The 57,671-nt window shown below is 39.6% G+C and carries 38 protein-coding genes (2 of these 38 cut by a window edge); 35 read left to right on the top strand and 3 right to left on the bottom strand.

Annotated elements, in window-relative coordinates; genetic code table 11:
- The 10 genes from BMY50_RS16875 to BMY50_RS16830 all read left to right on the top strand — a co-directional run.
- Positions 1 to 258, top strand: partial view of a SusC/RagA family TonB-linked outer membrane protein gene (locus tag BMY50_RS16875; RefSeq protein ID WP_202907872.1) — the end only. 3,261 nt of this gene lie to the left of the window's left edge; only the last 258 of its 3,519 coding nucleotides appear in the window; the start codon falls outside the window, past its left edge; its stop codon occupies positions 256 to 258.
- A 10-nt stretch (positions 259 to 268) separates the two neighbouring features.
- Positions 269 to 2,035, top strand: a complete 1,767-nt coding sequence (locus BMY50_RS16870; RefSeq protein ID WP_093327071.1) for a RagB/SusD family nutrient uptake outer membrane protein — start codon at positions 269 to 271, stop codon at positions 2,033 to 2,035.
- Positions 2,036 to 2,225: 190 nt separating this feature from the next.
- Complete coding sequence (locus BMY50_RS16865) at positions 2,226 to 3,434, top strand: Sb-PDE family phosphodiesterase (protein ID WP_202907871.1); 1,209 nt, start codon at positions 2,226 to 2,228, stop codon at positions 3,432 to 3,434.
- A 191-nt stretch (positions 3,435 to 3,625) separates the two neighbouring features.
- The gene (locus tag BMY50_RS16860) at positions 3,626 to 4,156 is read left to right on the top strand and encodes a sigma-70 family RNA polymerase sigma factor (protein WP_093326584.1); all 531 of its coding nucleotides are present in this window, start codon (positions 3,626 to 3,628) and stop codon (positions 4,154 to 4,156) included.
- A gap of 106 nt (positions 4,157 to 4,262) precedes the next feature.
- Entirely contained in the window at positions 4,263 to 5,417 is a 1,155-nt protein-coding gene (locus BMY50_RS16855; protein WP_162276614.1) for a FecR family protein, read from the top strand.
- Between the two features lie 220 nt (positions 5,418 to 5,637).
- Positions 5,638 to 9,060 carry a SusC/RagA family TonB-linked outer membrane protein gene (locus BMY50_RS16850; RefSeq protein ID WP_162276613.1) on the top strand — a complete coding sequence of 1,141 codons (3,423 nt, stop codon included), beginning with the start codon at positions 5,638 to 5,640 and terminating at the stop codon, positions 9,058 to 9,060.
- A 76-nt stretch (positions 9,061 to 9,136) separates the two neighbouring features.
- A complete protein-coding gene (locus tag BMY50_RS16845) occupies positions 9,137 to 10,585 on the top strand; it encodes a RagB/SusD family nutrient uptake outer membrane protein (protein ID WP_162276612.1) in 1,449 nt (482 codons plus the stop codon).
- A 15-nt stretch (positions 10,586 to 10,600) separates the two neighbouring features.
- Complete coding sequence (locus tag BMY50_RS16840) at positions 10,601 to 11,302, top strand: fasciclin domain-containing protein (RefSeq protein WP_139202278.1); 702 nt, start codon at positions 10,601 to 10,603, stop codon at positions 11,300 to 11,302.
- A gap of 110 nt (positions 11,303 to 11,412) precedes the next feature.
- Positions 11,413 to 12,408: a DUF5007 domain-containing protein gene (locus BMY50_RS16835; protein WP_093326579.1), complete on the top strand. Its 996-nt coding sequence runs from the start codon at positions 11,413 to 11,415 to the stop codon at positions 12,406 to 12,408.
- Positions 12,409 to 12,547: 139 nt separating this feature from the next.
- Positions 12,548 to 14,092, top strand: a complete 1,545-nt coding sequence (locus tag BMY50_RS16830) for a sulfatase (protein ID WP_238383799.1) — start codon at positions 12,548 to 12,550, stop codon at positions 14,090 to 14,092.
- 79 nt (positions 14,093 to 14,171) lie between these two features.
- On the opposite strand, the gene BMY50_RS16825 is transcribed toward BMY50_RS16830, so the two are convergent.
- Positions 14,172 to 14,588 (bottom strand): response regulator, encoded by a 417-nt coding sequence (locus BMY50_RS16825; protein WP_093326577.1) that lies wholly within the window; start codon positions 14,586 to 14,588, stop codon positions 14,172 to 14,174.
- Between the two features lie 309 nt (positions 14,589 to 14,897).
- Between BMY50_RS16825 and BMY50_RS16820 the strand changes: the two genes are divergently transcribed.
- From BMY50_RS16820 to BMY50_RS16785, 8 genes are all read left to right on the top strand, one after another.
- A complete protein-coding gene (locus BMY50_RS16820) occupies positions 14,898 to 17,072 on the top strand; it encodes an alpha-galactosidase (protein WP_093326576.1) in 2,175 nt (724 codons plus the stop codon).
- Positions 17,073 to 17,353: 281 nt separating this feature from the next.
- Positions 17,354 to 18,337: a Gfo/Idh/MocA family protein gene (locus BMY50_RS16815; protein ID WP_093326575.1), complete on the top strand. Its 984-nt coding sequence runs from the start codon at positions 17,354 to 17,356 to the stop codon at positions 18,335 to 18,337.
- Between the two features lie 145 nt (positions 18,338 to 18,482).
- Entirely contained in the window at positions 18,483 to 20,870 is a 2,388-nt protein-coding gene (locus BMY50_RS16810; protein ID WP_093326574.1) for a glycoside hydrolase family 95 protein, read from the top strand.
- Between the two features lie 442 nt (positions 20,871 to 21,312).
- Positions 21,313 to 24,291, top strand: a complete 2,979-nt coding sequence (locus BMY50_RS16805; RefSeq protein ID WP_093326573.1) for a SusC/RagA family TonB-linked outer membrane protein — start codon at positions 21,313 to 21,315, stop codon at positions 24,289 to 24,291.
- A gap of 40 nt (positions 24,292 to 24,331) precedes the next feature.
- Positions 24,332 to 25,969, top strand: a complete 1,638-nt coding sequence (locus BMY50_RS16800; RefSeq protein ID WP_093327067.1) for a RagB/SusD family nutrient uptake outer membrane protein — start codon at positions 24,332 to 24,334, stop codon at positions 25,967 to 25,969.
- A gap of 340 nt (positions 25,970 to 26,309) precedes the next feature.
- The gene (locus tag BMY50_RS16795; protein ID WP_093326572.1) at positions 26,310 to 29,447 is read left to right on the top strand and encodes a SusC/RagA family TonB-linked outer membrane protein; all 3,138 of its coding nucleotides are present in this window, start codon (positions 26,310 to 26,312) and stop codon (positions 29,445 to 29,447) included.
- A gap of 32 nt (positions 29,448 to 29,479) precedes the next feature.
- Entirely contained in the window at positions 29,480 to 31,321 is a 1,842-nt protein-coding gene (locus BMY50_RS16790; protein WP_093326571.1) for a RagB/SusD family nutrient uptake outer membrane protein, read from the top strand.
- 61 nt (positions 31,322 to 31,382) lie between these two features.
- The gene (locus tag BMY50_RS16785; protein WP_093326570.1) at positions 31,383 to 32,339 is read left to right on the top strand and encodes a DUF6807 domain-containing protein; all 957 of its coding nucleotides are present in this window, start codon (positions 31,383 to 31,385) and stop codon (positions 32,337 to 32,339) included.
- A gap of 1 nt (position 32,340) precedes the next feature.
- Here the strand turns inward: BMY50_RS16785 and BMY50_RS16780 are convergent, their stop codons facing one another.
- On the bottom strand, positions 32,341 to 33,357 hold the full coding sequence (locus tag BMY50_RS16780; protein ID WP_093326569.1) for a LacI family DNA-binding transcriptional regulator: 1,017 nt from the start codon (positions 33,355 to 33,357) through the stop codon (positions 32,341 to 32,343).
- 654 nt (positions 33,358 to 34,011) lie between these two features.
- Between BMY50_RS16780 and BMY50_RS16775 the strand changes: the two genes are divergently transcribed.
- From BMY50_RS16775 to BMY50_RS16755, 5 genes are all read left to right on the top strand, one after another.
- A complete protein-coding gene (locus BMY50_RS16775; RefSeq protein WP_093326568.1) occupies positions 34,012 to 34,821 on the top strand; it encodes a ThuA domain-containing protein in 810 nt (269 codons plus the stop codon).
- Positions 34,822 to 34,862: 41 nt separating this feature from the next.
- Complete coding sequence (locus BMY50_RS16770) at positions 34,863 to 36,284, top strand: Gfo/Idh/MocA family protein (RefSeq protein WP_093326567.1); 1,422 nt, start codon at positions 34,863 to 34,865, stop codon at positions 36,282 to 36,284.
- Between the two features lie 168 nt (positions 36,285 to 36,452).
- The gene (locus tag BMY50_RS16765) at positions 36,453 to 37,922 is read left to right on the top strand and encodes a TlpA family protein disulfide reductase (RefSeq protein WP_162276611.1); all 1,470 of its coding nucleotides are present in this window, start codon (positions 36,453 to 36,455) and stop codon (positions 37,920 to 37,922) included.
- A 642-nt stretch (positions 37,923 to 38,564) separates the two neighbouring features.
- The gene (locus BMY50_RS16760) at positions 38,565 to 39,953 is read left to right on the top strand and encodes a putative oxidoreductase C-terminal domain-containing protein (protein WP_093327065.1); all 1,389 of its coding nucleotides are present in this window, start codon (positions 38,565 to 38,567) and stop codon (positions 39,951 to 39,953) included.
- A gap of 2 nt (positions 39,954 to 39,955) precedes the next feature.
- On the top strand, positions 39,956 to 40,801 hold the full coding sequence (locus BMY50_RS16755; RefSeq protein ID WP_093326565.1) for a sugar phosphate isomerase/epimerase family protein: 846 nt from the start codon (positions 39,956 to 39,958) through the stop codon (positions 40,799 to 40,801).
- 350 nt (positions 40,802 to 41,151) lie between these two features.
- On the opposite strand, the gene BMY50_RS16750 is transcribed toward BMY50_RS16755, so the two are convergent.
- On the bottom strand, positions 41,152 to 42,024 hold the full coding sequence (locus tag BMY50_RS16750; protein ID WP_093326564.1) for an AraC family transcriptional regulator: 873 nt from the start codon (positions 42,022 to 42,024) through the stop codon (positions 41,152 to 41,154).
- Between the two features lie 325 nt (positions 42,025 to 42,349).
- Here BMY50_RS16750 and fucP point away from each other — a divergent pair, with 325 nt between their 5' ends.
- From fucP to BMY50_RS16690, 12 genes are all read left to right on the top strand, one after another.
- Entirely contained in the window at positions 42,350 to 43,648 is a 1,299-nt protein-coding gene (fucP, locus tag BMY50_RS16745) for an L-fucose:H+ symporter permease (protein WP_093326563.1), read from the top strand.
- A 221-nt stretch (positions 43,649 to 43,869) separates the two neighbouring features.
- Complete coding sequence (locus tag BMY50_RS16740) at positions 43,870 to 44,202, top strand: L-rhamnose mutarotase (protein WP_093326562.1); 333 nt, start codon at positions 43,870 to 43,872, stop codon at positions 44,200 to 44,202.
- 151 nt (positions 44,203 to 44,353) lie between these two features.
- A complete protein-coding gene (locus BMY50_RS16735) occupies positions 44,354 to 46,012 on the top strand; it encodes a UxaA family hydrolase (protein ID WP_093326561.1) in 1,659 nt (552 codons plus the stop codon).
- A gap of 149 nt (positions 46,013 to 46,161) precedes the next feature.
- Positions 46,162 to 46,926 carry an SDR family NAD(P)-dependent oxidoreductase gene (locus tag BMY50_RS16730; RefSeq protein ID WP_093326560.1) on the top strand — a complete coding sequence of 255 codons (765 nt, stop codon included), beginning with the start codon at positions 46,162 to 46,164 and terminating at the stop codon, positions 46,924 to 46,926.
- 84 nt (positions 46,927 to 47,010) lie between these two features.
- Entirely contained in the window at positions 47,011 to 47,868 is an 858-nt protein-coding gene (locus tag BMY50_RS16725; protein WP_093326559.1) for a fumarylacetoacetate hydrolase family protein, read from the top strand.
- Positions 47,855 to 48,706 (top strand): amidohydrolase family protein, encoded by an 852-nt coding sequence (locus BMY50_RS16720; protein ID WP_093326558.1) that lies wholly within the window; start codon positions 47,855 to 47,857, stop codon positions 48,704 to 48,706. The genes BMY50_RS16725 and BMY50_RS16720 overlap by 14 nt, the downstream gene beginning before the upstream one ends.
- A 27-nt stretch (positions 48,707 to 48,733) precedes the next feature.
- A complete protein-coding gene (locus BMY50_RS16715) occupies positions 48,734 to 49,525 on the top strand; it encodes an L-fucose dehydrogenase (RefSeq protein ID WP_093326557.1) in 792 nt (263 codons plus the stop codon).
- Between the two features lie 435 nt (positions 49,526 to 49,960).
- Entirely contained in the window at positions 49,961 to 53,170 is a 3,210-nt protein-coding gene (locus tag BMY50_RS16710) for a SusC/RagA family TonB-linked outer membrane protein (protein ID WP_238383798.1), read from the top strand.
- A gap of 10 nt (positions 53,171 to 53,180) precedes the next feature.
- Positions 53,181 to 54,929, top strand: coding sequence for a RagB/SusD family nutrient uptake outer membrane protein (locus BMY50_RS16705; RefSeq protein ID WP_238383797.1), 1,749 nt, complete (start codon positions 53,181 to 53,183; stop codon positions 54,927 to 54,929).
- 8 nt (positions 54,930 to 54,937) lie between these two features.
- The gene (locus BMY50_RS16700) at positions 54,938 to 55,369 is read left to right on the top strand and encodes a DUF4945 domain-containing protein (RefSeq protein WP_093326555.1); all 432 of its coding nucleotides are present in this window, start codon (positions 54,938 to 54,940) and stop codon (positions 55,367 to 55,369) included.
- Between the two features lie 134 nt (positions 55,370 to 55,503).
- Positions 55,504 to 56,694: a glycoside hydrolase family 172 protein gene (locus BMY50_RS16695; protein ID WP_202907869.1), complete on the top strand. Its 1,191-nt coding sequence runs from the start codon at positions 55,504 to 55,506 to the stop codon at positions 56,692 to 56,694.
- 30 nt (positions 56,695 to 56,724) lie between these two features.
- Positions 56,725 to 57,671, top strand: partial view of a DUF6786 family protein gene (locus BMY50_RS16690; protein WP_093327061.1) — the 5' portion only. The gene runs 298 nt beyond the window's last position; only the first 947 of its 1,245 coding nucleotides appear in the window; its start codon is at positions 56,725 to 56,727; the stop codon falls past the right edge of the window.

The following is a 57,671-nucleotide window of genomic DNA, read 5'->3' as shown; positions in this document are numbered from 1 at the left end:
AGTTACTTAAGGTTGAAGTCCTTGACCGTGGATTATAATTTACCCGAATCATGGATCCAAAAATTGAAGGTGTCTAGGATTAATCTTTTTGTAACCGCACAGAATTTATTTACCCTATCGGGTTTATTTAAACATACCGACAATTTTGATCCAGAAGTAATGGAGAAACCAATAGGTGAACTAACCAATGGTTCAGGACAGGGGTATGCGTACCCTATGTTGAAAACAACAACCGTAGGACTGAATGTTTCATTTTAATAATAAAACAATGCAAAAAAAAGAAATATGGGCAATCATTTGCCGCTTTGGGGCGATAGTTATTTGCCTTGTAGTGACCAGCGCTTGTAGTAACTTCTTAGAGAAAGAGCCTTTCGATAAGTTAGTGCCGAGTAGCTTTTTTAAAACGGAAGCAGATCTAAATTTATATACCACTTCTTTTTATCAACGTTTTATCCCAACAGGTCTTGCTATTGTACAGGCAGATGAAATGGGCGAATATACCTCAAAGAATAATTCACCCACCTTTATTGCAGGGAACTATTCTTCGGTTGATCAAGGAGCATGGAACTGGGCTGATTTAAGGAATATCAATTACTTCTTGGAGCAATATAATAATCCAGCGATTCCTCAAGAGGCGAGAAGTCACCATGCCGGTTTGGCCCGCTTTTTTAGAGCACTGTTTTATTTCGATATGGTTAAAAAATTTGGGGATGTACCTTGGTATGGTAAAACGTTGGCAATCGATGATCCAGATTTGTATAAGGGACGTGATGCTCGGACAGTAGTAATGGATTCGGTACTGGCCGATCTAAATTATGCGGTAGAAAATATTAGGGCAACAAAAGATAATACCGCTTCTGCTGTGACCAAGTGGGTTGCGCTAGGCTTGAAATCGCGAATATGCTTGTTCGAAGGGACTTTTCGGAAGTATCATACAGAGCTGAGCTTAAGCAATACAGCGGATACTTGGCTAACACAGGCTGTTGATGCTGCGCAGCAAGTGATTGATTCAAAACAGTATAGTTTGTACGCCACCGGAAATACGGTAACTGATTATCGGGATCTCTTTATTAGTCAAGACCCAAAATCGGTGGAAATCATGTGGGCGAACATCTTTAACGATGGCTTAAAGAGATGGCATGAAATTACGTGGAAGTTTAATTCGGCCACCTATGGTGCTCGATGGGGACTCAATAAGCAATTTGTGAATACCTACTTGAAGCAAGATGGAAGTCGCTTTACAGATATTCCTGGCTATGATACCATCCAGTTTGTACACGAAATGGCGGATCGCGACCCGCGTTTGGGACAGACTATCCGCTCTTTAGGCTATAAACGTTCAGATGGTTCGGCAGCACCACCTAATTTCGGTTATACATTCACAGGATACCATATTTTAAAGTTTAGTTTGGACGATAAAAGGTTAGATGGCGTGGCCGAGTCGAACAACTCCATCACGATGATGCGTTATGCAGAGATTCTATTGAACTATGCGGAGGCAAAAGCGGAGCTAGGCCAAATGGATGCTGGGGTATGGGCACAAACGATCGCATTACTTCGTGCGCGAGCAGGTGTTAATACTGCTGAGCCGGCGCAGGCTGATTCCTACTTGCAAACGGTTTACTTTCCCGAAATATCTGATAAATATCTTTTGGAAGTGCGTCGTGAAAGAGGAATCGAACTGGTGTATGAAGGTTTCCGCTATGACGATTTGCTACGGTGGAAGAAAGGGCATCTACTTGAAATGCAATGGCGTGGAATTTATGTGCCAGCAATGGACAGTCCGATGGATTTAGATGGAAACGGTACGCCTGATGTCGCTTTTGTAAAGACCTTACCAGATACAAAAGTTAATGGTGTTACTTATTATATTATCGATGGTACTGCGTCGAAATTATCAGAGGGTAATAAGGGGCATTTAGTCTGGCGAGATGACGAAAATCGAGTTTTTGATGATAAAAAGTACTTCAAGCCTATTTCCAATGCCGATATTGTCTTAAACCCGAACTTAAGTCAGAATCCCGGATGGAAGTAATGAATTATAAAATATGCTAATTGTGGGTTAAAAACTTGTAGCCGTCATTTCGACTGGAGCAAAGCGCAATGGAGAAATCTGATAAAGAGGTAATTAAATAAAGATTAAATCGTTGAGCCTTCGGATTTTCGACTTCAAACGTTTCGCTCGAAATGGCGGTTTTTTAAACAGCCGTTCTAAATTTTTAAAAATGATATATAACAAGAAAAAAAAGGCATATAAAAGTATCAACTGTTTAGGCATGATATGTTGTCTTGTGCTCTTTAGTACGAGCAGCTCATTGCTCTATGCGCAAAAGAAACCGATAGATAGTCTTCAATTGGTAGATATACCAGGCTATGTTACCTTGAAGTGCGATTTTCATATGCATACCGTCTTTTCGGATGGCCATGTATGGCCAAGCTTTCGTGTTTATGAAGCACAAAGAGATGAACTGGATGCCATTTCAATGACCGAACATATCGATTACGAGGGGTATCCGGAAGAAGTGAAACATGATGCCAACCGTTCCTATGAAATAGGTAAAGCACGTGCGGCCGGTTCTACGCTAATGGTTATAAAAGGGGTCGAAATTTCCCCAAGAGTTCCTCCGTATCATTGTAATGCCCTTTTCGTAAAAGACGCAAATAAGATCCCTTATGCCTACATGAAGGAGACACATAAGAAATTTATAATGAAAGATTCCATAACGAAAGAAGAATTAATGGCTCCCTTTTTAGAAGTACAGAGACAGGGCGCTTTTGTCTTTTATAATCATCCAGGTTATGCCTGGTGGGATAAGAAAGATCGAAATATATTTACGGCTTTTCATAAAGAACTGTTGGAAAAAGGAATATTGGGTGGTGTAGAGGTTGTGAATTCCGGGCGATACAATGTTATTGCGCATGAACTAGCGATGCGGTATAACCTGACGATGTTGGGAAGCTCAGATGAACACTATGATATTGCTAATCAGTATCGAGGGCGCCGTAGACCCATGACATTGGTTTTCGCCAAGCATAGGGATGAGGAATCAATTAAGGAAGCCTTGATTGCAGGTAGAACAGCAGTACTGATGGATGATATATTGATTGGCCGGAAAGCCCTCATGGAGCCCTTTTTTAAGAAAGCCGTTAGTATCCATTCTACTTTTAAACTACGAAATGGAGAACCTATTGTGGAAATTGCTTTGCAAAACGTGAGCGATATTCCTTTTTGTTTAAAGCTTGCTTCTGCCTATCAAGTGGAAGATTTCCCTCTTGGCAGGCTAAGGTTAGCGGGAAAGGAACAAAAAACTGTTGTTTTAAAAGCTGTTTGGGAAGAGGTGCAATCCATTGACCTATCGGTGAACGTGGAGAATATTATCACAGGGGTAAACGAAGAATTGCAGTTCCAAATACCAGTGATTTTTAATCGTTAGATGTTCTATTTATAGGATTAACAAATCGGCTATAAACGCAATCGATTGCGTTTATAGCCGATTTGTTAATATCAATTTAATCACTTAACATTGATTTTATAATTAGTTTGTAAAGAAAAAAAGCTAACCAATAGGCCAAACTAAGGGACAATTTACGTAGTAAAGAGAGGTACTTTTTAAACGGGTATACTATGAATATGTTATCACCTGACGAAGTAAAAGGATGGTTTGATCTATATTACACTAGATTGTGCACCTTTGCGTTTCGTTTAGTAAATTGCCAGGAAACTGCGCGTGATTTAGCACAGGATGCTTTTGTTGTTTTAATGGAAGGCACGTTGAAAAGTGTGGATGACCCAAGTGCCATTAAGAGTTATTTATATAGTACTGTTAAGCATGCAGCGCTCAACAGAATTAGGCATAAACAAATCGCCAGTCGTATCCATGAACAAGATTTTGTAGAGGATGCAAAAGTGCTTCAGGCCATGATGCATGCGGAGGTGATGGGCGAGTTACATGCAGCACTCGAATCCCTTCCTTCAGGCTGCAGTCAGATTTGTAAAATGGGGTATCTTGAGGGGATGAAAAATTTCGAGATTGCAGAGGCCCTGAATGTAAGCATCAACACCGTAAAAACCCAAAAGCAACGTGCCTTGATGTTATTGAGAAATCGTCTATCACCACAAGCGCTATCTCTCTTAATTTATTTTTTATTAAAATAATTTTGTTGACTATCAGTTGATTGTATTCTTTTTCCGAAAATATTAAAAATCTTTTCACCCCTTTTTAAGATTCATGTTCCTTAGGATAAAAGAAGATAAATCTTTTATGGACAAGGAACAATTTGAGTTAGCAAAACTCATTTCCCAATACCTGCGAGGAGCCTTAAACGCCGAAGAAGAAACCGATTTATTAAAGCGTGCAGAACAAGATGAACAATTACGTCAGTTATTAGAACGATATGCCGATACCTCCATCCTTGCTGATGACCTTATTCTCTTTGAAAATATTGACAAAGAAGAAGATTGGAATCTTGTTCTTCAAAAATATAGACAACCAGGCACTAAACGAAAGCAACATAATTGGTTTAAGTGGAAATGGTTGAGTATCGCTGCAGTGTTTCTGCTTTTGTGTGGAATAACATGGTGGGAGTTGCCTAATGAGCGTGAAAACGGCATAATCGTCGATCATCAATATGGCTATCAGAATGATGTATTGCCTGCAGTTAATAAAGCAATACTAACGTTACCCAGCGGGAAAAAAATAGTTTTGGAGGGGGATTCGCTGGAGTTTAAAGAAGACAGTGCACTGTCGGTTAGTAAATCAATTGATCAAGACCGGCAAAAATCCACTGATCTCCTTAATCAAATTAGTGTACCGAAGGGTGGAAACTATCAATTAAAACTACCTGATGGCTCTAACGTGTGGCTAAATGCAGCATCTATCTTGGAATTTCCTGCAGACTTCACGGAAAAAGAACGTGTGGTTAAGTTGTTAGCTGGGGAAGCCTATTTTGAAGTGGTTCCAAAGACTAATTCCCCCTTTATTGTATATACCAATCAAATTCATGTAGAAGCGCTCGGAACCGCATTCAATATCAATACTTATACTAACGACCAAACAAAAACAATTCTTACCGAAGGAAAAGTAAAGGTAAGCAATCAACAAGATCAGAGGATCATTACACCCGGATATGCGGTGTCATCTTATGCCGATAGGTTATCAGTCCACAAGGCAGACATAGAGGAGGCGCTCTCTTGGAAAGAAGGTTATTTCTATTTTGATGGGAAAAATCTATATCAAATATTGGAGGAAGTAGCGCGTTGGTATAATGTCGATGTTAAATATAATACGGAAATAAGTAAAGAGCGGTACCGTGGTGGAATCAAACGTAGCGTAACACTAGGCGGTGTGTGCCAAATGTTGACAGATTTAAGCGGCCATCAATTTTCTATTGACGAAAAAATTCTAACTGTTATCTAAAATAAGAAAGGAGTGTGTATGAACTAAATTGACTGAACCAACATATGTATAAAAAATCCGGAAGTACTGGCATACCTCCGGAAAGTGACAAGGTATACATATAATGATGTAAATAATTATTCGATAACCTTAATCAATCAAATTTATGGATAAATTCCGTATTGACCAATACCGGAAGTGGTATGGTTATAAATCAACCCACAGAAAAATTCTTATAATCATGAAGTTAACATTTGCGCTTATGTTAGCTTTTGGCTTGGGGGTGCACGCACGAGCCTTGGCCCAGAAGGTAACACTCTCCAGTAAAAGTATCTCTCTGGAGGAGCTTTTTAAAGAAATAAAAAAGCAAACGAGCTATCGTTTTATGTTTGAAGAAGGACTTTTGGATCATAGTCAACAAATCTCCTTAGACCTAAAAGATGCATCACTCGAGGCAGTTTTACAAAAAGCGTTTAAGCATCAGCCCTTATCCTATCAGATTTACGATGGAACGGTGATCGTTAAAAAAAAGTCGGTAACAATCGAATCTTTTATACAGAATAAGATACATGGGGTTGTGAAAGATGAGCGAAATCAACCTTTCGCAGGTGTTTCGGTGAGGGTTGCTGGAAAGAATATCACGGCTGTAACAGATAGCCGTGGCGCTTATGAAATCCAAGCTTCTATTGGTGATAGCCTTCGATTCACTTTCGTAGGTTATAAAACAAAAACACTCGCTGTTAAGGGGGGTGCATTGATTTTATCATTGCAGTTAGACGAGGGACAAGGCTTGGATGAGGTGGTTGTGATTGGATACCAACAACAATCGTTACGGAAAACCACGAGTGCTGTCCAGGTAGTTTCGGGAAAACAGATAGAAAACCTTCCTGCTCCAAGTTTTGAAACACTGCTGCAGGGACGTGTGTCGGGGATTAATATTCAAAATTTCACGGGTGAACCGGGTGTACGAAATACATTTACAGTACGTGGAAATACCACTATTTCGGGTGGATTAAATGATGAAGTAGATCTAGCGAATACAATGAGTTCCCCCTTATTTGTAATCGATGGAATGCCTATTTCCAGTACAGATTTATCAGGTGGGGCGACGGGTACAAACTATATAGCCGGTATAAATGTGAACGATATTGAAAGCATTGTAGTACAGAAAGATGCCGCTGCTACAGCCGTTTGGGGATCGAGAGGAGCGAACGGCGTTATCATTATAAAAACAAAACAAGGATCAACCGGTAGGCCAACAGTTCGTTTATCGTATTATACAGGTGCTTCGCAGCGTCCAGAGCTCCAGCGTACATATGCAGGTGCAGAGGAAAGACGTCAAAAAATGGACATATTGAAGGAATATGGATCGCACGCGCAATTAGGAATTATTCCACAAATCTTGACAGACAGTTTAAACCCTAGTTATAATAATGCGACAGATTGGCAAGACCTTTTCTATTCAACAGGTCGTATAAGTAATTATGATGTCAATATATCCGCCGGGAATGATGTGCTAAACTATAGATTGTCTTTAAACCACTATAATGAAGACGGAATTATGCGGAATACCGGTTTTAAACGCTATTCATTACGCGGAAATTTTGATTTTCGGCTTTTTCCGATTGCTAAAACCAGTTTGATTATCTCTGCCTCGAGAATGGATCGTAAAAGAGGTTTAGGGAGAAGTGCAAATGAAGGTGACCCTTTACCCGTTGACAAAGGGTCGATGCCTTCTTCTTTCGTTAAATTGAACGATGTTGATTATGAATACTATTATGGACAATATGATAAATTACGTGATAATAACCAAACGGATGCCATCAGTATATTTTCTCAAACGGATGTTGACCTTATAAAGGGGTTAAGATATTCTTTACAAGCATCTGGGCAGGCAAATATAGATAGGAGAGATCGATTTATGCCCACGGAAATTGCACCGAATGGAATCTCTTTTGCTTCAGCGAACCGGTTTGAAGACTATACTTATAATTTAGCCAATATCTTGAATTGGACACACAGTATACAGGAAACACATAACCTAAACCTTACCGCTATGCAGTCTTTCGAATATAAAAATCGAAAAAAGACGCAACTACAAGGGTTAAATTTACCTACAGACGATATCAAGGTAGTGCAAGGTATTGCTCAACGCGATTTGACTGGAAAGTCTGATTTAGAGGAAGCCGGTTTATTATCTTATTTAGGGCAGTTTTCCTATGATTATAAAGGAAAATATATCATCAACGCATCATGGCGTGCAGATGCTTCTTCTCGCTTCGGTCGAAACACGAAGTGGGGTTATTTCCCCGCATTCTCAGCTGCTTGGGTAGCATCTGATGAGTATTTTTTGAAAGACATAGATTGGCTGGAGCTGTTGAAATTTAGAGCAAGTTATGGGCATTCAGGAACCTTACCAGGAAAATTCTATGCACCTTATAATGTTTGGGATATCGCTACTGCAACCTATGGTGGAGGCGGCATGTCAACACCTATTTACTACTATGACCCTAATAGAAACTCACTCACACAACCTAATCTTACCTGGAATAAGTCCAAGCAAACCAATCTTGGTTTAGATCTTTATCTCTTTAAAAGCAGATTAAATATTACGGCCGATGCCTATAGAAAGGAAACCATTAGTCCGATATTCGCATTTGCTGTTCCGTTTTACACAGGCTATACGAAGATCTCCTATAACGTACCTATGAATATTCTCAATGAAGGGATTGATCTTACCATAACTTCCCGAAATTTAGGTGCTGATAGCAAACTACAATGGACAACCAACCTTAATTTAAGTTACAATAAGAACAGGCTGGCGTCTTTGCCCAATAATGACCGCACCTTTTATATGGATTCCAGAGGATATAATCAGCAACTTCTTTTTTCAGTAGGAGGGCCTATTTATGGATGGGCGCAAATGATCTATCAAGGAGTTTATAACCAGCAGGGAGATATTCCAGTGAACCCTATCACTGGTCAGCGACTGACCTATTTTAAAGGTAATTACCCTGTACAACCCGGTTTTCCAAATTGGTTGGATGTCAATAACGATTGGGATGTATGGAGTGACGAAGATAGGGGGAACGCTGATGGCGATTTAGTACAAACGGGTGATCCAAATCCAAAATTTGTAGGTGGTTTGTACAACGAATTTACATGGAAAAATTTCTCCCTAGGAGTTTTGGGAACCTTTACCTTCAAACGCGATATTATTAATACACTGATGTCTAATCAGTTTTCCAATATATGGAATTATGGGAGCATTAATAATTTTGGTAATCAACGCTTGCCAGACATGAGCGAAATCAACTATTGGACACCATCGAAGGCAGAGGATCCCAATTACGAAGCTAACTTTCCATCTATCAGTCCTTATGGTCCTAACTTCTATCAGTTTTTTCCCTTTAGCACTTTATGGAATGAAAAGGGTGATTTTTTTAAGATCAAAACAGTTACAATAGGATATCGCCTAGCGGATAAATTAGTTGATAGAATAGGTATAAAAGGAGCGAGGGTATATGCTATGTTCGATAATATTTATACGTTTCAATCCGCAAATATTCCAGATGCAGAAGCGATTAGCCCACAAGGCGAATATGATGGAGGAGCCTACCCACTGCCGCGGAAATTTACATTTGGAGTCGAATTAACCTTATAAAGAAATGTTTATGGCAATAAAATGAACCGCTGCACATATGAAGTACAATGGTTCATTGTTATTTAAAATTGTTAAGATGAAAAGATATAAAAGTTTAACGTTTAAAGCCTTACTCACAGCCTTCGTTTTTTTGTTGCCCGGTTGTAGTAAGTACATCGATTTAGAACCTCAAAATGCGACCTACGACGAAGTTTTCTGGGTAAGCGGCGCTAATGTACAGAAGGCCATGTCAGGGGCATACGGTCTATTAAGAGGTAGCTTTTTGAGCGATAGAAGCTATTTCATTTTTGGTGACGTCGCGGCTGATAATTTTGATGTTAGCGGTTTCTGGAATTATACTGCCATTGTACAAAGCGGCGGTTTTAAGTTTAGCTATGTTCCCTATTTAGAGGCCTCCTTGAAAAATTGGACGCGATTTTATAGCGTAATTAACCAATGCCATCTTATCATTGAGAATACCCCAAAGATTGATGTAAGCAAATTTGCTGATGGGGAAATTCAAAAGAAACGATTAGAAGGAGAGGCTAGATTTCTAAGAGCCTATACTTATTTTTATATGCAGCGTGTTTGGGGAGATGTAGTGATGACGAAGGAATCATTCAAAGATCCCGATGCTATACAACCTATCCCTCGCAGTTCAGAAGAAGAAGTATTAACCTATTGTATAACAGATTTAGAGGCAGCAATTGGTTTATTGGATAACGCTGGAGAGAAGATTGTCGCTAATCAAGGTGCAGCACTTGCCCTACTGGCCGAAATATATGCCTGGAGACATGATTATGTGAATGCAGAGAGATACTGCAACGAGGTGATAGACAAAGGATACAGTCTCGAAAATTTAGCCGATTATAAAAAAATCTGGAAAGGGAATTCTAAAGAAAGCATTTTTGAGTTGAATATGCTGTTTGACGCGGTAAGCAATGAAGCTACAGCTGGTTTTTTTAATATTTTCTTGACAGATCCCTATATAAAAAATAAAGCGATCAACGACGCCTGGCCAGTTGGAGAAGCAATGAAAAATACGTTTGAAGAAGATGACAAACGTGTTGATACCATTATGACCTTATCGTCTGGAGGGAATAATAAGTATATCTTGACAAAATATGATGGAGTAAATTATTATGATCCAAACAATACGTCAAACTATGTAGTGAGTAATAATTTGGTGCTGATTCGTTTGGCAGATATTTACCTATTGAGAGCTGAAGCACGGTATAAAAATGGAAATATAACTGGTGCGCAAGATGATTTAAACTTGATCAGAGCGCGTGCCGGGCTGGGACTTTATAATGGCATAGGAGAAAACCTTTTCAATGAAATCTTTGATGAGCGTCGCAGGGAGCTCTTGGGAGAGGGGCAGGCAATGTTTGATATGATTCGTATGGAGCAATTGCAGCGCCTATTCTCTGGAGAATATTCAAATGACCGAATGGCTAAGAAGGGATACTACTGGCCCTTGGATATGCGAAATCTATTGCCGCAAAATGAATTGTTAACACAAAACGAGTGGTGGAAATCGAATTAATTAAATGGCTTAAAGATGAGAAAGAAAATGAAAGTATTAAATAGCATTATTTGCATAATGGTTATAGTAACTTGTTTTATTACAGGTTGTAAAAAGGATGGCTATTTTGTGGGCGGTACACTGCACGACGCAAAAGTAAATTTAACGACCTATGATTTTCTTAAAAATAATGATCGCGGTTTGTTTGATACATTGATTATGTTAATAGACAAAGCAGGGATTAAAGAAAAAATCAATGCCTCTAATACTACCTTTTTTGCACCTACGGATTACGCGATAAACAATTATGTAGAATTTCGGACATTAAAGGAGCAAGAGATTGATCCAACTAAAAAATGGACGGTAGATTCCATCATTAAATATGAATTGACAAGATTTGCAGACTCACTGGATATTTATAGAATACCACAAACATTGGATTATGGTGATCTAACCCAGAATGGCAAACTGTATAGTACAGCTAGGCACGATGCTGAAGCTGTAGTTTCGTATGAGCGGACAAATGATCCGGCTTTGGGGTATAATCCAGGCAGTTCAAACTGGCCACAAGTGGTCATATTTACGTATCTCTTCCAACCTATTTCTGAACCTTTTGTAGCGGAAGAGATCCCAACTTCTGTTGGTGCTCGTACGATTGTTCAGACTTCAGGTGTGGAGAGTTTAACAGGTCGTGTAAATGTGTTGACAAACCAGCATACGCTGTTTTTTGCTAGATAAACAGGAATTAAATTGATGGAAAAAATGAAACCATCATGATTTATTCAAACCACACAGGGGAATGAATAAATCTGATAGCTTCATCACCGCTAAAAAACAAATTTAAATCGATGAAAAAAGTTAATAATAAAATCAATTTGGTATTTGTCGTTGGTCTTTTTATGATTGTTCTTTCTGCGTGCAAAAAAGTTCCAGATGGATTTTTAAGCGCGCTGGTAAGATATGAGGAAGTGCCAATCAATGTACCTAAGGGAAGGGCCTATGTTAGTTCAGCACTTAATTTAGATGGTTCGCAGAAACCCGTCAAAGTTAAATTGGTGCATATACGAGATAAAGTTACTGGCGAAATTTTGGATGATGTTTTTTTAAAGGAGTATCCGTTGTTAGTTTGGAAAGGTTATTATGATCCAAAACTTGATACAACACTCGAGATGATAGATGCAAAACGGGAGCAAAAAATGGTAGCGCCGGTTAGTATTAATGAATCAAGCGGTCAGTTAGAAGCTAATTACAATACCATTAATGTCCCTTCTGGTAGCTATATCCTCGATCTTGAAATCTCCAACGAGTCTGGAAATAAAATATATGAAGGTATTGGAGAATTTAACATTTTAGATACACCAAGTTTTGAGGTCCCAGCAGGCAGAAGTACGGTTGCTATGAAGGTAGGGGCTGAATCTACCACCAAGACCCTGCCGGCGGGTTTAATTAGCGTCAAAAGAATTAGCGAAGAAGGAAATAAGGTAATTGTACAAATTGTTGACAAGAACGGTGTGCCCTTTAATCCCGAAACCGGAGAAATTGCGCGAAGGCCACAGTCGGGTACTGCTGGAGGTTGGCTTCAGACTATGCAGGATTACGCACTAGACTATCAGGCTGTCAACAACCAGATGGAATTTACTTATGCTGTTGTTCCGTTTCCTTTAGCTTCGTTGGGTAATGGTTTTAATTATTACTACCGCATTCCAACTCAATTTGTGCACTTTGACGAGGAGCTTGAAATTCCAGATGATACCTATTCTTGTAATGCACGATTTTCGTTTCGTGCACATCAACCAGGTACCTATGAAGTTTTGGTAACGGTTTTAGGCGTAACGCATCGTTAAGCCCTGAACGAATTACCTAACAAATTGGCCATAAGCACAATCGATTGCGTTAATGGCCAATTTGTTATTGTCGATTTAATCTTTTAACATTGGTTTTATAATCAATTATATATACACTAAAACGGCTAATCACTAAGGCATGATGATAAACGCAAAACAACTAATATATGGCATTTTGTGTGTCCTTGGTCCTACTTTATCCTATGCACAGCAACACGAAGAAAAGCGCCCTAATATTATTGTCTTTTTGGTAGACGATATGGGTTGGCAAGATACCTCTGAACCTTTTTGGACAGAGAAAACCCCGTTGAATAAGAAGTATCATACCCCGAATATGGAACGTTTAGCAAGGGAGGGGATGAAATTCACCAATGCATATGCTACGCCTGTATGTACACCGTCAAGAGTGAGTATGCTAACGGGAATGAACGCTGCCCATCATGGTGTAACAAACTGGACATCTCCGAAAGCTAATAACAATACCGATAATCCCGATGATCAGTTTTTACCGGGTAATTGGAATTATAATGGACTGAGCCCTGTTGCCGGGGTTCCGCATACCGTTTATGCAACACCTTTTCCGCAACTGTTAAAAAATGCCGGTTATTTTACGGTACATGTGGGCAAAGCTCATTGGGGGTCGGCAGGCACACCAGGGGCAAATCCTTATAATTTAGGATTTATAGTAAATATTTCGGGTCATGCGGCAGGGCATCCGCAAAGCTATCTAGGTCAGGAAAATTACGGAAATATCCCAGGTAAATCAACCTGGCAAGCGGTACCTGATTTAGAAGAATATCATGGGCGAGACACTTTTCTTACGGAAGCCCTTACTTTGGAAGCTATCAAGGCCATCGAACAGCCCATTAAAGATAGGCAACCATTTTATCTAAATATAGCACATTATGCTGTACATGTACCTTTTAATAAAGATGAACGTTTCTACCGAAAATATGTAGACACCGGCCTAGACGAAACAGAAGCGCAGTATGCGGCCTTGTTGGAAGGAATGGATAAAAGTCTAGGAGATTTAATGGACTATTTAAAAGAAAAAAAAGTGGATGAAAATACCGTCATTATTTTCATGAGTGATAATGGTGGCCTGAGTTTGGCACCACCAAGGAGCGGCAAGGCACATACGCAGAATTTACCATTAAGGGCTGGAAAGGGCTCTTTATATGAAGGAGGTATTAGGGAGCCTATGATCGTGAAGTGGAAGGGAAAGGTAAAGGCTGGCACAGTTACGGAACAATATGTAATGATCGAAGACTATTTTCCGACGATTTTAGAAATAGCTGGGGTTCAACAGCAAAATGTAATGCAAAAAATCGACGGGATGAGCTTTGCCCCTCTTTTGAAGAATCCAGCATCGATAGACTCCTCACGGACGCTGATATGGCATTCACCCAATAAATGGACGAATCAGGATGGACCGGGAATAAATTACAAAAGTGCAATCAGGAAGGGGGACTGGAAACTGCTTTATAATATGCGAGATGGTAGCTACGAGCTATATAACTTAAAAAATGATATAGGAGAGCAGTATAACCTGGCAGAGCAGAAAACTGAAAAAGTTAAGGAGCTAGCTCGACAGTTGAGTAAGCAACTTCGAGATTGGAATGCACCCATGCCTATCTTGAAAAGTAGCGGACAAGCTGCTGCAATGCCTGATGTAACATTATAGACAACAACTCCTGTACAGTATAGCAATGCGCTTTTCGGCAGTTTTGTAGCCCTTACGTGGCTTGTTTACTTTCGTAGCGCTAAAGTAAATAACTTCTATCGTCAGATTCCTTCCAGTCTTCAATCAATCCTTCAATGGTTCTGATCATTTTTTTTGGATGCTCTCCTTTTAGCATTAGCAGATCTGCGCCCGCGTCAATCGCCTTCTCAAACGTAGTCGGTTCCACCAACCCCGTATAGGCAATTACTTTTACCGTTGGCCAACCATCCTTAACTTGCTTGATGGTCTCGAATCCATCCATTCCCGGTAGAAAAATATCCACAATACAAACGTGCGGTAAAGGAATGATACTTTTCATTCTTTCAAGAAAGTCCTCACCTGTTTTCTCTTCTATGGATATCGCATAGCCATCTGCTTCGAGTAATTTTCGAAGAAGTGTACGATGTAATGGGTCATCGTCCAGGATGGCGATATCTATACGATCATAAAGTACCATTTGAAATGTGATGCTGTTATTGGCAAATTATCATTTTTTTCCATAAATATACACATTATCACGATGCTATAACAATATTTCACATGATAATGTTTTTTATTTTCTCAACAGGTATTACACTGACAAGTTGTGAGGGATAGGTCTGATTTTAAATTGAATAGGGCAATCGGTTGCGTAAGTAAGCTAAAATAGTATACTTGTTGGCTTATAAATATTAATTTGATCTGGTTTTTTTATTGTAACTATGCTTAATTGATTATTTACCATTTACCTAATAGATTGAAACAAATTTGATAACAGCATTGATGTATGAGAAGAATAATTAACACGAAAATAATTTTTTGGTATACACTTTTATTTGTTCAAATCGCTTTTGGGCAAGGAAAAGATACAAGCAAAACGGATTGGCTATTGTCGTCTAAATATCAATCGAGCATTACTTCAAGTCCGGATCACAAAGAGTTGATAATACAAAATGGTTTGGTAAAGAGAATTTTTCGCTTGGATCCGAATGTGGTGTGCTATGACTATACAAACCTCGTTACGGGACAACAACTCATCAGAGCGGTAAAACCGGAAGCGCAAATTCAACTAAACGGAAAATGGTATAACATCGGAGGCTTATATGGCCAAGACGAGCGTGCTTATTTCTTACCGGCATGGCTGGATAATCTGAGAGAAGGTACGCAAGATTTTAAGTATAAGGGCCATAAAATTTCAAATCTTCAGCCTTTACTCCCTTGGGAAGCAGGCAAATGGTGGGCAACAAACAAACAGGCTGCAACAGGCAAGGAAATTGTTTTTGAATACGACTCATCCATACCGGCATTGAAAGGATTGATGATTGCTGTTCACTATGCCATATATGATAATTTGCCGCTTATCTCAAAATGGGTAACAATAGACAACCAAACAGCTGCACCTATAAAAATAAATCAGATAATCCATGAACAGCTGGCCGTAGTAGAAGAAGAGAGTGCCGTGGTGGGTAAGGTAGCAGAAATGCATAAGCAACATGGAATATATGTCGAAAGCAATTTTGCCTTTAATAACGCTATGCGTTATCATTTAAGTGATCAAACTACGCACTGGAAACGAGATACTACTTATACTTCTCAGGTAAACTATGATTTAAATACACCAGCGCTGCTAGAAATTTATCCGGAAAAAGGCGTTGGCGTTAATTTGGCAACAGCTGAGCAGTTAACCTCTATACGGACCTGGGAATTACTAATGGATAGTTATGACAGAGAAAGACGTGGTATGGCGATTCGCAAAATGTATCGTACTATTGCACCATGGGTAACAGCAAATCCTATCTTTATGCATCTAGTCAGCAAAGATGATGAACAGGTGAAGCATGCTATTGACCAATGTGTTGCTACGGGTTATGAAGCACTAATTTTAAGTTTTGGAAGTCATATTAATATGGAAGATACATCTGCCAATAACCTAGCAAAATGGAAGAAACTTGCCGACTATGCGCATCAAAATAATATAAAGATTGGCGGTTATTCGTTATTCAGCTCGAGAAAAATAAGTGAGAAAGATGATGTAATTAATCCTAAGACCGGTAAAACAGGAGGTGCTTTCTTTGGTAATGCGCCTTGTTTTGGGAGTGAGTGGGGAATAGCCTATAGTCAGAAAATTAAGGTGTTTTTTTCCAAAACAGGCTTTGATATCTGGGAAAATGATGGCCCTTATCCGGGCGATCAATGTGCTTCAACTTCGCACCCAGGGCATAAAGGCTTAGACGATAGCCAATGGAAACAGTTTGCCATGCAAAAGGAATTATATCACTGGCTAAACAAAAGAGGTGTTTATATTAATGCACCCGATTGGTATTTTTTGGACGGTACTCATAAAATTGGATTAGGCTATAGGGAGGTGAATTTTTCACTTCCCAGGGAAAATCAAAAGATATTAAACCGGCAAAATATATATGATGGCACTTGGGAACAAACACCTTCCATGAGCTGGGGTTTTGTTCCTTTAACGGCTTATCAAGGTGGGGGAGCAGCCGCTGTGCTGGAGCCGCTACATGATCATTTAAAGGATTATAAACAGCTAATGATGCAGTATTATGGGGCAGGTGTTCAGGCTTGTTATCGTGGGCCAAGGTTATATGATACGGAAGAGACAAAAGAAACCGTTAAAGAGGTAATAAATTGGTATAAGAAATATCGAGACATTTTAAATGCAGATATTGTACATCTCCGACGGGCCGACGGAAGAGATTGGGATGGAATTTTACACATTAGCCTTGAAGGAGAAATAAAGGGGCTTGCGATGTTATACAATCCGTTGAAAGAAAACATAAGAAGAAAAATTGAACTGCCTCTTTATTATACAGGTAAAGATGAAAAGGTTTCGGTTAGTGTTGAAGAGGGAACTCCAACGAGCTACAAATTGAATAGAAACTACAAAGTTGAATTGGAAGTGGAAATTCCCGCAGAAGGATACACTTGGTTAGTGGTGAAATAATAAGGAAAATGTCGACGTTTGTAAAAGCAATTTATAGGAACCGTGCATATTTTTTATTTTAATCGCTCTGAACAAGGTAGGACCCCGATAGGTTAAACCATCAATGGCGCATACGTGTAATAACGAATTAACTATTTAAAGAAGGAACCGAGATGTAAATAATATTGACACACAGAGCAATTATTATTGACAAATATTTAAATTTTCAGGTGTCAATGAGCTTCGCTGTCGCTTCGGTTATTTACTCGAGCGCTCATCAGTAATTAAAGCAAAATAATAGGATGAAAACAAAAACAATAAACTGGGGAATGATAGGGGCCGGTGATGTGACGGAAGTGAAAAGTGGCCCTGCTTTCCAAAAGGTAAAAGATTCGCGTCTAGTAGCGGTAATGCGTAGGGATGAAGAGAAAGTGAGGGATTATGCCTTACGGCATGGTATACAAAAATGGTTTACGGATGCTCAAAAACTTATTGAAGATCCTGAAATTAACGCTATTTATATTGCTACTCCGCCAGATACGCATGATACCTACGCAATCGCTGCATTAGAAGCAGGAAAAGATGTATATGTGGAGAAACCAATGGTATTGAGTGTTGAACGGGCAAAAAAACTGGTAGCAGCTGTGCATAACAACAAGAACAAACTTAGTGTCGCACATTATCGAAGAGAACAGCCCTATTTTAAAAAAATTAAGACGCTTCTAGAAGAAAACACTATTGGTAAGCCACAAATGGTTTTACTGCAATTGGCGAACAAGCCCTTAACCGGAACGGCGTTACAGGATCCAAAAATTAAATGGCGTTTAGATCCAGGTCAATCGGGCGGCGGACTTTTTCATGATCTTGCACCGCACCAAGTTGATTTAATGTATTATTTTTTTGGTGCCATAAAAGAAGTATGTGGAATATCTCATAATCAAACAGGCTTATACCAAGCAGATGATGTCGTTGCCGGTCAAATTTTATTTCAAAACGACCTCCTTTTTAATGGTACATGGAATTTTAATGCTTTTGAAGAGATAGACAATTGTCAGATTTTAGGATCTGAAGGTAAACTGAGCTTTTCCATTTTTAATAAACAGCCCATCGAGCTTATTAATCAAGATGGTACCGCGTCCTTTTCTTTTGAGCCATTAACGCACGTGCAGCAGCCAATGATTGAGGCAGTGGTGGCATATTTCAAGGGGGAAGGAAGTAATCCCTGTAGTGTAGAGGAAGGACTGGAAGTAATGAAAGTGCTGGACACACTAACTGGAAAGCAATAAAGTCAGAACAAGCATGTGTTTTGAAAGCCGTGACAAAACAATTTTGTAATGCTTCGTTTAACATGCTAAAATAGCTGAATACTTCGCTCACATTATTGTTTGAAATAAAAACATAATGCATTATCTATGCAATTAAACTTAATTAATGATGCCAGTAAAACTTAGAATACCTCTCTTTATCATCCTATATGTATGCTTTTTTTTAAAAAACACCAGCGCTCAAGAGGAAGATCTTACACTATGGTATAATGAACCAGCGAAGGATTGGATGCGTGAGGCTTTACCTATAGGGAATGGGTATATAGGAGTGATGTTTTTTGGCGGCATAGACGAAGAGCAAATCCAATTTTCGGAAGGCTCGCTTTGGTCGGGTGGGCCGGGAGCTAATCCCGCTTATAATTATGGGAATAAACCCGATGCATGGAAATACCTTAATCAGGTACGGGAGCTAATCAAAAAGGGAAACTTAAAGGAGGCAAATGAGTTGGTAGCTCAACGGATGACAGGTCTTCCTCCTAAGAAGCAGGCAGGCGATCATACAGACTGGGGTGATTTTGGCTCGCAACAAACAATGGGTGATTTATTTGTGCGTGTTGGTCATGGAGCGGCAAAGGTGGAGAACTATCGGCGAGCGTTAGATATCACAAAGGCCATTGGAACAGTAAGTTACACTATTGGGAAAAACCAATATAGACGTACCTTTTTTGGTAACTACCCAAAAGGGGTGATGGTTTACAAATTTGAGTCGACCACTCCCGAAAGCTATGAAATAAACTATTCGACGCCGCAACAAAAAAATAAAGAGACTTTTCAAGACGATGTGTATTCCTTCTTTGGACAAGTACCTAATAATAAACAAGCATTTGAAACAGCCTACAGTATTGTAAGTGATGGAAAAGTAAGTTATAAAGAGGGGAAAGTCAAGGTAGAACAGGCAAAAAGCCTCGTTATTTTGCACACTGCTGCTACGGAATATACTATGCAATACCCAACATATAAAGGTAATGATTATGAAAAAACCGTGCGTACACGATTAAATGCAGTAAAAGGAGAGACTTATGATAAGTTATTGAAAGAACATGTGGCAGACTATTCCCAATTATTTAATCGGGTAGCATTTAAGCTTGAAGGACCTTCAAATGCATCAATCCCTACCAATGAACGGCAGAAGGATTTCTTTGAAGGAAAAGAAGATGTGGGATTGGAGGAGCTGTATTTTCAGTATGGACGCTACTTAATGATTGCCGCTTCGCGTCCTGGAGCTATGCCTATGCATTTACAGGGAAAATGGAATAATAGCGTCAATCCACCTTGGGCCGCAGATTACCATACTAACATCAATGAGCAAATGTTATATTGGCCAGCAGAAGTAACGAATCTTGCTGAATGCCATGAACCGCTGATTAACTATATCGAAAGCTTGGTTGAACCGGGTAAAAAAAGTGCATATGATTTTTTTCATACACGCGGTTGGATGGTGAATACGATGAATAATGCTTTTGGGTATACCGCCATCAATAGTGGATTGCCCTGGGGTTTCTTTCCGGGAGGCGCTGCTTGGTTAACGCAGCACGTATGGGAGCATTATGCCTATAATCAAAACATCGATTACCTCCGTAATAAAGCCTATCCGATTATGAAGGAAGCAGCCTTATTTTGGATGGATTACCTAACACCCGATGAAAAGGGGTACTTAGTTTCTTCTCCATCTTATTCGCCTGAGCATGGGGGGATTTCTGGGGGCGCATCTATGGATCATCAAATAGCCTGGGATATATTAAATAACTGCGTGGAAGCGAGTAATATTTTAGGAGATCAGGCTTTCGCTGATAGTGCGAGAAATATAAGAGATAAAATATTACCCCCAATGATTGGTAAGTGGGGTCAATTGCAGGAGTGGAAAGAAGATGTTGATGATCCAAATAATAAACATCGGCACGTTTCTCATCTTTTTGCACTGCATCCTGGCAGGCAGATTTCGCCGCTCAAAACGCCGGCTTTAGCGAAAGCAGCGCAAATAAGTTTAGAAGCGCGGGGAGACGAGGCAACAGGATGGTCGCTTGGATGGAAAGTGAATTTTTGGTCGCGTTTAAAAGATGGTAATAGAGCGCTGAAGTTATATAAGATGGTGATAAAGCCAGCGGGCGCCAATAAGAAATCTTCGGGTGAAATGAGCTATGATGGTGATGGAGCAGGTTCTTATGCTAATTTATTGGATGCGCATCCTCCTTTTCAGCTAGACGGAAATATGGGGGCTACAGCAGGTGTAGCAGAAATGTTGATGCAGTCGCAGACAGGAGAAATTGCATTGCTTCCTGCATTGCCTAAAGCTTGGGAAAGTGGTGAGATAAATGGATTGCGCGCACGTGGCGGTTTTACTGTGAGTCTCATCTGGAAAAAAGGCGAACTAACAAAAGCAGCTATAGTTGCGGATCAAGCAGGGCTGAAAACGATTGTATATAAGGGCAAGGCCAAAACGATACCCTTTGTAAAGGGGAAATTATATACACTGGATATAAAAGATTTCGGTTAAATCAGAAATGCGAAAAAGAAAGTTGTAATTATTTAAACTTAAAGATGCCCGGAGATTTATCTTCGGGCATCTTATATTTAGCAAGGTCAATAGCTAAGATTTCAGCGCTTATTTTTTTATCTAAATAAATACAAAATAGTCCAATATGAAAGGCCGGAACTGCAAAGACAAAAAACAGTACCGTTACTGATTTTTAATTTCTAAGCAATCGATTGCGTGCTGCAACCGTAAAATTACGCAATCGATTTCGTTGTGTTTGAATTTGTATAACCGTTGTAGGAACAATATAATTGTTCTATCTAAATGGCGGATAAGGGTTAGAGATACTGCTGATAGGCGTTAGATCACCTCTTATTATGTAAAAAAATGGTATTTCTTCGTGCGAAATATCCATAACATATACAAACTTAATAAATACACATAAACAAAACGTAAACAACGTATGAACAAACTATTATTATTGTTGTGGATATGCTTTTTTGGCTTCACGCAGGCAATGGCACAACAAGAAAAAATTACAGGGAAGGTGGTAGATAGCCAAGGATCTCCGCTGCCCGGTGTGTCGGTCATTGAAAAAGGAACACCGGCCAATGGCACACAAACCAATGCGGAAGGAGCATTTTCGATTGCTTTATCAGGAAGTAGTAAAACATTGATTGTGACCTATATTGGCTTTATAAAGCAAGAAGTTGCGGTGAATGGAGATGCTGCCATAACGGTGACATTAAAAGAGGACGTCTCGGCGCTAGAGGAGGTAATAGTAACCGGCTACGGTACGCAAAAAAGACAAAACCTTACCGGTTCGATTGCAACAGTTAGCAGTGAAAAATTAAAAGATGTGACCTCTCCTAATATTGCAAATATGATGCAAGGAAAGGTGGCAGGGGTAGATGTTTCTGCCAATACTGGCAGACCCGGTGCGCAACCTACGTTGCGAATCAGAGGAAAAAGCTCTATCCGCTCGTCGGTCGACCCGCTTTGGGTAGTGGATGGTGTGATCTGGCAAGGAGTACCGAACTTAAACCCACAAGATGTGGAAAGCATGACCGTGTTGAAAGATGCTGCGGCTGCAGCTTTGTACGGTTCGAGGGGTGCAAACGGCGTAATGGTAGTAACAACCAAATCTGCTAAAGGGGAGGGGACAAGTACCATTAGTGCCAGTGCTAAAGGGGGCGTCTCTGTATTGAATACGGGTAATTTTAAGCTGATGAATTCCCAGCAATTGTATGACTATTATGGCCAATTTGCTAACCCCGGATCTATCCCTGATTATTACACGCCGGATTTATTAAATACCAATACAGACTGGCTTGATTTAAGTTCACAAAACGGCGTCACACAAGATTATAGTGTGTCATATATGGGCGCTACTGAAAAAGCTAAGATTTATGCCGGAGGAAATTATTTTAAAGAAGAGGGCTCTGTTAAAGGATATGGCTATGAAAGATTCTCCGGACGGATGAATGTGGACTACAAGATAAGTAAACGCTTAACGTTTAAACCGAAAATTTCAGCTACTTATACGGCTACAGATGATAGACAGCATTCATTATACGATATGTTCCGTTATCTACCTTGGGATAAACCTTACAATGCCGATGGAACGGTGGTAAACCCCCAAGTTAGCGGTGTTAATTGGTATGGGCGAGATGCGCAAAATTATTTGTACGATCTTCAGTGGAACTATACGAAGGGTTCTAATGTTAATACTATAGCAAATGCTGATTTTCAATATGATATCAGCGATCATTTCTCCTTTGTGTCAACCAACAATATTACCTATACCAACGCCGAATCCTTAGGTTATACAGATCCACGTTCAAATGCAGGGCTCGGAACGAAGGGACAAATAAATAATATCATCTCAAAACGGACTACGCGTTTTACAAATCAGATGCTGAATTACCAGAATTCTTTTGGTAAGCATACCATCAATGCGTTAGCCGCCTATGAATACAGTGATTATCAATATAACGACGTAGATGCTACCGGTATAGGGATTGTTGCCGGTGCTTCCACGATTAATGCTGCCTCAGAACCATTAAAAATGGAAGGAACAAAGTTTGATTATGCCTTCCAGTCTGTATTGTTTAATGCAAACTATGGTTATGATAATCGTTATAATTTGCAGGTGTCTTTCAGAAGAGATGGGGCTTCTCGTTTTGGTGAGAAGCATAAATATGGAAATTTTTATGCTATTAGTGGTTCGTGGAACATCCACAATGAAAGCTTCTTTGACATAGAAAAAATTGATTATTTACGATTAAAAGTAGCACATGGAAGTGTAGGAAACACACCGCTTTCCTTTTATCCACAGTATGAATTGTATTCACTAGCTGCACAATATAATGGTTTGCCAGCTGCATTTCCAAACCAGATAGGTAATGAAGACTTAACTTGGGAACGTACGTATGATACCAACGTAGGGCTTGAATTTGGTTTATTTGAAAGGTTAGAGGGAACACTTGAGGTGTATAATAAAAGTACCAGTGGCTTATTACACTTTGTACCACTGCCGGCAGTTTCAGGCTTTAGTGGTTATTGGGACAATATAGGTGCTGTACGTAACCGCGGTATTGAATTTACGTTAGGCGCCGACATCTTTAAAGGGAAAGATTTCAATTGGCATGTGGATATGAACATCGGTCGAAACGTGAATAGAATTACGGAACTGTATGGAGGTCGACAAATTTCTGGTATGCGTATTATAGAAGTAGGACAGGACGTGGATACTTGGTATATGCGTAAATGGGCTGGGGTGAATACAGAGAACGGCGCTCCACAATGGGAACAGGTAAACCCAGAGACCGGTGAAACAACGATGACCAGCAATTATAACGATGCCACCTTACAAAAAGTGGGTAATTCTACCCCTGATTTTTACGGAGGTTTTGGTACAGCGCTTACCTACAAAAATATATTTTTAAATGCTAATTTTTCTTTCTCTAAAGGAGCAATGGCTTACAATGGGGGGCGCGAACTCTTTGACGCCGACGGCGCATATCCTACCTATAATCAAATGATTTTGAAGGATGGGTGGTCTAGATGGACTCCCGAGAACACGAATGCCACACATCCACAGCTCATTTACGGTGGAAATTTGAATGCTAACAAAGTGTCTTCAAGATATGTAGAAGAAGCTAGTTATTTACGCTTGCGGAATATTACGGCTGGCTATCGCTTCTCCGAAAAACTTACAAAACGTTTAGGTCTAAAAGGTCTAAGCGCTTTTGCATCCGTGGATAATCTTTTCACAATAACGAATTATTCTGGAATTGATCCGGAAGCTGCTATCAATGGCTCCATGTTGTTCCCACCAGATAATCCGGAAAATACAACAGATTTTAGTGGCGAAAGTGATAATATGTCGCCCTATCCATTACCACGGAGGTTTACTTTTGGTATCAATGTTTCCTTGTAAGCAAGGCAGTGAATTTCGAAAAAAATTGAAGATAAATAATATGAATATACATATAAAAAATATAGCGGTTGCCTTTACAGGTTTACTAATTGCTACCGCATGTAGCGTAGATAAATCTCCTTATGATTCTGTTAAAGGAGAAGACCTTAGTGGTTCTGAAACAGGTTTGGAAGCAGCTACCTTAGGAAATTATCATCGGATGAAACTTTGGGCAACGGAATGGCATATTCTACATGAATTTCCGGGAGACAATATGTCGGTAAGTGGTACCACTACTGATCCCTTGTTTTTTTCTTACAATTACCAGCGTGTTGCAAATAGTTCGAGAACAGCAACTTATTGGACAAAATCGTATGAGGTAATTGTAGGCGCTAATAAAGTGATTGAAGCAATAACGGAAGGAGAATCGACCACAAATGATCAATTTCTGGCCGAAAATTACTATTTGAGAGCATTGATGCATTTTCAATTGTTGGATATCTTTGGAAGACCTTATAACCAAGGTGCCGCCAACTTGGGGATTCCTTTAAAGCTGGATGCCAACCCGCTTAACCACCCCAATAGAGCTAGCGTTGGAGAAGTGTATGATCAAGTAGAGGCAGATTTACAAAAATCGGCTGCTCTTTTTACGGCTGATAAGGATAATACGTTTGCTTCTAAAGAAGCTTGCTGGGCACTATTATCGCGCTTGTACCTTTACAAAGAAGATTATGCCAAAACTATCGAGTACGCGGATAAAGTGATCAATGCGGGTAAGTTTAGTTTACTCCCTACGGATAAACTAGCTACGTATCCAACGATAAAACCAGAGGATAACAGTGAGACTATTTTTGCCGTAAAATTGAAGCCAAATATTGACTACCCTGATAATGGTTGGTACACAGTGGGTTCTTTTTATGCGAGTATTTTAGGCTCTGGCTGGGGAGAAATGTATGCTTCTAGAAGCTATTTGGAGTTGGTACGGGAGTTTCCTGAGGATGTACGCAACAATTTCATAGAGCCTGTTGTCCTCGATGAAAATGTTTTATGGGCTACTTATGCAGATAATTCATCGACCTATAAATGGAAAGAGGTCACTAAGAGTGGTGATGACTATACCTACACTGAAAATGGCGCTGCAACGAAATTGGAAAAAGAAGCAGATGGCCACGGCGGATACCACTATTTTATACAAACTGCCGAAGGTAAGAAGCGTGCGCTAATTGATAAAAAGTTAGCGGTACGGAATGGCTTCCCTAAATATTATGTATTAAAGTGTTCGGGACAGGAAGGGCAAGCACAATTATGGTCGCCCGTGGTATCGCGTCTTGCTGAGATGTACTTAAATAGAGCAGAAGCTTATGCTAAAACAGGTAATGAAGCAAAGGCATTGGAGGATGTCAACCTCATCCGAACAAGGGCTGGCATTCCAACCGCCGGACTGTATACATCTAGTAATCTTAATGGAAAATCGGTTATCGACGTTGTGTTAGAAGAACGCCGATTGGAATTGGCCTATGAAGGACACCGTAAATTAGATGTATTTAGAAATAAGCAAAATATGGATCGGCATTTTCCAGGTGCACATCTTTTAGGTAGCAATCCGATTAAAGAAGTAAGCTATGAAGATAAGGCAGTTGTAGAATACATCCCTGAAGCACAAATATTATTGCAGGATGGATTAAAACAGAATCCGTAAAATCCTTCTGCTGAGAACAAAAGGGCATTCTATTTAGATTGCCCTTTTTTATTGTCATTTATTCTCCTGTCAACTACCAGCTGAATTATAAACCTGAATTCGCTTATTAGCTTCTTTTTATGTTTTTGAATGTGATAGTGACAGCTTTGTTAAAATAAGTACAACGTTTGAACAAGCCCGTAAAGCACTATTTTCAGGTATTCTGTCTCAGAGGAAGCTTGTAAAATATTCAAAACGATATACGCCTTCCTAATTTTATACCTGCTGATTAACCAGTAAATCTAAATTTTAATAACCGATTAGAGCGTTTTGCGCTCATAAAAACCAAGGAGGCTAAATTATGATGAAAACTTTTCTACGAAACGTTTTATGCACCTTTTATTTTTTTCAATGGCAGATAGTTGCAATGCTCCTGTTTTTCCCTATGGCAATGTTTGCACAACAAACGATTACTGTGAGCGGAACAGTTGTGTCTCAAGGAGATAATACTCCTTTATCTGGTGTTGCAGTAAAAGAGAAGGGCACAACAAATGGTGTTAGTACAAACGACAAAGGACATTTTGTGTTACGGAATGTGAAACCCAATGCGACATTGACTTTTTCTTTTATAGGATTTAGCACACAGGAGAAAGCGGCGCAGGCACAAAGCCCCTTAAACATCGTCTTGATAGCAGACATTGCTAACCTGGATGAAGTTGTAGTAGTAGGTTATGGAACTACGCGCAAACGAGACCTTACTGGGGCGGTTTCTCAGGTAAATGCTGAGAAAATTCAAAATGAAGCACCCGGGCAACTTTCGGACGTATTAAGAGGAAATGTGGCAGGAGTGAACGTTGGCTACAATCGAAGTGCTAAAGGAGGAGGAAGTCTCCAAGTGAGAGGGAGAACCTCATTTAATGCCAGCACAAGCCCACTCATCGTTTTAGATGGTGCCATTTATTATGGCGCCTGGGAAGATATTAATCCCAACGATATAGAAACAGTAGATGTGTTAAAAGACGCCAGTTCTGCCGCCGTTTTTGGTGCGAAATCGGCTACCGGAGTCGTTATCGTTACGACGAAAAAGGGGAAGGATGGCAAGCCTGTTATAAACTATAATGCGAATATTGGTTTGGCAACCATGGCTGTTAATGAGAGGGTGCATGATGCAAACACCTTTACTTCTTGGCGGACAGACGTTTTTAAAAGCATAAACCCAAATGCACAAGCCTATCGTTTTGACGATCCTAGAACATTACCGTCGGATATCAGTGTGGATACTTGGATGGGATATGATGGATCAACAGGTGATCCTGTGCGAACATGGTTACGTAGACTGAATATGCAACCTGTTGAGATAGATAATTATATTGCTGGAAAATCGGTCGACTGGTATGATGAAGTATTTCAAAAAGGACTGCGACAGGATCATAATATCAGTGTCTCGGGTAGAAACAAGGATGTGGGATACTATCTGGGTGCTGGTTATTTAAATAATGAAGGTATCATTAAAGATGACCAGTTTAAAACCCTACGAACAAGGGCAAATATTGAGGCGAATATTACCAGCTTTTTGTCTGTAGGTATGAATACACAATTTACCTCAAGGAATGAAAGTGCCATCGCCTATAGCTGGGGAGAAATTACGAGTTTATCACCTTGGGGAAGTCAATATGATGAAAATGGAAACTTAATATGGCGGCCCAATACTGAAAATTCAGGTGGAGTAAATCCTGGCTATGACGCCTCTCACACAGATCGTCTGCAACGTATTACCACGCTTAATAGCACCGTTTTTGCGAAAGTTAATTTACCTTTTGGCATCACCTTTCAGACCAACTTTACTCCTCAACTGGAACTGTATGAAAGATATAACCATGAGCGTTCCAGTCATGAATCATGGGCTGCTTTTGGCGGAAGAGCCTCTAGGCAACAACGCGAAACCTATTATTGGCAATTGGATAATATCCTTAAATGGAATAAAACGTTCGACGAGGTACATCGATTCGATGTAACATTATTAGCGAATGCAGAGAAGTATCAACGATGGAACAATACGATGACCAATGATAATTTTGCCCCTAATGATGACCTCGGTTACCATGGTATAGGATCTGGTATTAACCCAATTGTCTCCAGTAACGATCAATATAGTACAGGGGATGCGTTGATGGCACGTCTGTTCTATTCTTATAAAGATCGTTATATGTTTACGGGAACTTATCGGAGAGATGGTTACTCTGCTTTCGGACAAAGTAATCCGCGGGCCAATTTCAGCTCCGCTGCCCTTGGATGGGTATTCAGCGAAGAACCATTCTTTAAGAGTAAATGGTTCAACTACGGTAAATTACGTGCTTCCTGGGGCACCAATGGAAATAGAGATATGGGAGGCGATGAGCCCATGTATGTAGCGTTAGCTGATTTAACCACAGGGAAATATTTATACGTTCAGCCCGATGGTACGGTTATCCAGGTCAACCAATTGTGGGTTAATAGATTGGGAAATCCAAACTTGCGGTGGGAACGCAACCGGTCGGTCAATCTTGGTTTGGACTTCGCTTTGTTTAATAACAAGTTAGATGGCAGTCTGGAGGTTTACCAGATGAATTCGAGCGATCTTTTAGTACAGCGGAGTTTGCCAACCGTAACGGGTTTTGACTGGGTAATGGATAATCTGGGAGAAGTAAGAAATAGAGGTCTAGAGATTACACTGAACTCGAACAATATGCAAAGAGAAAACTTCTCTTGGAGAACCAGTGCAACGTTTCAGCTCAATAGAAATAGTATCCAACATGTATACCGCAATTTAGATGCAAACGGGCGTGAGTTGGATGATGTGCAGAACAAATGGTTTATCGGTCATGCGATCGATGCTATCTGGGATTGGAAAGCTTTAGGTGTTTACCAGTTAGGGGAAGAAGAAACAGCGGCAAAGTATGGGTTACGCCCAGGGGACTATAAGTTGGAAGATGTGAACAACGATGGCCGGTTCACAAATGCCGACAAGCAGTTTCTGGGGTATACCGAACCTCGTTTTCGGTGGTCGCTGCGAAATGACTTCCAGCTATATAAGAATTTCAGCTTTTCCTTCATGATGTATTCTTTATGGGGGCATCAGGAACCCTTTAATTGGTTAAAAAGTAGAAATGGTTTTCCCGACCGACAAAACTCTTATCAATTTCCTTATTGGACACCTGAAAATCAATCAACAGAATGGGCTAGAATCAATTCAAATGAGGGTAGTGCTACCGGTTTTAATGTATATCGTAAACGCTCCTTCATACGCTTAGATAATGTTTCCTTAGCTTATAGTCTGCCGAGAGATGTGATTAGCAAGTATAAAATTCAAAACCTTCGTTTATATGTGAATGTCAGAAATGCCGCTATGTACGCGCCCGATTGGGAGATCTGGGATCCTGAATGGAATGATTCAAACACGGATGAAGGCCCTGGACCGACACCTAGGTATTTTACATTCGGTATTGACTTAACTATTTAATCAAGCAGAGAATCCATTAAACTAGTAACATCATGAAATTAATTAAAAATAAGAAAATATTTTCCATACTATTCTTTCTCTGCATGGCCATCAGCTGTAAAAAGGAATACTTGGATCCGAATAATCTGTCGTTTTATACGCCTGAGGCATTCAAATCGGCTGACGCTTTATGGGCCACTTTGGTAGCCTGCGAACGGAATATGCGCATCGAGTATTATGGAGATGCTGCCCCTATCGTAACAGAAACGATCTATTCTGATATTGCGGTGGAAGGGACAACAGACAAACCGGGTCCTGCGCAAGATCTGAATCAAGCCATCACACCGGATGCACAACTTAACCATACCGATTATAATAAGATAGGCTGGTATTGGAATGAGGGATATCGCGGCATACGTTATGCAAATACAGCAATCAAATATATTGATGCACCAGAGGATTATTCCTCTGAAGCCGAAAGAAATCAGTTGTTGGGGTCTGCGTATTTTCATAGAGCACTGAGGTATTATCGATTAACCCAACAATTTGGTGATGTGCCCCTAACGCTGGAAGAAATTAGTGAGCCTAAGTTGGATTATTATACCACAAAACGAGAAGTGATTTTGCGTCGTATGAAAGAGGATCTTGAATTTGCGCAAGAATGGGTGCCCGACAATGTAAATAAGGGGCAGGTTACGAAAGGGGCAGTGAGTCATTTACTGACGAAGATAAATTTAGCGTTGGGCTTATTTGATGAGGCTATTCAATCGGCTTCCAATGTCATTGACGGTGGGGTGTATAAATTGATGACCAATCGCTTTGGCGTGGATGCCAACGATGCGACAAGAAATGTAGTTTGGGATTTACATCGGCCGGAAAATAAATCACTTGCTTCGAATACAGAAGGCCTTTTGTTGGTAATTGATAGATTAAATATTGATGGGAATACCGATAATGGTACTACCATAGGTGGAACGCAATCCATGCGAAACGCGGTTCCTTATTGGGGAAATACGGGATTGTTAACTCCTGCAGGCAATGGAGGCATGTCCGATCAGCCTAATATTGAGATTGATCAGGTGAATACCTATGGTCGTGGTATTGGACGTGTGAGACCCACTTGGTATACGCAGAAAGGGATGTGGAAAGACACCACCGATTTACGTCATGCTCCGGGTAATTGGATGGATATGGAGGATCTGGTATATAATCGGCCTTCGCTGAAAGGATCTGATCCCTATTATGGTAAGCATTTACAGTTGCGCAATGCACAGGGAACGATCTTATCGAATGACACGATCCGACAGTGGTTTGGGTGGCCGCATTATAAATTGTTTGTAGAAGATCCACAACGTGTGCAGCCTGCTGGTGGAAAATCTGACTGGTATATTTTCCGTTTGGCAGAAACTTATTTATTGAGAGCAGAAGCCTATTTCTGGAAAGGCGATATTGCCATGGCAGCAGCAGATATCAATAAGGTCAGGGAAAGAGCGCTGGCTGCTCCTATTACAGCTGCGGATGTTAACATAGGAACTATTCTAGATGAAAGGGCGCGCGAACTATACTATGAAGAGCCACGAAAGACAGAGCTTACCCGCATTGCGTATATTTTTGCTATGACAGGAAAAACGGCCGAAAACGGTAAGTCTTATACGCTTGAGGCCTTCTCTGAGAACAATTACTTTTATGATCGCGTGATGGCTAAAAGTGATTTCTATAATAAAGGGGTAAAAACAAATTTCGGCGTTACCTATACGATGAGCCCTTACCATGTACTGTGGCCTGTCCCAATTAGCGCTATTAATGGAAATTCACTAGGACATATCAATCAAAATAAAGGATATGCCGGATCAGAAACGAATTTGCCGCCTCTGGAAGAAATTCCAGCGGGATAAGTTGATGAACGATTACATGTTAATAAGGAATAACTATATTTAACGCTTAAAAAACTATATTATGATTACGAAAAACTCGATATTATTATTTCTTATGTTGACTTATATAGGTTCACTTGCACAAGAGAACGTAAAGAAAGAAGAAGGTGTACTCAAGTTGTATGAGAAAGGGCATTACGTTTTGGGCTATCAGTATACTGTAAAATACCCACCCGCGGGCATAGATAGCGTATTTGGTCGAGCAGGTTTCATACATCCTTTGAATACATTGTCAGGTAAGACATTAACGCGTATTCAACCACCAGATCATTATCATCACTATGGCGTTTGGAATCCTTGGACACGAGTGGAATATAAAAACAACGTCTATGATTTATGGAATCTAAAGGATAAACAGGGAGCCGTTAAACATGTTAAATTCAACAAAGTTTATGATAAAAAGGGCGTGGTAGGTTTTAATGCTCAACATGCACATATCATATATCCTACGCCGACGGAGGAAGTCACGATATTAAATGAAAACTGGGAAGTAAAAGTACTGCCCATAGATGATAAAAAATACAGTTGCGATATTAACTCAACCCTAGAGGTGGTTGGAAAAGATAGTGTGACCTTAAAAGAATATAGGTATGGTGGACTGGGTTTTAGGGCAACGGAGCAGTGGACAAACAAAAATAGTAGGGTTATAACAGCAAGTGGTAAAGACAGAAGTAATGCAGACGGATCTCTTGAACGATGGATATTGGTTGAGGGAACGGTTGATGGGGCAAAGGCGGGGATTCTTTTTTTATCGTATCCGGATAATTTCAATCATCCCGAGCCTGTTAGGGTGTGGCCCACATTGGAGAACAAAGGCCGAGGAGATGTGTTTGTGAATTTTGCACCAACCAAGAATAAAGATTGGGCATTAGCACCTGGCAAAGAGTACCAATTAAAATATCGATTAATAATTTTTGATGATACGCTTACCGTAGACGAAGCGGAAAAATTTTGGCAGGCATACGCTGCTAGTAAATAGTCTATAGTTCTTTAAAATAATGTAACGTGCACGGCAATGAAATCAGTTGCGGCTTATGATCTCTTTCCGGATGTTGAATCATATTCAGCAGTAATGTACCTGCCTGCTCACCAATTTCATAAGGTTGTTCTTTAAGCGATGCTAAGGGAGGCCTTTCAAAGTGGCTGAAGAGGGGTAAGGCGCCGTAACCTATCAGTTCAATGGCAGGATATTCCGTTGGGAACTCTTTGCGAAGGCATGACATAACATCGAGCATGAGGTAGTCTTTAAAAAGAAGCATGGCTGTTGGTGCGGGAGAAAGATGCATAAGTCTTCGGACGACTTGGTAATTGCTAGAAGTATCCAAATCACTTTCTTCGATTAATTGTTTGTCTAAAGCGATGTTGTGTTTCAGTAATCCATCCCGATAACCAAGAAACCGATCTCGACTTGTCGCCCAGTGCGAAGGGCCATTGATAAAGGCTATTTTTTTATGGCCCCTGGATACAAAGAGATCGACTGCATTTGCTGCGGCATGATAAACATCGCTGCTGACACAGCTAAATGTTTCATTGATGGGTTTACGCGCAAAAAAGACAACAGGGATTCCTGCCATTTCTAATTTTCGGAGATGCTCCATGTTGTTGGTTTCTTTTGAGATAGCGATGAGTAAACCATCAATACGATTGCTTTGCATAATGCTGACCAGTTCTTTCTCGCGTTGTAAGCTTTCTTGATTCTGGCCTATTAAGACATTGTATTTCGCCGCAGTAGCTACTTTTTCAAATCCATTCACCGCGATGGTATAGAAATGATCAAGCAGTGTGGGAATGATAATACCTAAAGTGAATGTTTTTTGCTGTTTAAACTGTATCGCTGTTATGTTGGGGCTATAGTTAAGTTTCTCTGCTACCGCCTTGACGCGTTCTTTGGTAATGGCGCCAATATTAGGGTGATCGTGCAGTGCCTTTGATACGGTTGACACCGAAATATTAAGTGCTTTAGCAATGTCTTTAATAGTAGCAGGTTTGTTAGTCATAGGAGCCAACAAATATAAATTGAACGCAAATTTTTATAGATATAGCAAACACCTTATTAGTTTTTTGTAGCCTCTTGTTTACTACAACGTTATCGTTAATTTTTAAGGTTAAGCATTGTGTCAATCTTCTTCGCATTGAGTATTATTGCATGAAGACAATGATTATTTCAAGGTTTGCAAAGTTATAATTACTTGTCATATTATTTATTGATATCAAATAATAGACCATTAAATAAATTGTGAATATTCAAATCACTGTTTTGTGTTAATATCCTAGTCATCGACAAGTGCGGTTAATGATTGAAATTATTATTAAATCGTGTTCTTCGAATGGAAGATTGATCGCAATAAAAAAACGTAAAATATAATAAATGCTGATGAGTTCATATATAGGTGAAATGGCAGTACAACTATAGCGAACGAAACAGTAATGCATATTTGTAATCATGAACAATGAGAAAAGAATCTTCGTCACGTGATCATTTTATTACCAATTAAAAACAAATTATATACTGATGAAACCATCATGAGCATACCTCATAAACAGCAATTAATATTGCTCATGGTAGCTTCATCACCATTAAAAAACCAAACTTAGCGAAGCGATCTCATTGATACCGCTATAAATAAACAATATATCAATAATTATAACTGATGAAAAAACAAATCTTCTTTTTGAGCGCCCTTTTCTTTATCGCAATGGGAAATATTTCGAGCGCGCAAACGATTCGATGGAATAAGGTAAAGGTGCTTGTTTATACAAAAAATGGAAAAGGTTTTGTGCATGATAATATTGCAAACTCCGTAAAAGCTATACAGGAAATAGGAAAGTCAACCGGTTTTTCTGTTGACACAAGTAGTAATCCACATGATTTCTCAGACGAAAATTTAAAACAATATGATGTGCTAATTTTTTCGAATACAAATAATGATGTTTTTGATACAGATGAGCAGCGTTTAGCCTTTATGAAATATATACAAGCAGGCGGAGGCTTTGTTGGGATTCATTCCGCTTCGGGTACGGAGAGACAATGGAAATGGTTTAAACAATTATTAGGTGGGACTTTTGACTGGCATGAACCCGGCCAGTCTTTTTCGGTAAACATGATAGATAAAAGCCATCCGTCAGTTGCACATTTACCGCAAATTTGGAAGCGTGTAAAGGATGAATGTTATTACTTGAAAGAAATGGAGGTTAACTTACAGGTCATTGCAGTAAACGATTTAACAACAATTGATAAAGTAAGAGAAAGGAGACCTATTACATTTGGCGACAAATTTCCATCGGTGTGGTGCCATGAATTTGATGGAGGCCGAGCGTGGTATACATCACTTGGTCATCAGAAAGAGGATTATAACGATCCTGCTTTTCGAAAGCATATTTTAGGGGGTATTCAGTGGGCCATCGGGGAACAGAATGGTCGAGATTATAGTAAATCCCATGCAACGTCAGTGGATAAATAACGGATGCAGAATTGCACGCTAACTATTAAATACTTATAATTATGAACAAAAAAATAAATCAATTAGATCGTAGAACCTTTCTCAAGAAATCTGCAAAAGGTTCGGCATTACTGCTTGCTACTGCGGCGTTTCCAACTATCGTGCCTTCTTCTGTTTTTGGCAAAAATGCACCAAGTAATCGCATTCATGTGGGACAAATAGGGTTTGGTAGAATAGGTATGACACATGATCTACCCGAGGTGATGAAACATGATTACGTAACGATGGTGGGTGTTGCAGATTTAGACAGCAATCGCTTGAAACAAGGTAAAGCCTGGATCGAAAAAACGCATATGGACAATTTCGGTAAGTCTATCCAAGTAAAAATGTACGATGATTATCACGATCTAATTGCTAATAAAGATATTGATGCAGTAGTAATAAGTACGCCCGATCATTGGCATGCGCAACCTGCCATGGAAGCGGCATTAGCAGGAAAGCATATCTATCTGCAAAAACCTACGGCATTGACGATACAGGAGGGACGAACAATGGCTGATGCGGTTAAGAAATCTGGCGTTGTTTTTCAACTGGGAACACAGCAGCGATCAATGCATCCTTGGCCACAGTTTAAAAGGACCTGTGAATTAGTTAGAAATGGAAGAATCGGACAGCTTAAAAGTATAAAAATTGGCCTCCCAATTGACCCAGCAGGGGGGATCACAACTGAAATGCCTGTTCCTCCTAACTTGAACTATGATATGTGGCTGGGATCGACTCCAAAAGTTTATTATACCAAAGATAGAGTGCACTCGCAAACGGAAATAGATGGAGAAAGGCCAGGCTGGTTACGCTGCGAACAGTTTTGTGCAGGTATGATAACAGGATGGGGTGTCCATCATTTCGATATTGCGCATTGGGGAATGGGTGTAGAGTTAAGCGGGCCATTAGAGGTTGAGGGGAAAGCAGAATATCCTACTTCAGGGCTATGGGACGTACATGGCAAATATGAAATCCATGCGCTGTATCCCAATAATGTGACGATGGAAGTCCGCGATACTTTTCCGAATGGTGTGCGTTTTGAAGGTACCGAAGGATGGATTTTTGTATCCAGAGGTAATGTAGGTGTTACGGCTTCAGATCCTACCGCGGGAGCAGACGGAAAGGAAAATAAAGCTTTTTATGCGAGCGACAAAAAAATCTTAACTTCAGAAATTAAACCGAATGAAATTCAACTTTATGCAAGTCCAGAACAGCATACCAATTGGTTAGAATGTATCAAAAATGGTAAAGAAACGATTAGCCCTGCTGAGGTGGCGCAGCGAGTGGGATCGGCCTGTATTATAGGTTACACGGCAATGAAATTAGGGAAAAAGTTAAAATGGGATATAGAGAAAGAGCAGTTTATTGGCGATGATGAAGCCAACGCAACGCTCTCCAGACCACAGCGTTTTCCTTATGGTACAGAACATGTGGGAAAGTAAGTTGGTATGATCATTCTTAAAAATGAAAGATTTTTATCGTTTAAAATGAATAGCGGTTCTATATCACTACCACAAAATATCTTGTAATAAGGGTTTTGTGGCAGTGATTTTTCACGATTATTTCATGTTATGAGAATTTACATGTTGTGTATACTTTATCTAAGTTGTTTGTCGAGTTGTCATTACTCAAAACAATCGGCTAAGGAGAAAAATGAGTCTCGAAAAACTGTTATTACAGGAAAACTGATTAATTATCATCCAAAAGGTATTGCCGTTCAACAAATCGATCCTTACGACTTGAATCTGATAACCCTGAAACCTACGGAATACCAATATATACAGGAGGCAGATAGTTTTTATATGACTTTTGAACTGGATCGACCCACAGAGATGATGATGTGGTTTAAGAACATATATGTTAGTTCGGGGGATTCTGTCCACCTTGTTTACGATGTCAAAGAAAACACCAAATACAAACGTATCGATACCTTGTATGCTAGCGGAAAGAACAGTGCTAATTATGACTTTTTTTGGAACAGTATTAAAAGGGCTCGAATGGAATTCCCTTCTATTTTCGGAAAGAAAAAAAACGCTTATTCAAACGATATCGACCACTGGAAAAAGGACTGTGAAAAGGCGTATCTTGAAATAATACAGTCACTGGACCAGCAATACAAACATGTAAATATTACTACAGAGGCATTAAATTATCTGAAAAAGAAAATATTTGGAATGTATTTAGCGAATCTGGTAACGCCCATTGAGCTTGGTAAGATCGCCCCAGGCGGTATACCTGACGATTATTTTGATGGTATAGACCCCCAGGTTTTGTCAGACAGCCTCCTATTGGTCGCTGGTGGCTTGGGTGTGGAGCAATTTTTATTTGGGCTTTCGCAAATAAAGCCAGCTATCCCTCCTTATTCACCGACACATTTTAAGCATACTCTTGAACTGATCAAAGAACATTCAAAAGGGTTCAATCGCGATTTTTTGTTCTATACTACTGTACGCCGGTTTACCAAAAATAGGAACTGGCAGTTCGCTGGTGAAATGGAGGCTGCCTATAATCAAATGCTTTCTACTGTTGTTGATAGCGTGAGCAAACAACATATCATCCAGTTGGGATTCAACCCCAACGAAGCGATCTTCAGGGCAAGTAAAACGTTAAAAGCGATACAACTCCGAGATAAACAGGGAAAGCAGACAACCCTTGGGGATATGATCGATAAGAATCTGCACCATGTTATTTATATCGATATCTGGGCCAGTTGGTGCAAACCTTGCAGAGCTGAAATGCCCTACGCCAGAAATATCCGAAAAACTTACCAAGACAAGCCAGTAAGCTTTGTTTACCTTTCGATTGATCAAGATAAAGAAAGCTGGAAAAAAGCTTCTAATGAGGAACAGTTGCAGGATATGGAGACAAATTATGTGCTGGAAAATCCGGGTGATTTCGAAATACTACGAAAAGAATTCAAATTTACAGGAATACCTCATTATGTACTAATCGGGCCTAAGGGAAATGTGGCTTTTGTAAATGCACCAAGACCGTCTTCCGATCAATTACAAATAGCACTCGATAACCTTTTAAAATCTACAGGTCATGCACCGCCCCCACCTCCCCACAAGGCTCTGTAAATAAAGCAAGTACAAATGACAGGGTTTATTTAAAAGCTTCAGATGTGTTTATAGCGGCAAAAAAATGACAGAATAAAAGAAGTTAACTGCACTAAAAATAGGATGAGTGATGCTTTATAAGCAGAAATATTTAGTCACTGCTTTTTTACGATATCGTTATCGTTAATTTTTAGTCCTAAATGTAAGGTAAAATTTATGGCTATCCTTAATATTGTAAGTAGACTTATAAAGGTAAGAAAGAACTAATCAATACTTGACTAATTAAAAACAAAGATAGCAGCAATATTAATAATGTAAATATGCTCTTACCGTCATATTTTTGAAATATTGTACTAAATAAATGTTAAGGGATTTCATCAGGTTTTATGTACGTTTCAAGTGAAGATTTGTATCAAGATTTTAGTATGCCCAATGACAGGCGGATCAAAAAATGAAGACAACAAAGCTTTCACGCAAGTGATAAAAAAGTCTTAACTTCGGAAGTGGGACCAATGAAATCCATCTTTATCGAAAGCCTAAGAAGCATGCCAATTGGTTAGAATATATTGAAAAAAGCAATGGGAAAACAAAAATGTGATCGTGAAAGATCAAAATATAGATAGTTAATTCTCAATACTAAAACAAATGCTTAAAAAAAAAATCATGCAAACTGCAAGTCTCCTTTTGTTGGGAGGTGTAATGGTTGCTTGCAACAACCAATCCGGCGGCGAGAAAGAAGAAGGGACTGCCGGTAATATCCGATTAATCACATTAGATCCTGGGCACTTTCATGCGGCCCTTGTGCAGAAAGAGATGTACCCAGGAGTAGATAGTACGGTACATGTGTATGCCCCGACAGATGGCAAAGATTTACAAGCACATTTAAATCTAGTAAATGGCTATAATACCAATGCTTCGGTATCTACTCACTGGAAAGAAGAAATTTACACGGGTGAAGATTTCTTGCAAAAAATGCTTCAGGAGAAGAAGGGCAATGTAGTAGTCTTGGCAGGCAATAATAAACGTAAAATTGATTATATCAGTCAGTCTATTGAAGGGGGCTTCAATGTACTCGCGGATAAGCCGATGGCCATTAATGAAGACGGTTTTAAAAAGCTTGAAGGAGCCTTTGCAAAAGCAAAAGAGAAAGGCGTGTTGCTATACGATATCATGACCGAAAGATTCGAAATTACTGCAACCTTGCAAAAAGAGCTTTCTCAAACGCAAGCGCTATTTGGCGAATTACAGAAAGGCACTGCCGACAAACCTGGTATAACAAAGGAAAGTGTTCATCATTTCTTTAAAAATGTATCGGGTAAGCCCTTGATTCGACCAAGTTGGTTTTTTGATGTTAGCCAACAGGGAGAAGGGATTGTTGATGTGACCACGCATTTGGTGGACTTGGTACAATGGGAGGGCTTTCCAGATCAAGTGATCGACTATAAGAAGGATATCAAGCTGCTAGGTGCGAAAAGGTCACCAACTTTATTAAGTGCTGCACAATTTAAAAAGGCAACAAATGAAGAGTACCCTGCATTTTTGCGTGCAAACGTAAATGCAAAAAATGAGTTGGAGGTTTATGCGAATGGTGAAATTGATTATACGATTAAAGGGGTACACGCTAAAGTATCAGTGAAATGGAATTTTGAAGCGCCTGAAGGTACGGGCGATACACATTACTCCATTATGCGCGGCACTAAGGCAAATCTTATTATAAAGCAAGGTAAAGAAGAAGGATATAAACCCGTACTATTTATCGAATCAGCGGAGGGGGATAAAAAAGTATTTGATGGGGAGGTAAAGAAAGCTATTGAGCAGCTTAGCAGCAAATATAGTGGTGTGACGGTTAAAAAATTAAAGGAAGGATTTTATGAGGTCGTGATCCCTGAAGAATTTAAAACAAGTCATGAAGAACATTTTGCGCAGGTTACAAAAAACTATTTAACATACCTTAAAAATGGTGAACTTCCAGCTTGGGAAGTGCCTAATATGATTACTAAATACTACATAACGACGCAAGCATTAGCACTAGCAAAAAAAGAGAATAAATAGATATGAATAGTAGAAGAAATTTTTTACAAAAGAGTTTATTGGGAGTAGCAGCCGTTACAATAGTTGATATGCCAAGTATGGCTGGTGTGTTGGTGGAAAAAGCTGAAATCAAGAATGAACCATTTAAATTGGGGATAGCAGGTTATAGTTTTGTGAATTTCAACCTTGATCAATCGTTGGAGATGATGAAAAAAGTAGATGTACATTATTTATGTATCAAGGACTTTCATCTACCTTACAATAGCTCTGCCGAGCAAATAGCAGCTTTTCATGCAAAATTGAAGCAATATGATGTGACAGGTTACGGTGTAGGCCCGATCTATACAAAAACAAAAGAAGAGATTGATAAGGCTTTCGACTACGCTAAGCGAGTAGGAGTAGATCTTATTATTGGTATTCCCAACCATGAGGATTTACCTTATGTTGCTGAAAAGGCAAAAGAATACAACATTCGTTTCGCAATTCACAATCATGGGCCGGAAGATAAATTATATCCAAATGCTTCCGTTATTTATGATCTCATTAAAGATTTAGATCCAAGAGTGGGAATCTGTTTTGATATGGGACATAACAAGAGAGATGGGCACGACTCAGTGGCCGATTTGCAAAAGTATGCGAAGCGAATATTCGACATGCATTTAAAGAACGTAACAGCTGCCACTAAAGATGGCAAGACTTGTGAACTTGGACGTGGAGTTATTGATATTCCGGCCTATGTAAAAATGCTAAGAAAAATAAAATATACCGGTTCATGTAGTTTAGAATACGAAAAAGATATGAAAGACCCCCTAGCAGGTATTGCCGAATCGGTGGGGTATTTCAAGGGGGTCTGTGATGGAACCCGTTAGTTAATAAGTTGAATAGTGGAATAGGAAATAGTTGAGTGGTTAAGTAGGTAAATGGTTAAAGTATGAATTGGCTTACGTGATGATGAGCCAATGGGTTGATGGTTCAGTACTGAACTAAGTGAATAGTAGCAGTACTAGGGGGCAATGCTTAGGCCGAGCTGGCCTCATGAAGTGAGCGTAAAGAATATTCAGAATGCGAGGCATAAAAATCATGTGAAAAAGCGAAGCAGGGGACTTGTTGAGGGTTGCTGCACAGGATTGCGCGTGCGACCTGAATCTTTAGCGAAAATCATGAAGCCTTGATTTTTTTCTTTCTTTTTTCATCAAGGAAAAAAGGAAACAAATATAACTTATACCTTCTCTAGAAAAGCCCTTTGGTACGACAAAGGGCTTTTGCCTGTAATCTGTTTAAAATATTTATGGAAACTTGCAAAATTATTGAAGCCACTTTCATAACAAAGCTGTTTTACGCTCATTTTATTTTCTATTAACAGTTTGCAGGCATGACCAACTCTGATTTCCAATAGAAAACGTGAATAGGTTTTTCCCGTCTTAGACTTGAAATACCTGCAGAAAGAATTTGAGCTAATACCGGCAATTACGGAGATATCTTCTAAACTTATCTTCTGTCTGAAGTTAGAGAGCGTATAATCGAAGATACCATTTATACGACATTTTTCTTCGTCCTGAAGGTTTGGATGAAACCCCATAGAAGAGATGAGTTGATAATTTTGATCTGAGGCAATAATATGAAGGGCTTCTATAAGTAAAAGAATTCGTTTTGTTCCCTCACTGCTAAGCATTTCCTGCAAAATATTAGCAATCTTTTTTTTGGTTTGTCCGATAATTTGGATGCCCCTTTTTGCCTTATCTAACAGTTGTTTGATGTTTAAATTTTCCGGCAGTTCTAAAAAGTCTTTTCCCCAAAAACATTCATTAAAATGAGCCACTCTTACATCTGCCTTCTCTTGGTTCGTATTGGCGAAATACAAATCATCAAATCGCCAATAATGAGGAAGTTGAGATCCTATGAGCACGATATCTCCCGAATTAAAATGGTCTATTTGATCACCAATAAATTGCGTGCCTCTTCCTTTGAAAAAGTGAATCAGTTCCACTTCAGCATGGTAGTGCCATTTATTATTCATGTATGGAACGAAATCTTGTCTAACACTAAAGGACTGTGTTGGAGCTGTACTAAGTTTCAATAATTGAGGCTTCATCCGTTTATTTTTATTCGTTTATATAGGCTATAGAACTCATAAACACACAAAGTGAGCTTATTTTGCCAATAGAGCCTTTGAGGATTATTCGCCGTATTAAGGGCTATGGTAATCATTCAATTAAGCTGATATATGTTGCATTTATGATGCTTTATATTAAGTCTTATGGCCAACTATTACCACAAATATAACGTAAATATGCTAAAATAACTGAATCATTTGCTAAAATGAGAAAGGTATTTGATGGCTATATTAGTTTACTTTGTATCTGGCTTTACCAATAATGAATAAATTTTATCGTTTAAACTGAACCTAATATTATTATATGTCAAAAAAGAGCACATTGATACCCATTATTTTAGTAACTTCATTATTCTTTTTATGGGCCCTGCTTCATAACCTAAATCCGATATTAATACCTCATTTACGAAAGGCCTTTGCACTTGATGATTTACAATCCTCACTCATCGATACGTCTGCATATATAAGTTATTTTGTGGTAGCTATTCCTGCAGGACTCTATATGCAACGGTTTGGATACAAGAAGGGCGTTTTAGTTGGACTAGTGCTTTATGCGCTGGGTGCGTTATTGGTAATACCCGCGGCTTCTGAGCGAAGTTATCTCTTTTTTTTAACAGCGATTTTTGTAATTGCCGCCGGAGCTACTTTTTTGGAAACTGTTGCAAATCCTTATATATCTGTTTTAGGGGATAAGGAAACAGCCACACAACGCCTAAATTTTGCACAATCTTTTAATGGATTGGGAGCCGTTGTTGCGCCAATACTAGGGGGGAAGTTCATCCTGTCGGGCATTGAACATAGTCCTGAAGAATTAGCGGCAATGGGACAAGCGTCACTGAATACATATTTACAATCGGAAGCCGATACTGTAAAAGTCCCTTACCTGGTGATTGCCGGTGTTGTCGTTGTTTTATTGATCTTATTTGTTTTTACCCGTCTGCCTGAAGGAGACGAGCGGGAGGTGGATGATACACATACCGTAGGCGTTAATTTTTCCTTTAAAATTTTTAAGCATAAACACTTTTTATGGGCGGTAATAAGTCAATTTTTCTACGTTGGAGCCCAAGTAGGTGTGGGAAGTTTTTTTATTCGTTATGCAAACCATGTTGCCAATATGGGTGAAAAAAATGCAGCCTATCTATTCGGCTCTGTTGCAATGGTAGGCTTTATGTTGGGTCGGTTTAGCGGTACTTTTTTGATGAAATACATTAGACCAGCCAGCCTTTTAGCGGTTTATGGATTATTGTGTGTGTTGCTGTTAATAATAGCCGTTTTTACGGCTGGAGATGTTGCGTTGTATGCATTGGTGGCAGTACCATTTTTTATGTCCATTATGTATCCAACCATTTTTTCCTTAGGTATTCAAGGTCTTACGAATGAAGAGACAAAAATAGGTTCCTCATTTTTAGTAATGTCTATTATAGGGGGTGCTGTAGTTCCTTTATTAATGGGATTGGTTTCAGTAGCCGCACATAGCATTCAAATTGCTTATCTCGTCCCCTTACTATGCTTTTTAGTGGTGTTTTATTATGGTTGGAAAGGGTATGTAGTGATAAAGCCGAAAGCAAAAAGCATCTTAGAAGTGATGAATGATGAACGATGAATGAATGCTAGCTGTGAGCAGGGAAGTGTTGATTGATGGTAGTAGGGATAGAGGGGGTAGTTGTGAGAAAGGCTAGCGCGACTGGAAGCTGATTGCAGCTAACTGTAAGCGAGTGATGAATCGCCGAAGCTTTTTTACTTTTGAATATTAATACTTTTTTACCTTTTTAAGGTATCAATGAGCCCTTTGGGGTTTTGACTTTTGACTTTTGAATTTATCCAATGAAAACATACGCATTAGCACTTGATCTGAAGGACAACGAACAATTGATCAAAGAATATGAGCAATTCCATCAGGCTATATGGCCCGAGATTAAAGAATCAATTCAAACGGCAGGTATTACGGACATGCGCATATATCGATTAGGTAATCGTTTATTTATGCTCATGGAAGTAACCGATGAATTTAGTTTTGAAAAAAAAGCGGTGGCAGATGCTGCAAATCCAATAGTGCAGAAATGGGAAGAATTAATGTGGAAATATCAACAGCCATTGCCCCAGGCTGGAGACGGTGAAAAATGGGTAATAATGAGCGAAATATTTAAGCTAAATTAAGATAATAAGTAGGAAGATAAAACTTAAGTATCTCAACACAAGAATCCTAGAAGCCTTGCTGATGATGCCTTTGCTGTTTTATCTAGAAAAATAAAATAAGTAACTTTAAGTATAAGATTAATCGTTTTTACTTGGGGTGTTGTACAGTAAAATGAAAGAGATAAAAAAATATTTACAGATCCATCCAGCCGATAATGTATTGGTTGCGTTACAGGATTTGCCTTCCGGTGAAGAAATCAAATTTCAAGGGGATACCTTTTTATTGCCCGGGCCAGTTGCCGCGAAACATAAGTTTGCAACAGCGCATTTGGCGCCTGAGTCGGCCATATATATGTATGGAGTGCTTGTTGGTAAAACAAACCAAGTGCTTGAAAAAGGTGCTGCATTGACAACGGAAAATATATACCATGCAGCCAATAACTTCGAACTGGGAAAGAGGAAGCTAGATTGGCATAAACCGGATGTGTCCGCTTTCGAGAATAAGATTTTCATGGGCTATCATCGCAGTAATGGAAGTGTAGGAACAGCTAATTATTGGCTAGTAATACCCTTAGTATTTTGCGAAAACAGAAATGTATTGGTGATGAAGGAGGCCTTTGAACAAAAGCTAGGTTTTAAAAAAGCTAGAAGCTACGAGCCTGAAGTAGAGCAGTTAATTGCTCTATATAAAACGGGTGCATCAGTTGAAAAAATCATATCAACAGATTTACGGACATCTACTTTGTATGGAGAGGAGAATAGGCTATTTTCTAATGTAGATGGTATTAAGTTTTTAAATCATGAAATGGGGTGTGGCGGAACAAGAATGGATTCAGATGCGTTATGTGGTTTGCTGGCGGGCTATATTACACATCCAAATGTAGCTGGGGCAACTATACTAAGTTTGGGGTGCCAGCATGCTCAGGCAAGTATTTTAAAAGATGAGATTGCTAAGCGAGACCCTAATTTTGATAAACCACTTTATATCTTTGAACAACAGAAAATAGGTTCAGAAAATGTATTATTACAAGAAGCGCTTAAACATACTTTTGCAGGATTAATACAAGCAAACCAGCAGGAACGACAACCGGCAACATTAGATAAATTATGTGTAGGATTAGAATGCGGAGGGTCTGATGGATTTTCTGGGATATCTGCAAATCCAGCACTGGGTTACGTTTCTGATATGTTAGTCGGTATGGGAGGCTCTGTAATACTATCCGAATTCCCTGAGCTATGTGGTGTGGAGCAAGAATTGAGTGATCGATGTGTAGACGAAGAAACTGCTTTACGATTTATGGCGTTGATGAAAACATATAATGCTAAAGCAGAGCAAGATGGAAGTGGTTTTTATGCCAATCCCTCGCCCGGCAACATAAGGGATGGACTTATCACAGATGCGATTAAATCAGCCGGAGCAGCAAAAAAGGGCGGTACATCTCCGGTAAAGGCGGTAGTCGATTATCCTGGCTTGGCAAACAGGCCCGGCTTGAATCTATTGTGTACACCTGGAAACGATGTAGAAAGCACAACGGCGGAGGTGGCAGCAGGAGCTAACATTGTGTTGTTTACCACAGGCTTGGGTACCCCTACAGGAAATCCTATCACACCTGTCATTAAACTCTCTACAAACACGAAAACTTTTGAGAAAATGCCAGATATTATTGACATTAACTGTGGGACCATTATAGAAGGTGCAGAGACTATTTCTCAAAACGCTGAGCGTATATTGGATTATATCATCGAAGTGGCTAGTGGTAATATTGTTCCAAAGGCGGTAACATTGGGTCAAGACGATTTTATACCTTGGAGAAGGGGAGTGTCCTTGTAGTTGTTGGTTTTTCATAGCTTGCTTGTAGCTTTATATCAGCGAGTCAAAGAATAAATAATTGCCATTGAGAAAAGAATTGATAGGACATTGCATGCTGGGAAAATCTTGATACCAATGTCTTGATACTTGATAACTAATTTAATTAATAAATGTTTAAATTAACAGGGAAAATAGCCGTTATTACGGGTGGTGGTAGCGGAATTGGAAAAGCAATAAGTTTACTGTTCGCACAAAGTGGTGCAGAAGTTCATATTTTGGAACTGAATCAAGAGGCTGCAAGTGCGGTTGTAGACGAAATTAACGTAAATAATGGCAAAGCTTATGCGCATGGTGTAGATGTAAGCAAGCAAGAAGAGATGCTGCATGTTATAAATGGAATCGGGAAAGTAGACATACTGGTCAACAATGCAGGCATTGCGCACGTTGGTAACCTTGAGAATTGCAAAGCGGAAGACTTTGAACGTGTTTATAACGTTAATGTAAAAGGAGCTTATAATGCGCTATATAGCGTTATTCCCTTAATGAAAAAGCAAGGTGGTGGAGCTATCTTAAACATGGCTTCCATAGCAGCGCAAGTGGGAATTACAGACCGCTTTGCTTATTCAATGAGTAAAGGCGCAATTGCAGCAATGACATTATCTGTTGCGCGCGACTATATTGCCGACGGCATTCGCTGCAATAGTATCTCACCTGCTAGGGTGCACACACCATTTGTAGATGGTTTTATTGCTAAGAATTATCCTGGAAAAGAAGAGGAAATGTTTGCTAAATTAGCAGCAAGTCAACCGATCGGTAGAATGGCTAAACCCGACGAAATCGCGTCGCTTGCACTTTACCTATGTGCTGATGAAGCAGGTTTTGTAACAGGGAACGACTACCCGATTGATGGAGGATTTATTAAATTGAATAATTAATATAAGTTGCGAGTTGTTAGTTGCCAGTTGTGAGAGTTATTTTTCACGCACAACACACAACTCATAACGCACAACTCAAAAAATATGAAACTAATAAGATACGGTGAGCCTAACCAAGAAAAAATAGGTGTACAATTAGGAGACAAGTACTACGATGTGGAAGCGTTCGGAGGCGATTATAATGAGCAATTCTTTGCCAACGATGGCCTTGCCAGACTGGAAGAATTTGTGAAAGCAAATGAGGGCAACTTGGTAGAGATTCCTTCTGATAGTCGTATTGGCAGCCCAATTGCAAGACCATCAAAAATCGTATGTATAGGTTTAAATTATAAAGATCACGCAGAAGAAACCAATGCTAAAATACCTGCTGAACCTATTATCTTTATGAAGTCCACTACTTCTCTGACGGGTCCTTACGATAATATTATTATTCCTAAAGGATCAACAAAAACAGATTGGGAGGTGGAGTTCGGTATCGTGATTAGCAAGAAGGCAAGTTACGTGAGCGAACAGGAGGCCTTGGCCTATGTTGCGGGCTATGTATTACATAATGATGTTTCCGAACGTGAATATCAATTGGAGCGTGGCGGAACATGGGATAAAGGTAAAGGTTGTGATACTTTCGCACCAATCGGTCCCTTTTTAGCAACAAAAGATGAGATTGCCGACATCAATAATGTTCGATTATGGTTAAGTGTAAATGGCAAGATGATGCAAGACGGTAATACTAAAAACCTAATTTTCAATGTGCCTTTTATTGTTTCCTACATTAGTCAATTTATGACACTTTTGCCTGGAGATATCATTTCAACAGGTACACCGGCAGGTGTAGGGCTTGGCTTCACTCCTCCGGTATATCTAAAACCAGGAGATATAATAGAGTTAGGAGCTGATGGTCTAGGCACATCTAAACAAGTAGTGAAAGCATATGGATCGAATTGATTCGCATCAGCATTTTTGGAAATATAGTGCTCAAAAAGACGCTTGGATCACAGATGACATGTCGGTGATCCAACGTGATTTTTTGCCCGAAGATTTGGAGCCGATTCTTAAGAGTAACAACATAAAGGGATGTGTAGCGGTTCAGGCTGATCAATCTACACAAGAAACAAGCTTTTTGCTGAATTTAGCCAAAGAATTCTCATTTATAAAGGGAGTGGTTGGGTGGATAGATTTAAAAGATGTACACATTGAGGAACAGCTAGCGCATTACAGTCTTTTTTCAAAACTGAAAGGATTTAGACACATTATCCAAGGGGAAACGGATCCGCAATTTATGCTAAACCGGTCTTTCATAAGGGGAGTTGCCGCACTTCATAAATTCGATTTTAGCTATGATATATTGATAAAACCACATCAATTAAAAGCGACAAATAAATTTTTAGACCATTTTAGCAATGAGCAGCGGTTTGTTATTGATCATCTTGCTAAACCCTTCATTGGGGCAGCAGAGATGGAGCCTTGGGCATCCGAAATGAAAATACTTGCTACTAATAATCCGAATCTTTTTTGTAAACTATCCGGTATGGTTACCGAGGCCAATTGGAAAAATTGGAAACAAGATGATTTTAGCTTTTATGTAGACCATCTATTAGAAACGTTTGGCCCAGCGCGTTTAATGTTTGGTTCTGATTGGCCCGTTTGTTTAGTCGCTGCAAATTATGAGCAAGTTATTGAAATACTGGATAAATATATCAGTCAATTGTCTGTTGATGAACAAGAGCTTATTTGGTATAAAAATGCAGAAAGATTTTATAAACTAGCTATCCATTACCAATAACTAACAATAGTAACTAACAAAAACAAAATGAACTTATTACTTCAAGATAAAATAATTATTGTGACGGGAGGGGCCAAAGGGATTGGGAAGAGCATTGTGCTGGCGTTAGCAGAAGAAGGGGCCATTCCTATTGTAGTTGGAAGAAAGCAAGCCGATAATCACGAGGTGACGGCTGAAGTAGCAGACAAAGGGGGTAAAGCCTTCGCTGTTGAGGCCGAACTGACTAAGCCCGAAGAATGCGAAATGGCGGTAAAAAAAGTTTTGGATAAATATGGTCGAATCGATGGTTTAGTAAATAATGCAGGACTAAACGATGGTGTAAGCCTTGAGCATGGTGGTTATGAGCCCTTTATAAAAGGATTACATAATACGTTAATACATTATTATTTAATGGCTCATTTTGCTTTGCCATCTTTGAAATTGCATAAAGGAACCATCTTAAATATTAGCTCAAAGACGGCTGAAACCGGTCAAGGAGGAACATCGGCATATGCAGCTTCTAACGGAGCTCGAAATGCCTTGACACGAGAATGGGCAGTTGAACTTTTGCCTTATAGCATAAGGGTGAATGCCATTGTAGTAGCCGAATGTGCCACCCCTCAATACGATTCTTGGATACAAACATTAGAGAATCCAGTGGAGACATTGGAGAAAATTACGAATAGAATCCCCTTAGAAAAGAGAATGACCACTTCAGAAGAAATAGCGGCGATGGCTGTTTTTTTACTGTCACCGAAATCTTCCCATACAACGGGGCAACTTATTCACGTAGATGGTGGTTACGTACATTTGGATAGAGCCGTTGGTTCCGGGATATAAATAGCACATCATTAATGGTTAATAAATGGTCGTAGAGCTTTGCTTTACGACCATTATCTTTTTAACGCCCGTCTTGGAATCCCCTGTTTTTTATGTACCCAATTTAATGATACATTATGTTGAAAAAATAAGACAAAAAATCGAAAGATAAATTTGCTTGCTTAACCGATTAAGCTTATAATTGTTTCATTATAAACCATCAGTCAAAATTATTTTTTTAGCCAAAAATTAACAGTAAAAAGTTTTTATACTCAATTTGCTTAAACGATTAAGTTATTTCGGTTTCATATGAGATCTATGGAGATGTTTGAATGTTAATAAGGTTTCGTTTGCATAAAAAATTTTTTAACCTGTTTGTTTAAACGATTAAGCTAATCTCGATTGTTAATTGAATGAACCAATAATTCCTAACCACTAAAACCAAAAAATAAACAGATGAAAAGAAAACATTTAGAAATTCTTTATTTTAAAATAAAGAGTCGCTTAACAAGGGAGTGGGATCATAAGCCGAAGAAACTTTCCTTGCTATTGTTCCTGCTGTTTGCGTGTCCATGTGTATTCTTTGTGCCAGCAGCATCCGCACAAACTACGCAGCAAACGCGGAAAATAACTGGCGTAGTTTCAGACGAATTAGGGGAAAAAATTAGTGGGGTCAGCGTTAGCGTTAAGAATAGTTCCCTCGCTACGCAGACAGATTCATTAGGACAATTTCTTATCAATGTTCCGTCCTCGGCTACAAGCCTGATTTTCTCGTATGTAGGCAAGTCTAATAAAGAAATAGTATTAAATGCTGCTACTAATTATTATGTTCAACTACTGAATGATAATACCGCACTAGAAGAAGTAGTAGTGTCTACGGGTTATATGATGCAAAAGAAAGCTGATTTAACGGGAGCGGTGAGCTTAATTAAGCGAGCAGACTTTACCAAAACACCAAGCGCCAACGTGATGCGATCACTTCAGGGAAAAATACCTGGCGTGCGTATTACTACGGATGGTAATCCGGCAGAGAATGTGGGTATTCAAGTGCGAGGTATAACCTCATTTAATTCTGCACCGGCTTTGATCGTATTAGATGGTCAACCTGTTAATATCAATCTTCGGGATATCAATCCCAATGATATCGAATCCATTCAAATCTTGAAAGACGCTTCGTCTGCCTCTATATATGGTGCACGGGCAGCTGGTGGTGTCATTCTGGTTAATACCAGAAAGGGGCAGAAAGGGGGAACGCAGGTTACTTACGAGGGTTATGTTGGTACTTCAAAAATAACCGGCGTTCCAAAAATGCTGGATGCGGTGGGATACGGGAGAGGTTTGTGGCAGGCGACCGTCAACGATGGGGACGATCCTTCTGCTGCCATTCGGATATATGATTATGATTGGGGATATGATGCGAATGGCATTCCTGTATTAAATAGTGTAACACCTATCCCTTGGCTGAACGAAGCGCAAACGATGCCTTCCTCCAATACCAATTGGTTTAAAGAGGGAACGCGGGAGGGAATTCAAACAAACCACCAATTAACGATAACCGGTGGAGGCGAAAAATCTACTAGTCTATTTTCGTTGAACTATTATAATAATGAAGGTACGGTTGTCACTTCTTATTTCAAGCGTTTGGCAGGGCGTTTCAATAATGAATACCAATTGCTTAATGGGCGGTTGACGGTAGGTGAAAATTTAACACTAACCCATCTACGTTTTAGAGACGTATATGCTAATGATGCGAATCCGGCTTACGCATTTCTAGTCATGCCTCCCAATATTCCTGTTTATGATAACAATGGAGGATGGGGCGGTGTGGCCATGCCCTTGGGGATGGACGATTTCAATAATCCAATCCGCGATTTAACGCTCAACAAAGATAATATTGGCAACTTCATGAAGGTCTTAGGAACTGCTTATGCTAACCTGAAAATACTGGATAACCTGAATTTAAAGACGCAGTATGGCATCGATTATAGTATGTGGTATGACCGAAATATTCAGCGAAAATGGGAAGAAGCGGGAGGGAAAAGTAGTAGCCTGAATGGTGTTAGACAGCAAAACTGGCACGATATCGGGCAAACCTGGACGAATACTTTGGTATATAATTTAGCGCTCAATAATAACCGATTCGATATATTGGGTGGTATTGAGACGTATAAATTCACGAATGAAAGTGTGAACGCTTATAGAGAAGGAATTCTGTTGGAAGACCGTGCTTATGCTTATTTATCTACCGCTACCGGCGAACGAAGGGAGTTAATAGGTGGTGGTAACGAACGTCGTATTCTATCATTCTTTGGAAAGATTAATTATGCTTATAAATCTAAATACCTATTATCGGCAACGTTCCGGCGTGATGGTGCTTCCGTTTTCGGAGCAAATAATCGCTATGGCAATTTTCCAGCCTTTTCTGCAGGATGGCGGTTAAAGGATGAAGCATTTCTTCGGGATGCGACATTTTTGTCTGATCTAAAGCTTCGTGCCAGCTGGGGTAAAAATGGTAATTCGCAGCCTGTGTTAACTGGCCGGTATACGGACATTTATGTGCCAGATGTAAATGGCACCTCTTATGCCATTGGTGGGAATCCCTCAGGAAATATTCCTTCCGGATATCGAAGAAGCAGTTTAGGAAATCCAGATTTGAAATGGGAAACGTCTACACAGACCAATATAGGGCTAGATTATGCTTTTCTGGATAATCGCTTATCGGGTTCTTTCGATTGGTTTAATAAGAAGACAACCGATATGCTTTTTGAACCACCTTATATCGCGGCTCTGGGTGAAGGTGGCTTTCGCTGGGTAAATGGAGCGAATATGACCAATAAGGGTTTTGAGTTTTTACTTAGTTGGGGAGACACGAAGAACGATTTTTCTTATACCATTACAACAAATCTTTCCGCTTATAAAAATGAAGTGCATGATGTGCCGGAAAATGTACGTTTTAACTATGGTGGTAATGGGTTAACAGATGATATTACTGGTAGGCCATTAAATTCATTATATGGGTTAGTCGCAGATGGCATCTTTAAGACACAGGAAGAAGTAGATAACGCACCACAACAACAAGGTAAAGGTGTAGGGAGAATTCGATATAAGGATTTGGATGGAGATGGGGTAATCAATGAAATTTATGATCGCACCTGGATTGCTGTTACCGACCCGGATCTAATGGCAGGCTTAAATTTTGAAGCGCGTTACAAGAATTTTGATCTAACCTTTTTTATTCAAGGGGTATTTGGTAATGATGTTTACAACTCATGGAAAGAGCTGAGCGATTTCTGGAATATCGGTGTGCAGAATGATCGCAATCATCCAGGTAGGATCTTGGAGGCTTGGACACCAAATAACCCTAATTCCGATATTCCAGCTTTATCTAGACGAGACGCAAATGGAGAAAAGCGGATGTCTACGTATTTCATAGAAAATGGCTCTTACATTAAATTACGTACACTTGATATTGGTTATACCCTTCCTCAGAAACTGGCGGATAATTGGCATTTAACCAGGCTTCGGTTTTATGTATCCGGTCAAAATCTGTTTATGTTGAAAAAAACATGGGGTGACGATAAGTTTACGGGCGGAGATCCTGAAAATCCCGGTTTTGGATATCCCATGCCACGAACACTATTTGTAGGGGTAAATGTAACATTTTAGCTTTTTAATAATGAAAACACTTCAATTATACATCGCATTATTTCTGCTTACTATATTGGCAGGATGTCAAAAATTTTTAGAGGTAGATACAAAAGCAGTTTTATCTCAAAGCCAAGCAGAAGACCCTGCTCAAATAGAAAGTTTTGTGATAGCAGCGTATTCATATATGCCTTCTCTTGGCTTTCCAGATACGCATAATCCTTGGATTCAATCCGTTCGGTCAGACGACGCCTATAAAGGAGGAGGGGGCTTAAGTGACCAAACCCCCTGGTATGAAATGGAAACGTTTACCGGTGTAACGCCAAATGTGGGTAATAATGATGGCCCTTGGTATCGTGGTTACGTAGGAATCAGTCGCGCGAATATCGCTTTACGTTTATTAAATGCAGTTGATGGGGCCACTTTTCCAAATAAAGATCAACGCATTGCCGAAATGAAATTTCTTCGTGGGTGGATTTATCTAGGAATGAAGCTTCGATGGAAGTATGTGCCCATCATAGATGAAAATACACCTTCAGATGCGGTGGTAGTAGAGGGAATTTCAAATCGTCCGGACGATATGGTGAATGATCTGCCCTTGTGGGACTGGATTATTCAAAATTTTGAAGATGCCGCTGCTGTATTGCCCGACAAACAAACCGAAAAGGGAAGACCCACCAAGTATGCTGCACATGCATTGGCAGCAAAAGCTTTGTTATTTAGGGCGTATGAGCAAAATGACCAGCACCAAGTAATCAATATTAATAAGGAAACGCTTCAAAGAGCGTTGACCCATTTAGATGCGATTATGGCAGTAGACGGTGCTGTTTACGATTTACAGGCTGATTTTGGCGACAATTTTATGATTGAATTTGATAATGCAACCAAAGAAGCACTCTGGGAAATACAGTACTCAATAGATGATGGCACCACGGATGGGCGGATTAATCGCGGTAACGAGCTTAATGCACCTTGGTGGTCGCCTTATTTTACTTGTTGCGATTTCAATAAAGTTTCTCATACCATGGTTAATGCCTTTAAAACAGACGAAACGGGGTTACCAGATTTTGAAAATTATAATGATACGGAGATGCAAGGTAATCAGTACGTCGAATTTTTTAAGAGTCACGAATTTGATCCTCGATTGAGTCATACAACAGCTATCCCCGGTTATCCCTGGAAATACGATAACAATATACTATATCAAGAATCTGGATCGCGGGCACCCTTCCAATACGGCTATTTTAATTCGATGAAGGAACAAGTGCATCCTGATTGCGATTGTATTTTTAGACCCTTTTATGTCATGAATTCCATGAATGAAAAAGCTATTCGCTATTCGGAAGTATTATTGTGGAAAGCGGAAGTGCTTATACAGCTCGATCGATTCAATGAAGCATTACCATTAATTAACCGGGTGCGTGAACGGGCAGCTAACAGTACACAGCGATTATTTAAGCCTGACGGAACTTTATGGATGGATTATAAAGTAGAAACATATAAGCCAGGTGTGAATACTAACTGGACCAAAGACTTTGCCTGGCAGGCTTTAATGTGGGAAAACCGTTTGGAATTTGCTATGGAAGGCCGACGCTTCTTCGATTTAATGCGATGGGGGCAATTGGAACCCGTTATGAATGCCTTTATCAACAAAGAAAAAACACGTTTTGATTGGTACAATCAAGGCCGGTTTACGGCAGGTAGGGATGAGTTTTTGCCTATCCCACAAGCCCAAATGAATTGGTCTAAAGGTTCTTATAAACAAAATCCTGGTTACTAATTTTTTGAATGATGAAAACAACAATAATCTGTATAAGCTCACTGTTCTTACTTCTTTTCTATAGTTGCACGGATCGTGATGTATTGGACAGGAAGGAAGGAGTAAGCCTGCCAGCAGTAGAAAACCTAACACTCCAACAAGTAGATGAAAAACACGTTAAATTAACATGGAACATTCCAAATGCCATTCCGGAAGAAATGGAATTACCGGTAAAAGTCTTTATTGAGGTCAAAGAAGTCGTGAATGTCACAAAAACACTTCCTGCTTTTAATACCACTTTAGCCAATGCACCCACTGAATTTATCTACGAAGTTCCGGACGAAACAAAAACGTATCATTTAACTGTTAAGTTAAATGGTTCAACAAAAGTGAAAGACGTAAATTATAGCGGTAATATCTATTCTTTGGGGCAAACAGTTGTGCTAGAAGGGATGCCCTGAGAGAATTTGTAGAAGAAATGATACAAAAAAATAAAAATAAACATTGTTTGTTTAATCGATTAAGCTTACTATTGTAATACTAAAATTGATAGGTGTCAAATACCTTACATCCAATAATAAACGATACACTATATATGAACCTTAAAGAAACTATGATGAAACAGGCCTCATTATTTATTGCCACATTTTTTATTTGTTTTCTTTCCTATGCCCAGAAGCAGGGAGCCTTCAATGGCCTTGATATGAACATGGGGAACCTTTCTAAATTATCTGATGCTAAAACGCGCTCCATCAGTCCAGAAAACTTTACCGGCGCTAAAGGTAAAGGTGGAATGGCCGATCCTGCGAAGCAAGCGGGGCAGCGTAATGTTGCTAATTCCGCATCCCAAGCGCGTGATCTCGGACTCGGATGGAAAGTGAACCCCTATATAACAATTAACGGTGGGGAGACCTTCACGATTGCTGAAATGGAGGGGCCAGGTGCGGTACAACATATTTGGATGACACCAACAGGTAATTGGAGCTACTCTATTATTCGGTTCTATTGGGATGATGAAACAGAGCCTTCCATAGAAGCGCCGGTAGGTGCTTTCTTCGGAATGGCATGGAATGACTTTGCTACACTGAATTCCTTGGCGGTAACCGTTAACCCAGGTAGCGCTTTCAACTGTTATTGGAAAATGCCTTTTCGTAAGAAATGTAGAATTACGGTAGAAAATATTAATTCAGAGCCGATGAATCTTTACTATCAAGTAGATTACGCGTTAACAGAAGTAGATGAAGAAGAAGCCTATTTCCATGCTCAATACCGTCGATCAAATCCTAATTCAACCTCTTTGCATACTATTTTGGATGGCGTAAAAGGAAAGGGGCATTATGTAGGTACTTACATGGCAATCGGTGTGAATAATAATGGTTGGTGGGGAGAAGGAGAGATCAAATTCTTTATGGACGGAGATAAAGACTTTGCCACTATTGTGGGAACAGGTACAGAAGATTATTTCTGTGGGTCGTATAATTTTGAGAATAAAAAGACACACCAGTATCAAGAATATTCTACTCCTTATGCAGGTTTGCATCAAGTTATACGTCCAGATGGTGTTTATAATGCGCAACAGCGTTTTGGTATGTATCGCTGGCATATTATGGATCCTATACGCTTTGACGACGATCTAAAGGTCACTATTCAGGATTTAGGCTGGAGATCTGAAGGGCGTTATCTGCCACAAAAGTCGGACATTATTACTGTTGCTTACTGGTATCAGCGTGAACCCCATGCTCGTTTTCCGAAATTACCAACAAAGAATGAGCTCGAGGTTAATTGATCTTTTAAAAATTATTCAATGCTAAAAAAAATGATGCATTTCAAAACGGGAATTATTACGGTATTCGTAGTGGTGGGCTTATGGGGATGTCAGAATAACCCTACGCAATCGGGAAAAGGGCAACAAGAAAATACAAAAGAAATGGAAGATTATGCTTCGGGCACATTTGGTTACGACCTTTCTTTCTTGCAAGAAAAAGATAGCTTGGTGATTCTTCGTAACAAGGCCGGTAATGCGCAGCTCATCGTTTCGCCTAAATATCAAGCGAAAGTGTTTACCAGCACGGCAGATGGCAGCAAAGGAAAAAGCTTTGGATGGATTAATTACAAAGCTTTTGATAAAGAAGACGATCACATGAACGCGTACGGTGGAGAGGATAGATTATGGCTCGGACCAGAGGGCGGTAAATTTTCTGTTTTCTTCAAGCCGAATACGAAGATGGATTTTGATAATTGGCATACACCACCCGCTATTGATAGTGAACGCTGGACTTTAATTGCTAGTTCTGAAAAGGTTGCAGAATTGAGTAAAGAGACAGCAATTACGAATTATGCCGGTACGCCATTGAATATTCATCTATATCGCAAAATTGAAGTATTGGAAGATGATGCCATCGAAAACCAATTAGCAATAAAATTGGGTAAAAATATAAAAGGTGTTGGCTTTAAAACCACTAATACCATTAGGAATAATGGAGATAATAACTGGGATCGTCAAAAGGGGGCACCATGTCTTTGGAGTTTAGATATGTTTACGCCTACACCAAAAACAGTGATCATTATACCTTACGAAGAAAAAGCAAGTGGGAAAATTGCCACCACCGATTATTTCGGTGAGATACCGAAAGATCGGATTGCGTATAAAAATGGTGTATTGTTGTTAAAGGCAGATGGCAAATCGCGCGGTAAATTAGGTATACCCCCTTTAAGGGTGAAACCCGTTGCTGGGAGTTATGCTGCTGATACAAAGGTACTCAC

It is taken from the genome of Olivibacter domesticus (assembly GCF_900109575.1).
In the GTDB taxonomy this organism is placed as follows: domain Bacteria; phylum Bacteroidota; class Bacteroidia; order Sphingobacteriales; family Sphingobacteriaceae; genus Olivibacter; species Olivibacter domesticus.
This window is presented reverse-complemented; position numbering and strand designations above follow the sequence as displayed.

Excerpts from the sequence above, each read along its gene's own strand:
- BMY50_RS16715 (WP_093326557.1), top strand. The coding sequence starts at position 48,734 with ATGAACTTATTACTTCAAGATAAAATAATTATTGTGACGGGAGGGGCC.
- BMY50_RS16755 (WP_093326565.1), top strand. The coding sequence starts at position 39,956 with ATGAATAGTAGAAGAAATTTTTTACAAAAGAGTTTATTGGGAGTAGCA.
- BMY50_RS16695 (WP_202907869.1), top strand. The coding sequence starts at position 55,504 with ATGAACCTTAAAGAAACTATGATGAAACAGGCCTCATTATTTATTGCC.
- BMY50_RS16760 (WP_093327065.1), top strand. The coding sequence starts at position 38,565 with ATGCAAACTGCAAGTCTCCTTTTGTTGGGAGGTGTAATGGTTGCTTGC.
- BMY50_RS16770 (WP_093326567.1), top strand. The coding sequence starts at position 34,863 with ATGAACAAAAAAATAAATCAATTAGATCGTAGAACCTTTCTCAAGAAA.
- BMY50_RS16795 (WP_093326572.1), top strand. The coding sequence starts at position 26,310 with ATGATGAAAACTTTTCTACGAAACGTTTTATGCACCTTTTATTTTTTT.
- BMY50_RS16775 (WP_093326568.1), top strand. The coding sequence starts at position 34,012 with ATGAAAAAACAAATCTTCTTTTTGAGCGCCCTTTTCTTTATCGCAATG.
- BMY50_RS16710 (WP_238383798.1), top strand. The coding sequence starts at position 49,961 with ATGAAAAGAAAACATTTAGAAATTCTTTATTTTAAAATAAAGAGTCGC.
- BMY50_RS16865 (WP_202907871.1), top strand. The coding sequence starts at position 2,226 with ATGATATATAACAAGAAAAAAAAGGCATATAAAAGTATCAACTGTTTA.
- BMY50_RS16855 (WP_162276614.1), top strand. The coding sequence starts at position 4,263 with ATGGACAAGGAACAATTTGAGTTAGCAAAACTCATTTCCCAATACCTG.
- BMY50_RS16835 (WP_093326579.1), top strand. The coding sequence starts at position 11,413 with ATGAAAAAAGTTAATAATAAAATCAATTTGGTATTTGTCGTTGGTCTT.
- BMY50_RS16830 (WP_238383799.1), top strand. The coding sequence starts at position 12,548 with ATGATGATAAACGCAAAACAACTAATATATGGCATTTTGTGTGTCCTT.
- BMY50_RS16700 (WP_093326555.1), top strand. The coding sequence starts at position 54,938 with ATGATGAAAACAACAATAATCTGTATAAGCTCACTGTTCTTACTTCTT.
- BMY50_RS16800 (WP_093327067.1), top strand. The coding sequence starts at position 24,332 with ATGAATATACATATAAAAAATATAGCGGTTGCCTTTACAGGTTTACTA.
- BMY50_RS16850 (WP_162276613.1), top strand. The coding sequence starts at position 5,638 with ATGAAGTTAACATTTGCGCTTATGTTAGCTTTTGGCTTGGGGGTGCAC.
- BMY50_RS16840 (WP_139202278.1), top strand. The coding sequence starts at position 10,601 with ATGAGAAAGAAAATGAAAGTATTAAATAGCATTATTTGCATAATGGTT.
- BMY50_RS16815 (WP_093326575.1), top strand. The coding sequence starts at position 17,354 with ATGAAAACAAAAACAATAAACTGGGGAATGATAGGGGCCGGTGATGTG.
- BMY50_RS16705 (WP_238383797.1), top strand. The coding sequence starts at position 53,181 with ATGAAAACACTTCAATTATACATCGCATTATTTCTGCTTACTATATTG.
- BMY50_RS16780 (WP_093326569.1), bottom strand. The coding sequence starts at position 33,357 with ATGACTAACAAACCTGCTACTATTAAAGACATTGCTAAAGCACTTAAT.
- BMY50_RS16790 (WP_093326571.1), top strand. The coding sequence starts at position 29,480 with ATGAAATTAATTAAAAATAAGAAAATATTTTCCATACTATTCTTTCTC.
- fucP (WP_093326563.1), top strand. The coding sequence starts at position 42,350 with ATGTCAAAAAAGAGCACATTGATACCCATTATTTTAGTAACTTCATTA.
- BMY50_RS16740 (WP_093326562.1), top strand. The coding sequence starts at position 43,870 with ATGAAAACATACGCATTAGCACTTGATCTGAAGGACAACGAACAATTG.
- BMY50_RS16860 (WP_093326584.1), top strand. The coding sequence starts at position 3,626 with ATGAATATGTTATCACCTGACGAAGTAAAAGGATGGTTTGATCTATAT.
- BMY50_RS16810 (WP_093326574.1), top strand. The coding sequence starts at position 18,483 with ATGATGCCAGTAAAACTTAGAATACCTCTCTTTATCATCCTATATGTA.
- BMY50_RS16820 (WP_093326576.1), top strand. The coding sequence starts at position 14,898 with ATGAGAAGAATAATTAACACGAAAATAATTTTTTGGTATACACTTTTA.
- BMY50_RS16750 (WP_093326564.1), bottom strand. The coding sequence starts at position 42,024 with ATGAAGCCTCAATTATTGAAACTTAGTACAGCTCCAACACAGTCCTTT.
- BMY50_RS16805 (WP_093326573.1), top strand. The coding sequence starts at position 21,313 with ATGAACAAACTATTATTATTGTTGTGGATATGCTTTTTTGGCTTCACG.
- BMY50_RS16825 (WP_093326577.1), bottom strand. The coding sequence starts at position 14,588 with ATGGTACTTTATGATCGTATAGATATCGCCATCCTGGACGATGACCCA.
- BMY50_RS16785 (WP_093326570.1), top strand. The coding sequence starts at position 31,383 with ATGATTACGAAAAACTCGATATTATTATTTCTTATGTTGACTTATATA.
- BMY50_RS16725 (WP_093326559.1), top strand. The coding sequence starts at position 47,011 with ATGAAACTAATAAGATACGGTGAGCCTAACCAAGAAAAAATAGGTGTA.
- BMY50_RS16870 (WP_093327071.1), top strand. The coding sequence starts at position 269 with ATGCAAAAAAAAGAAATATGGGCAATCATTTGCCGCTTTGGGGCGATA.
- BMY50_RS16735 (WP_093326561.1), top strand. The coding sequence starts at position 44,354 with ATGAAAGAGATAAAAAAATATTTACAGATCCATCCAGCCGATAATGTA.
- BMY50_RS16720 (WP_093326558.1), top strand. The coding sequence starts at position 47,855 with ATGGATCGAATTGATTCGCATCAGCATTTTTGGAAATATAGTGCTCAA.
- BMY50_RS16730 (WP_093326560.1), top strand. The coding sequence starts at position 46,162 with ATGTTTAAATTAACAGGGAAAATAGCCGTTATTACGGGTGGTGGTAGC.
- BMY50_RS16845 (WP_162276612.1), top strand. The coding sequence starts at position 9,137 with ATGAAAAGATATAAAAGTTTAACGTTTAAAGCCTTACTCACAGCCTTC.